This is a genomic window from Lactobacillus panisapium (genome assembly GCF_019469265.1).
GTDB lineage: Bacteria > Bacillota > Bacilli > Lactobacillales > Lactobacillaceae > Lactobacillus > Lactobacillus panisapium.
In genome coordinates, this window is record NZ_CP048268.1 from 1,449,855 (window position 1) to 1,500,000 (window position 50,146).

General features: G+C 37.9%; 44 protein-coding genes, 7 tRNA genes, 2 rRNA genes, 1 riboswitch and 1 other annotated feature (2 of these 55 only partly in view). Of the genes, 15 read left to right on the plus strand and 38 right to left on the minus strand.

Annotated elements, in window-relative coordinates; all coding sequences use genetic code 11:
- The 4 genes in view from GYM71_RS06920 to GYM71_RS06935 are tightly spaced (at most 16 nt apart) and all read right to left on the minus strand, a layout consistent with a single transcriptional unit that may run on beyond the window.
- A protein-coding gene (locus GYM71_RS06920) for an AAA family ATPase (protein ID WP_220219941.1) crosses the window boundary here: on the minus strand, nucleotides 1-459 show its 5' end (the start). The gene continues 2,043 nt to the left of window position 1, outside the view; the window shows 459 of its 2,502 coding nt (coding positions 1-459); it begins with the start codon at nucleotides 457-459; its stop codon lies off the left edge, out of view.
- Entirely contained in the window at nucleotides 440-1,657 is a 1,218-nt protein-coding gene (locus tag GYM71_RS06925; RefSeq protein ID WP_220219942.1) for a metallophosphoesterase family protein, read from the minus strand. Before GYM71_RS06925 ends, GYM71_RS06920 begins: the two co-directional genes overlap by 20 nt.
- An 8-nt stretch (nucleotides 1,658-1,665) precedes the next feature.
- Nucleotides 1,666-2,016: a YlbF family regulator gene (locus tag GYM71_RS06930; RefSeq protein WP_103751899.1), complete on the minus strand. Its 351-nt coding sequence runs from the start codon at nucleotides 2,014-2,016 to the stop codon at nucleotides 1,666-1,668.
- Nucleotides 2,017-2,032: 16 nt separating this feature from the next.
- On the minus strand, nucleotides 2,033-4,090 hold the full coding sequence (locus tag GYM71_RS06935; protein WP_220219943.1) for a PBP1A family penicillin-binding protein: 2,058 nt from the start codon (nucleotides 4,088-4,090) through the stop codon (nucleotides 2,033-2,035).
- Nucleotides 4,091-4,175: 85 nt separating this feature from the next.
- Between GYM71_RS06935 and GYM71_RS06940 the strand changes: the two genes are divergently transcribed.
- Nucleotides 4,176-5,045: an RluA family pseudouridine synthase gene (locus tag GYM71_RS06940; RefSeq protein ID WP_220219944.1), complete on the plus strand. Its 870-nt coding sequence runs from the start codon at nucleotides 4,176-4,178 to the stop codon at nucleotides 5,043-5,045.
- Nucleotides 5,046-5,122: 77 nt separating this feature from the next.
- Here GYM71_RS06940 and GYM71_RS06945 read toward each other — a convergent pair whose 3' ends face one another.
- On the minus strand, nucleotides 5,123-6,037 hold the full coding sequence (locus GYM71_RS06945) for a proline-specific peptidase family protein (RefSeq protein WP_103751902.1): 915 nt from the start codon (nucleotides 6,035-6,037) through the stop codon (nucleotides 5,123-5,125).
- A 36-nt stretch (nucleotides 6,038-6,073) separates the two neighbouring features.
- Entirely contained in the window at nucleotides 6,074-7,843 is a 1,770-nt protein-coding gene (locus tag GYM71_RS06950; protein WP_220219945.1) for an oligopeptide ABC transporter substrate-binding protein, read from the minus strand.
- Nucleotides 7,844-8,031: 188 nt separating this feature from the next.
- On the opposite strand from GYM71_RS06950, the gene GYM71_RS06955 reads away from it, so the two are divergent.
- Nucleotides 8,032-9,402 carry a serine hydrolase domain-containing protein gene (locus GYM71_RS06955; protein WP_220219946.1) on the plus strand — a complete coding sequence of 457 codons (1,371 nt, stop codon included), beginning with the start codon at nucleotides 8,032-8,034 and terminating at the stop codon, nucleotides 9,400-9,402.
- Between the two features lie 74 nt (nucleotides 9,403-9,476).
- Here GYM71_RS06955 and GYM71_RS06960 read toward each other — a convergent pair whose 3' ends face one another.
- Entirely contained in the window at nucleotides 9,477-11,303 is a 1,827-nt protein-coding gene (locus GYM71_RS06960; RefSeq protein ID WP_220219947.1) for an FAD-binding protein, read from the minus strand.
- 119 nt (nucleotides 11,304-11,422) lie between these two features.
- Between GYM71_RS06960 and GYM71_RS06965 the strand changes: the two genes are divergently transcribed.
- On the plus strand, nucleotides 11,423-12,343 hold the full coding sequence (locus GYM71_RS06965) for a LysR family transcriptional regulator (protein WP_103751906.1): 921 nt from the start codon (nucleotides 11,423-11,425) through the stop codon (nucleotides 12,341-12,343).
- Between the two features lie 89 nt (nucleotides 12,344-12,432).
- On the opposite strand, the gene GYM71_RS06970 is transcribed toward GYM71_RS06965, so the two are convergent.
- Together GYM71_RS06970 and GYM71_RS06975 are read right to left on the minus strand one after the other, a co-directional pair.
- Nucleotides 12,433-13,209, minus strand: a complete 777-nt coding sequence (locus GYM71_RS06970; protein WP_220219948.1) for an alpha/beta hydrolase family protein — start codon at nucleotides 13,207-13,209, stop codon at nucleotides 12,433-12,435.
- A gap of 244 nt (nucleotides 13,210-13,453) precedes the next feature.
- The gene (locus GYM71_RS06975; protein WP_220219949.1) at nucleotides 13,454-14,317 is read right to left on the minus strand and encodes an aldo/keto reductase; all 864 of its coding nucleotides are present in this window, start codon (nucleotides 14,315-14,317) and stop codon (nucleotides 13,454-13,456) included.
- A gap of 157 nt (nucleotides 14,318-14,474) precedes the next feature.
- Here GYM71_RS06975 and GYM71_RS06980 point away from each other — a divergent pair, with 157 nt between their 5' ends.
- Nucleotides 14,475-15,044: a histidine phosphatase family protein gene (locus GYM71_RS06980; protein ID WP_103751910.1), complete on the plus strand. Its 570-nt coding sequence runs from the start codon at nucleotides 14,475-14,477 to the stop codon at nucleotides 15,042-15,044.
- 96 nt (nucleotides 15,045-15,140) lie between these two features.
- Here GYM71_RS06980 and fba read toward each other — a convergent pair whose 3' ends face one another.
- The 6 genes from fba to GYM71_RS07010 all read right to left on the minus strand — a co-directional run bounded on the left by fba (nucleotide 15,141) and on the right by GYM71_RS07010 (nucleotide 21,735).
- Nucleotides 15,141-16,055 carry a class II fructose-1,6-bisphosphate aldolase gene (gene fba / locus GYM71_RS06985; RefSeq protein WP_103751911.1) on the minus strand — a complete coding sequence of 305 codons (915 nt, stop codon included), beginning with the start codon at nucleotides 16,053-16,055 and terminating at the stop codon, nucleotides 15,141-15,143.
- 101 nt (nucleotides 16,056-16,156) lie between these two features.
- Nucleotides 16,157-17,842: an arginine--tRNA ligase gene (gene argS, locus GYM71_RS06990; RefSeq protein WP_103751912.1), complete on the minus strand. Its 1,686-nt coding sequence runs from the start codon at nucleotides 17,840-17,842 to the stop codon at nucleotides 16,157-16,159.
- A 258-nt stretch (nucleotides 17,843-18,100) separates the two neighbouring features.
- Nucleotides 18,101-18,745 carry a L,D-transpeptidase gene (locus tag GYM71_RS06995; RefSeq protein WP_103751913.1) on the minus strand — a complete coding sequence of 215 codons (645 nt, stop codon included), beginning with the start codon at nucleotides 18,743-18,745 and terminating at the stop codon, nucleotides 18,101-18,103.
- Between the two features lie 67 nt (nucleotides 18,746-18,812).
- Nucleotides 18,813-19,655, minus strand: a complete 843-nt coding sequence (locus tag GYM71_RS07000) for an NAD(P)H-hydrate dehydratase (protein ID WP_220219950.1) — start codon at nucleotides 19,653-19,655, stop codon at nucleotides 18,813-18,815.
- Between the two features lie 2 nt (nucleotides 19,656-19,657).
- Nucleotides 19,658-20,968, minus strand: a complete 1,311-nt coding sequence (locus GYM71_RS07005) for a serine hydrolase (RefSeq protein WP_220219951.1) — start codon at nucleotides 20,966-20,968, stop codon at nucleotides 19,658-19,660.
- A gap of 41 nt (nucleotides 20,969-21,009) precedes the next feature.
- Nucleotides 21,010-21,735: a LysR family transcriptional regulator gene (locus tag GYM71_RS07010; protein WP_220219952.1), complete on the minus strand. Its 726-nt coding sequence runs from the start codon at nucleotides 21,733-21,735 to the stop codon at nucleotides 21,010-21,012.
- A 110-nt stretch (nucleotides 21,736-21,845) separates the two neighbouring features.
- Here GYM71_RS07010 and gap point away from each other — a divergent pair, with 110 nt between their 5' ends.
- Nucleotides 21,846-22,865, plus strand: a complete 1,020-nt coding sequence (gap, locus tag GYM71_RS07015) for a type I glyceraldehyde-3-phosphate dehydrogenase (protein WP_220219953.1) — start codon at nucleotides 21,846-21,848, stop codon at nucleotides 22,863-22,865.
- Between the two features lie 37 nt (nucleotides 22,866-22,902).
- On the opposite strand, the gene GYM71_RS07020 is transcribed toward gap, so the two are convergent.
- Complete coding sequence (locus GYM71_RS07020; protein WP_336511387.1) at nucleotides 22,903-24,285, minus strand: IS3 family transposase; 1,383 nt, start codon at nucleotides 24,283-24,285, stop codon at nucleotides 22,903-22,905.
- Between the two features lie 204 nt (nucleotides 24,286-24,489).
- On the opposite strand from GYM71_RS07020, the gene GYM71_RS07025 reads away from it, so the two are divergent.
- Both GYM71_RS07025 and GYM71_RS07030 read left to right on the plus strand, forming a co-directional pair.
- Nucleotides 24,490-24,573 (plus strand) — tRNA-Leu (locus GYM71_RS07025).
- A gap of 70 nt (nucleotides 24,574-24,643) precedes the next feature.
- On the plus strand, nucleotides 24,644-24,865 hold the full coding sequence (locus tag GYM71_RS07030; RefSeq protein ID WP_103751918.1) for a PspC domain-containing protein: 222 nt from the start codon (nucleotides 24,644-24,646) through the stop codon (nucleotides 24,863-24,865).
- A gap of 169 nt (nucleotides 24,866-25,034) precedes the next feature.
- Here GYM71_RS07030 and GYM71_RS07035 read toward each other — a convergent pair whose 3' ends face one another.
- From GYM71_RS07035 to leuS, 3 genes are all read right to left on the minus strand, one after another.
- Nucleotides 25,035-25,382 carry a hypothetical protein gene (locus GYM71_RS07035; protein WP_220219954.1) on the minus strand — a complete coding sequence of 116 codons (348 nt, stop codon included), beginning with the start codon at nucleotides 25,380-25,382 and terminating at the stop codon, nucleotides 25,035-25,037.
- Nucleotides 25,383-25,524: 142 nt separating this feature from the next.
- Nucleotides 25,525-27,168, minus strand: a complete 1,644-nt coding sequence (locus GYM71_RS07040) for a putative polysaccharide biosynthesis protein (RefSeq protein ID WP_419503947.1) — start codon at nucleotides 27,166-27,168, stop codon at nucleotides 25,525-25,527.
- Between the two features lie 94 nt (nucleotides 27,169-27,262).
- Complete coding sequence (gene leuS, locus GYM71_RS07045; protein WP_220219956.1) at nucleotides 27,263-29,677, minus strand: leucine--tRNA ligase; 2,415 nt, start codon at nucleotides 29,675-29,677, stop codon at nucleotides 27,263-27,265.
- 38 nt (nucleotides 29,678-29,715) lie between these two features.
- Nucleotides 29,716-29,908, minus strand: a binding site (T-box leader).
- Nucleotides 29,909-29,936: 28 nt separating this feature from the next.
- Here leuS and GYM71_RS07050 point away from each other — a divergent pair.
- Entirely contained in the window at nucleotides 29,937-30,605 is a 669-nt protein-coding gene (locus GYM71_RS07050) for a phosphatase PAP2 family protein (protein WP_220219957.1), read from the plus strand.
- 65 nt (nucleotides 30,606-30,670) lie between these two features.
- On the opposite strand, the gene GYM71_RS07055 is transcribed toward GYM71_RS07050, so the two are convergent.
- The 15 genes from GYM71_RS07055 to GYM71_RS07125 form a co-directional block, all read right to left on the minus strand.
- Nucleotides 30,671-31,432, minus strand: coding sequence for an NAD(P)H-dependent oxidoreductase (locus GYM71_RS07055; protein WP_220219958.1), 762 nt, complete (start codon nucleotides 31,430-31,432; stop codon nucleotides 30,671-30,673).
- A gap of 63 nt (nucleotides 31,433-31,495) precedes the next feature.
- A complete protein-coding gene (locus GYM71_RS07060) occupies nucleotides 31,496-32,953 on the minus strand; it encodes an MDR family MFS transporter (protein ID WP_220219959.1) in 1,458 nt (485 codons plus the stop codon).
- Nucleotides 32,954-33,590: 637 nt separating this feature from the next.
- Nucleotides 33,591-35,042: an MDR family MFS transporter gene (locus tag GYM71_RS07065; RefSeq protein WP_220219960.1), complete on the minus strand. Its 1,452-nt coding sequence runs from the start codon at nucleotides 35,040-35,042 to the stop codon at nucleotides 33,591-33,593.
- A gap of 18 nt (nucleotides 35,043-35,060) precedes the next feature.
- Nucleotides 35,061-36,260, minus strand: coding sequence for a methionine adenosyltransferase (metK, locus tag GYM71_RS07070; protein WP_103751924.1), 1,200 nt, complete (start codon nucleotides 36,258-36,260; stop codon nucleotides 35,061-35,063).
- Nucleotides 36,258-36,341, minus strand: a riboswitch (SMK box riboswitch). It overlaps the preceding gene by 3 nt.
- 58 nt (nucleotides 36,342-36,399) lie before the next feature.
- Nucleotides 36,400-36,472 (minus strand) — tRNA-Val (locus GYM71_RS07075).
- Nucleotides 36,473-36,476: 4 nt separating this feature from the next.
- Nucleotides 36,477-36,548: transfer RNA gene (locus GYM71_RS07080), tRNA-Glu, on the minus strand.
- 151 nt (nucleotides 36,549-36,699) lie between these two features.
- Entirely contained in the window at nucleotides 36,700-37,992 is a 1,293-nt protein-coding gene (locus tag GYM71_RS07085; RefSeq protein ID WP_220219961.1) for a PTS sugar transporter subunit IIC, read from the minus strand.
- A 6-nt stretch (nucleotides 37,993-37,998) separates the two neighbouring features.
- The gene (locus GYM71_RS07090; protein WP_220219962.1) at nucleotides 37,999-39,414 is read right to left on the minus strand and encodes a 6-phospho-beta-glucosidase; all 1,416 of its coding nucleotides are present in this window, start codon (nucleotides 39,412-39,414) and stop codon (nucleotides 37,999-38,001) included.
- A gap of 3 nt (nucleotides 39,415-39,417) precedes the next feature.
- Complete coding sequence (locus tag GYM71_RS07095) at nucleotides 39,418-40,257, minus strand: MurR/RpiR family transcriptional regulator (protein ID WP_220219963.1); 840 nt, start codon at nucleotides 40,255-40,257, stop codon at nucleotides 39,418-39,420.
- A gap of 217 nt (nucleotides 40,258-40,474) precedes the next feature.
- A tRNA-Val gene (locus GYM71_RS07100) sits at nucleotides 40,475-40,547 on the minus strand.
- 307 nt (nucleotides 40,548-40,854) lie between these two features.
- A tRNA-Val gene (locus GYM71_RS07105) sits at nucleotides 40,855-40,927 on the minus strand.
- Between the two features lie 630 nt (nucleotides 40,928-41,557).
- Entirely contained in the window at nucleotides 41,558-42,475 is a 918-nt protein-coding gene (locus GYM71_RS07110) for a GH25 family lysozyme (RefSeq protein WP_220219964.1), read from the minus strand.
- A gap of 159 nt (nucleotides 42,476-42,634) precedes the next feature.
- Nucleotides 42,635-42,844, minus strand: a complete 210-nt coding sequence (locus GYM71_RS07115; protein WP_220219965.1) for a hypothetical protein — start codon at nucleotides 42,842-42,844, stop codon at nucleotides 42,635-42,637.
- A 79-nt stretch (nucleotides 42,845-42,923) separates the two neighbouring features.
- Nucleotides 42,924-43,163, minus strand: coding sequence for a hypothetical protein (locus GYM71_RS07120; protein WP_220219966.1), 240 nt, complete (start codon nucleotides 43,161-43,163; stop codon nucleotides 42,924-42,926).
- 8 nt (nucleotides 43,164-43,171) lie between these two features.
- Entirely contained in the window at nucleotides 43,172-43,327 is a 156-nt protein-coding gene (locus GYM71_RS07125) for a hypothetical protein (protein WP_220219967.1), read from the minus strand.
- A 262-nt stretch (nucleotides 43,328-43,589) separates the two neighbouring features.
- On the opposite strand from GYM71_RS07125, the gene GYM71_RS07130 reads away from it, so the two are divergent.
- From GYM71_RS07130 to GYM71_RS07165, 7 genes are all read left to right on the plus strand, one after another.
- A complete protein-coding gene (locus tag GYM71_RS07130; protein WP_220219968.1) occupies nucleotides 43,590-43,934 on the plus strand; it encodes a helix-turn-helix domain-containing protein in 345 nt (114 codons plus the stop codon).
- On the plus strand, nucleotides 43,918-44,325 hold the full coding sequence (locus GYM71_RS07135; protein ID WP_220219969.1) for a M56 family metallopeptidase: 408 nt from the start codon (nucleotides 43,918-43,920) through the stop codon (nucleotides 44,323-44,325). The genes GYM71_RS07130 and GYM71_RS07135 overlap by 17 nt, the downstream gene beginning before the upstream one ends.
- Before the next feature lie 668 nt (nucleotides 44,326-44,993).
- On the plus strand, nucleotides 44,994-45,464 hold the full coding sequence (locus GYM71_RS07140) for a DUF2321 domain-containing protein (RefSeq protein ID WP_244986807.1): 471 nt from the start codon (nucleotides 44,994-44,996) through the stop codon (nucleotides 45,462-45,464).
- Between the two features lie 492 nt (nucleotides 45,465-45,956).
- Complete coding sequence (locus GYM71_RS07150; protein WP_220219971.1) at nucleotides 45,957-46,124, plus strand: hypothetical protein; 168 nt, start codon at nucleotides 45,957-45,959, stop codon at nucleotides 46,122-46,124.
- A gap of 189 nt (nucleotides 46,125-46,313) precedes the next feature.
- Nucleotides 46,314-46,544, plus strand: a complete 231-nt coding sequence (locus GYM71_RS07155; RefSeq protein WP_220219972.1) for a hypothetical protein — start codon at nucleotides 46,314-46,316, stop codon at nucleotides 46,542-46,544.
- Between the two features lie 238 nt (nucleotides 46,545-46,782).
- Nucleotides 46,783-47,001, plus strand: coding sequence for a helix-turn-helix domain-containing protein (locus GYM71_RS10505; protein ID WP_220221199.1), 219 nt, complete (start codon nucleotides 46,783-46,785; stop codon nucleotides 46,999-47,001).
- Between the two features lie 186 nt (nucleotides 47,002-47,187).
- Entirely contained in the window at nucleotides 47,188-47,370 is a 183-nt protein-coding gene (locus tag GYM71_RS07165) for a hypothetical protein (RefSeq protein ID WP_220219973.1), read from the plus strand.
- Between the two features lie 875 nt (nucleotides 47,371-48,245).
- On the opposite strand, the gene GYM71_RS07170 is transcribed toward GYM71_RS07165, so the two are convergent.
- The 4 genes from GYM71_RS07170 to GYM71_RS07185 all read right to left on the minus strand — a co-directional run.
- A tRNA-Ser gene (locus GYM71_RS07170) sits at nucleotides 48,246-48,337 on the minus strand.
- Nucleotides 48,338-48,343: 6 nt separating this feature from the next.
- Nucleotides 48,344-48,416 (minus strand) — tRNA-Asn (locus GYM71_RS07175).
- A gap of 11 nt (nucleotides 48,417-48,427) precedes the next feature.
- A 5S ribosomal RNA gene (gene rrf / locus GYM71_RS07180) occupies nucleotides 48,428-48,544 on the minus strand.
- Nucleotides 48,545-48,620: 76 nt separating this feature from the next.
- Nucleotides 48,621-50,146 (minus strand): 23S ribosomal RNA (locus GYM71_RS07185) (it continues 1,382 nt past the right edge of the window).

Here is a 50,146-nt window from a genome sequence, read left to right on the forward strand (position 1 = left end):
AAGCAAATCTGTCTGTCCAATAGTGCCAACTTTGGCTAACATGTCTTGATTAAAGATAAAGCTGTCCGAATAAAATTCACCGTCAATATTTTTTAACTGATCAAAAAAAATATTTTCCGGAACAACCTGTCCATTACGCTTAACAGTTAGCGTACCAACTTTAGAACCCTTGCCCGGTGCATACAGGCGTTCCAACTCAAATGTATTAGCCTGCTCATCCGTAAAAAACAATGATCCACCCATTGGGCTGACCCTTGCTAAAGGTTTATAATCTTCAAAAAAAGCAGAAGTATGCTTGGCTAGGTGAAAACCAAATAGAACTTGTTTAATAAAAGCAACAATCGTACTTTTACCAGCTTCATTAGCACCAAAAAAAACCGTGAGATTAGATTCCGGCAGTTCAAACGTAAAATCAGAGAATTGGCCAAAATTGACAACCTTAATCTTCGTTAATTTCATCGCTAATTCCTTTCAATTTACTATTCAGTTTGACCTCAGCAAGTTGTTGCACTTGCTCTTCGAAAAGCGTACTTTGGGCAAGTTCGGCCGCAAAATCATCTTTTTTAGCCCAATCATTACTGAAAGACTGAAACTCTTGCTGGTCAAAAACTTCTTTTTCAGCTTGCTTGAAATAAACCTGATCATTTTCGGCAATTTCTAGGTGACTGTTGCTGGCCAGTCGCACATCCACTAATTGTGATTCACAATCTAGTTGCTGCGAGATCATGTGCCAGAAATCACTTTCCTGAATCATTTCACGTTCTTTTGCACTCAGATACTCGGCACCAATAATTTTTAGGCAGTAATAAGTCGTTACCGAAGAAGTGAGATTATCGCAAATTAAAGTCTGCAAATCAGCTTGGGACAGCGGTTTTTGCAATTTAATAGCAACTTTTTGCCAGACAATAGGACAAGTAGAAATAAATTGAATTTTTGTTTCTTTTGTTTGCTCATTTATTTCGCCCAGATAACAGCCTTTTTCGTCTGTTTCATTGATATGACGCCCTTGCAAATTGCCAGGATAAACAATCCAAGGAGTAGTTGATAAAACTTGTCGCAAATGAATGTGCCCTAAAGCAAAGTAATCATAGTTTAACTCTTTTAGTTCGGTTAAATTAAATGGAGCATATACATTTTGACTACTTTGGCCTGACTTTTCTTGTGCGTGCATTAAGCCAAAAGTATAATGTCTGCCTTTAGCTGGAAATTCACTAATCTTATTGGTAGTGATGTGATTTTTTAAATAAGAAAAACCCGTGACCTCGTACTCAAAGCCGTTAGCTGTTTGATAACTGACGGTTTCAACCGTTTCACCATCACCTAATAATTTAAAATAGGGACTTGCTGAAATTAATAAGTCTTCTTTTTTCATATGATCATGGTTTCCAAAAATCATGACCACTTGAATCTTGGCATCGGTTAGCCTCGCAATTTGTTGTGCAAAAAAGATTTGACTACTGGGATTAGGTCGAGCACTATCAAACGTATCCCCTGCGATCAACACAAGATCAACATTTTCTTGCAAGGCCAAATCAACGACTTTTGTTAATGACTGGTTAGGAGCGTCATGAATGGATGAAGAACTCCTAGATGGCAAAAAAGATAGCCCCAAAAAAGGACTATCTAAGTGCGCATCAGCAAAATGAATAAATTTCATTGTTGTATCTAGTTTCTAAGACCCTTGTATAGATCATTAATTGGTTGGGTAATTACTTTTTGAACTTCTTCAACTGTATTATAAAGGCCTTGTTCTGCCTCTAACAGCTTCAAAATTTGGGGATCTTTTTGAACTTGTTCATTTAAGTTCTTATATTCTTCCTGCATTTCTTGTGTCAATTCTTGACCTTGTGATTGAACGTTCATAATTGTATTTTGCATCTTGTCCATCTTCTTAAACAAATCTGAACTTTCTGCATTATTTTTAACTCCGTCAATTGCAACTTGTAAAGTCTTAAATTCATCAATTTCTTGCAAATCAGAAGCTAATTGATTGGTTGCGTCATAAATATTTACCATGATTAAATCCTCCTAATTATCGGTCAAAAAGACCCTTCAAATCATTATACCATTCATTAAGCTTTTCTCCCGCAGATCCTAAACCTTTTTGTATTTTTTCATTCAAGCCATTAGTCCAGTCCGAATTAGAACCGTTGTTTTGAATAATTTGTTTAGGAGCCTGCTCAGTAAATTGATTTTGTGCAGTATAAGGAAGAATCCCTTCCATTTCTGCTTTGTATAATCTGGTAATCTCCGTTTCAGAAACACCATGCATAAAGTGCTGTTTATTAGTGCGATCATAGCCAACCCAAGTAGCAACGACTACATCAGGCGTATAACCTACAATCCACTGGTCTTTGGTACCAAACCCATATGAATTTGGTACTTCCGTTGAGCCCGTCTTACCAGCAACGCGGTAACCGGCTGGTTGAGCCGATGTACCTGTACCACCAGCAAAAACGCCTAAAAGCATTGTAGTCATTTCTTTTGCTGTGCTTTCAGAAATAATCCGGTGTTTTCCAATATCGTGATTTTCACCAATTACGTTGCCGCTAGCATCGGTAATTTTAGTAATGAAGTAGGAATTATTGGGAAGATTTCCCTTATTGGCAAAAGCAGAATATGCTCGCGCCATTTGCATAGGAGAAACTCCAGTTGATAACCCCCCTAAGGCCAAAGCAAGGTTTTGATCCTCTTTGGCTACTTTAATACCGAAATTATTGGCCGATTGGACACCCTTAGACACACCAATCCGGTCAAGTAACCAAACGGCTGGCACGTTTTTACTTTGTGCTAATGCCACGTACATTGGGATCTTATTAGAATAACCGTTATCAACGTTATGCGGCTGATAGCCATTTTTACCAAAGCGCTGCAATTTATTCGACAGCTGTGAATCATAATGATAGCCCTGCTGGAGAGCTGGTGCATAAGAAACAATTGGTTTAATTGATGAGCCCGGCTGCCGTTTCATTTGGGTTGCACGATTATAACCGCGAAAGACGTGCTTTCCTCGTCCACCAATGACGGCACGAACAGCTCCAGTACTTGGATCCATCACCACACTGGCTCCTTGAGTCTTTGTTCCGTCAGAAGACCCCTGCGGAAATAGCCAGTCTTGAGCAAATTTTTCCTGAAGTTGCTGCTGATAATTTTGGTTTAACGTCGTATAAATACGAAGCCCCTTATTCATCACATCTTCTTCTTTTAGACCGTAGCGATTAATCGCCTCATCGACCACAGCATCAAAAAAGTAGGGATAACGATAACCATCCTGATTATGATAGGTATCACGTAAAGTTAAACTTTGTCTTTGAGCTATTTGTGCTTGCTGTTTGGTTAGCTTATCATTCGAAACCATCAAGTCCAAAACCAAATTACGTCTTGAAAGCGAATAATTCAGATGATCGATTGGATTATATTTACTTGGATTCCGCAAAATTCCAGCTAAACAAGCTCCTTCGCCCACCGTTAACTGGCTAGCATCTTTACCAAAATATTTCCTGCTGGCATCCTGCACGCCCCAAACACCGTTACCAAAGTAAGCCTTGTTCAGATACATAGTTAAAATATCTTTTTTGGAGTAAACGTGCGTAATCTCAATCGCAAAAAATAGTTCTTCTACTTTACGTGAGATAGTTTGACGCTGCGTTAATAAAGCATTTTTGGCTAGTTGCTGCGTTAAAGTTGAACCACCACCAGAAATTTGTCCTCGGTGAATCACTAACCCTAAAGCTGCTCTAGCCATCCCCTTAATACTAAAGCCAGGATTAGTCCAAAAAGTTCGATCTTCAGTTGAAATTACGGCATTTTTGACGTTAGGTGAAATTTTATTGTATTCAACAAAAGTCCCCTTTTGCGAGTATAAAGAACCCGCCTTTTGATTTTTATGATCATAAATAGCCGTGGTTGTCGAAAGGGATGCTTTTAAATTTGAGATGTTTGAAGTTTTTACTTTGACGGTATAATAAGTACAAACCAAAAAAGTGAAGGTTAGCAGGATCAAGATAATCCAGCGCCCGATATAAAAACGGTGATCAAACCGGTGCCACAAGCCACCAAGTCCGTTTCTCTTTGGTTCATTATTTTCCATTTTATCTGCTCCTTTTAGAAACAACTAAAATTGTATCATATCAGAAAGTATTACCTTTATTTTCAAAAAGATTTAATAAATATTTATGAGCTATTATTTTACACTTAATTACCCCAAAAAACTTAAACCATGTTCTGTCAGTGACTTGTTACGGCAACTTTTACTTCCGCGAAAATGGCGCCATTATCTGCGAATCAACCGTAAGGTTTTAATTAACGGCCAATACCGTTATTTTAATCAGCTTGTCTATCCAGACGAAAAAATTGACCTAATTCTTGATCATGTTGAGTCTGAACAAGGGATTTATTTACCAAGTGGAAAATTTCCTGACCCAATCTACGAGGATCACGACTTGTTAATTATTAATAAGCCAGCGGGCCAAAAGACCCATCCCAATCAGGGAGAAACCAATACGGCTTTAAATGATTGTGCCACTTATTTAAAATACACTCCCTACATTGTACACCGTTTAGATATGCTAACGAGTGGATTGCTTTTAGTGGCTAAAAATCCGGCCGTTGTTCCCATTCTTAATCGTGAATTAACAACTAAAATATTTCACAGAGAGTACTTAGCCGTCGTCAATCAAACACGTAGCTTACCAGAAAAAGGCACAATTAACTTGCCGATTGGCCATGATCCAATGGATAAACGCAAAAGAATGATTCGCTCAGATGGTCTAAAATCCTGTACCCATTATCAAGTTTTACAAAAATGCTCCGATCAGACAGCACTTGTTAAACTGTCGCTTGAAACCGGTCGAACCCATCAGATTAGGGTTCATTTAGCCGCAATTGGCTGCCCAATTGTCGGTGATCCATTATATAATCCTCAGTGCAATCCGGATGACTTTTTACACCTAACAGCATTTCAGATGTCCTTAATAAAGCCGTTTAGTTTCAATCAAATCAAAGTCAAATTGCCAAAAGAAAAAATTATTTTACTAAACCAATAAAAAAGCCATGAGAAATAGCTCATGGCTTTTTTGACTTTAAAACACTAGTCACTTTTTTTAATTTACACTGCAGTTAACTATTCACCTTTAAAGGTGCCAGCTTCAACTTCTCGAATAAAGTCGGCAACATGCTTATAGTAAACATCAGGATTGTCAACCATGTGGTGATGTCCCGCATTTGGGGTAGTTACTAAACGTGAATTAGGAATTTCTTTTTGCATAATTCGAGCAGTTTCTAGCGGCATAGTATCTTCTTCGCCAAAGGTCAGTAGTGTTGGCATTTTAATTTCTTTGAGATACTTTCTGAAATGCCAATCCTTTAACTTGCCAGTAACGACAAACTCATTATCACCTTGAAAAGCATGGTAGACAGGTAACCCACCAATTCGTTTAATATGGTAAAGCTTGCACGGCTGACGACGATCAAGAAAGTTAATGTTCAAAATCTGAACATCTTCTTGGTAACGCTTATTGTCATAGTCATTATTTTCTTCACATTCGCGCATAAAATCAATTTCCGTTTGTGGGAAAATCTCTTGTCTACGCCGGTTAATTGAAGCGATATAATCATCGGTGTCATCAACCATTGAAGAAATAATTGTTCCTTTAAGGTGTTGACCATATTTAACGGCGTATTCTTGCGCCAAAAGTCCACCCCAACTTTGACCAATTAAATAGCAGTTATCAAGACCAAGCTTATCTCTAACTTCATCTACTTCATCAAGGAAATATTCATAGGTCAAATACTTAGCAGCAATTTCTGGATCATCATAATCTGGTTGATCAGAGTAAAGCGAACCAAGTTGATCATACATCGTAACTTGGACATTTAATCCCTGCTTTTTTAATTGATCAGCAGCGTCTTCCCAATATTCATGGTTACCACCGGGTCCACCATGCAATGCTAACAAATGGATGTCACCTTCGCCTTGCGTACTCGTCCACAAATGGTAGCCGTTATCTAAAGTGATAATTTTTGATCCTGTTCTCATTATTTAGTCTAGTCCCCTTCTAGTCTTTTAATAAAATTATTTTGCGTAGCCAACTTTGTACCATAATGGGTGGCCGTTGTTGCCTTCTGAAGGCTTGAGTGAATACCCCGTAAGCTTATTATTGACAGCTGTAATTTGGTAAGAATTATCGATTGGAATGACATAAGCTTCGTCATTCATGTATTGTTGCCATTCGTGGAATTTTTGTACGCGGTACTTATGGTTAAATGCCTTCTGCGAATTCATTTCTGTCAGCAATTTATTATTTTTAGCAGTTACAAAACGGGCCATGTTAAATGGAGCTGATTCACTGTAGTAAGGATGTGGCGATGGTTCAGTTGGTGTTGACCAGCCACCGATATACATATCAATGCCCTTATCATCGTTTTGCAATTTGTCGTAAAACGAGTTGTGCTCAATCAAGCGTCCCGTGGCCAGCTGAACGTTTAAGCCAACCTTGTGCCATTGTTGAATATAGTTCTGAATGATTGGTTCCTTAGTTGCATCCCCACTCATTGCGGCTACATTAATTTTCAGTGGTTTGCCATCAGGCTGTACACGCCACTTGCCCTTCTTCTTATAGCCGGCCTTGTCGAGAATTTCATTTGCTTTCTTAAGGTTATAATCAAAGCCTTTGGCACTCTTATCGTAGTAATCACCAAAGATCTCTGGAATTAAAGTTTTCACCCTAAAGGTCAAAGAATATGTATAACGTTTATTCACGGCATCAACGTTCATTGCATAACCAATAGCTTGCCGCAAAGCCTTGTTATTCATCTTAGACTTTGGATTTTCAACGTTTTTGCTGAGTTTTTTATCCCATTTACCAACTTTAAACCCAAGGTAATGGTAAGCAATTGGAATTTGTGCCACAAAGTTAACGTCCTTGGTATCTTTTACTTGAGGCCATTGAGTGTTAATCACTGGAATCACATCAAATTTATGACTCTTGATAGCCTGCGAAGCAGAATTAGGGGAAACAACAGAAACGACGATTTTATCTAATTTTGGCTTGCCACGCCAGTAATATTCATTAGGAACCCAAGTGGCTGATTGTCCACGAACCAACTTTTCCATTTTATATGGACCAAAGAACAATGGGTTCTTTCTAATTTTATCAGATGATTTTAATTTAGCGAAAGGAACATCTTTAAGGTAGTGATAAGGTTCAACCGCTTCCCAAAGCGACCGGCTACCTGCGTTAGACATACTTGGACTTAATTCCGTGAAATGAAGAACTAATTTACGACCATTTTCGCCATCAGGCATTTCAATACCAGAAATCGTTTTTGCCTTGCCTTCATGATATTCTTTCAGACCTTTTAAAACTTCAAATTGGCTACTATACCGAGGACAAGCCGTATCCTTGTTTGCTAAGATTTCATAAGCATATTCATAATCTTTAGCTACGACTTGTTTACCGTCGGACCATTTAACACCTTTTTTAATATTAATGTTAATGGTTTTGTTCTTTTGATCCAATCTACGTGTTGCTGCACCCTTATCAGTAACTTTGAAATGATCATCACTATCAAACAAAGTCTCTTGACCAGGAGAAGCCACCATTGAATCAACATCCTCAGAAGATAATTCCTGCGAAAAAATACCTGAAAATGGTGTATCTGTTTCGACTGCAATCTTAACCGTTCCACCTTGTTTGACTGCTTTTTTCGGAGTCTCAATTGGGAATTTAGAAACATTTTTAGTTTCGTCATTATTAGCATTATTCTTCTTACCACAACCAACTAAAGCAATTGCAGAAAGACTTAAAACACCAATTGAAGTTAACAACTTATTCTTTTTCATATCTTTTCTCATTTCCGTATAAATTATTTTTATTATGTTAATAAATATATCATACTAGTCAAATAAATACATCATAATTATGAAAAGAATATTTAATTTTGTCCCTAAAAAAGAGTAAAATGGACTATAAAAGACTGTAATTTTACTATCCGCTTATGTTGGATTAGTAATTTACAAAAGGAGTAGTAATGGATAAACAAAAAATAAATGACTTTGCTGAAAAAGTAAGAGATACATTCAATTTGCCAAGTTTAGGCTTTGGGATCTATCACAAAAATGAGAGCTATAGCCATGTATATGGCGATGCGAACGAAGATAGCTTGTATCCTTTAGCCTCAATTTCTAAATCCTTTTTGGCAACGGCAATTTGTCAATTAGCTGATGAAGGTAGAATCAGCCTAGATGATCCTTTAAAAAAATATTGGCCTGATTTTCAACTCGTTGATAAATATGCTCAAGATCATTTAACTTTTAGAGATGCACTAAGTCACCAAAGCGGACTACCTGCTCACGATTTAATGCGTTTTACTAACATGAATAAGCATGATCTAACTTTAAAAGAAAAAGCTGAACATGTCGGCTACTTAGAGCCTAACCACGAATTACGGGTTAAGATGCAATATAGTAATCTGGTTTATGCCGTGGCAACCTACGTAATGGAACAAGCAATCGGTCAGGACTACGGCTCATACGAACGTGAACACCTACTTAAGCCACTTCACATGAATAATACTTTCATTAATCATCATGAGGCGCCACGTGACAGAATTCCTAAGCCTTATATTAGAGATAATGATGTAACGCAAGAAGTTCCATTTATTGCACCTGGCAAGGTTGGCGGAGCCAGCAGCATGTTAGCAACAATTGCCGACTTGCTTACTTGGGGTGAATTCCAGCTAAAAACCCAAAAATCAACTTCAACTGAGGTTACTGCTCAGCGTTATCAGCCACAATCAATCATGCCTCCTAGCCGAGCATATGGTGGTGCTAACTTCGGCGCTTATGGTTTAGGAATGATGATGGAAGACTACCGTGGTCACAAGTACTTTTATCACAGTGGTTCGTATATTGGATATTGTTCTTTCCTAGGCTTCGTTCCTGATCTTGACTTGGCATTTGTTGTGACTACCAACATGGATTCTACCGATTCAATTTTCGCTTTGGCTTATCAAACAATTGACGAGGCCTTAGGAATTCATGACACAGACTGGGCCGACAAAGTAAGTAAAATTATGGCAAAGAAAAACCAGGCAAGAGAAGATAATATTGCCAAGCTTAAAGGTAATGACTGCCATGCAGTTAAAGCAAAAGCAGAATTACTTGGTGATTACGAAAATCCAGGCTATGGTTTGGTTACTCTTTGTGACGAAAATGGCGAGCTTAAAGCAACTATCGGTAAATGGAATAATCCAGTACTTGAAGGTGCAAATGGCAAAATGTACATTGAAGCTCGGCTTTACCAACATGAACTAATTCCGATTGAATTAGGTACTGATAAAATATACTTACAATCAGATCCTGCACTTAAGAAGGCAACCGAGTTTGTCAAGGTAAACTAGATTCACAAATAAAAAGCAGCGTGCGACAACACGCTGTTTTTTTGTCCAAACAAGTTTGGTTAACTTATTTTTATTTATTTAACTTTACTAAGTGAATCCTTGACGGCTTCTTTAATTGCCCTACTAGTTTGCGAAGCACCGGAAACCGCATCAACATTGTACGTATTTTTCGCCACAATCTTTTTCGGTAGTTCCTTAATAGCCCTTAGACCATAATCATCACTTTCGGTCTGCTTTAAAATTTCAACGTTCTCAATGTTTCCTTCATCACTAACCGTTGTTCGCACAACAACGCCGTCACCCATACCCTTATTACTATATCCGAGATACTGATTCTTACCTAAGGTATAGTGGTTATGGTCTTCATCACTTTCGGCTTGGAAGTCAGGATTAATTTTTGCATCAGTAAAATCAACACTACCAGACACTGGTAAATCCTGTTTAAGGGTTGCAGCGTTTTCACCTGCAATTTTTCCAGAAATCAGACAATCGGCAATATTGCCACCAGTTGTATATTTATTAACAAATGGTGAGCCTAATTCACCCGCTTCATACAGATGTGGAATTGGATTGCCATTCGGATCGACGACCTGACAATGACCGTTTCTTCGTCCACCGCCTTGCGTATTCAGCATATTTTGTCTAAGCGCAATTGCATAGTAAGGACCAGTAGAACTAAATTTGCGCAAAGTTTTTGGATTACGGTGAAAAGCATAATCTTTGCCTTGCTCCGCCATAAAGTTAAATTCAGCAATCGTTTCTTCTAGTATTGCCGGATTTTTAGTAATTTTTTGTGCTAATTCTTCGATTGAATCTGCTTTAATTGCTTTATCTAAATAGCCTGGAACCTTTAAACCATCATCAGGTTCATTCTGTAATTCATCATATTTTTTCTGATCAAAAATCATATAAGGATGAGCCTGATTGAGTGGAACTACCCAATCGCCGTGATTATAAATGTGACCGTGACGGTTCATTTCGGCTTCGTTAAAGTACCTTGTACCATCATCACCAACTACAATTACACTACCAGTTGAACTTTCTTGCCAGAAGACATTAAGTGCATAAGTAGAACGGACACCTTTATTTTGTTTTAAAGACAATCCGTGGAATTGACCCAGTGATTCGAATGAGCGCATATTCCATAATTGCGCGTTTACTTCTTCAAGCATTTTAATTCCGTCACCTTGATTATATAAAGAACCAATTGGTGCAAGATACGGTGCTTGCAGGAAGGTCTGAATCATCTCTTGGTTGTTTTCAAAACCACCAACAGCTAAAACGACACCATTGTTAACCTTGATGTTGCGTAAAACATGTTTACGTTCAATTTGAACCCCAATAACAGTTTTACTTACGCCGTCTTGAATTAAGTGTTTAGCAGGTGAAGCATACCAAATATCAATTAATTTAGAGCGGTCTAAAACTTTTTGCCGCAAAATTTTCCATAAAGCCGCATCATCTACTCCTTGATGCACTAAGTAATCATCATAAGAATCAGCATCAGGCAGTTCCGGATATTCCGTCACATAAGCGGTTGAAGGTGTACCCGCCAGCATTTTTTTCATGCTAACTGGCTCGACATCCAGGTATTTTCTGAAGTAGTCACCCATATTAGCCATTCCTTCAATTAGGTTCGTAAAGGCTGCTTGATCTGGCTTAAGAGGTGCGGCTAAATGCTCGTGGTAATTTTTTAATGCCTCATAGTCCTTGCCAGCACCAACCATCTGACCAGCATACCGGGTGTTGCCACCCTCATGGCCTTCTGGCGCACTATCAACCAATAGAACTTTAGCACCATTATCTGCGGCAAACCGGGCAGCTGTTGCTCCGGCTCCACCAAAGCCCAGAACAGCAACGTCATATACAGCATCCCACTGAAAATCTTGATTATGACTCATGATTTTGATCTCCTTATTAATATTTTTGTTGTTTACGCTTTCATTAAACGCTATAATATTAACTATGTGAAATACTTAATTATTAAAATTACTATTACAAAACAGTTATAGGATCAAGAATGAATAATCGCTTACTAATTTTTTTAGAAACACTTGAAAACAGTAGCTCTATTTCTGAAGCTGCCAAGAAGCTTTATCTTACGCAACCTTATCTGAGTCGAATCATTAAGAAATATGAACAAAAATATCATGTTTTACTTGTTAGCCGTGAGTCACATCCAATCCAGTTAACGCCTGCTGGGCAATTACTCATGAGTTATTTGCGCAAAAGTTTACAATTAGAAAATCAATTAAACCAAGAAATGAAAAGATTTACTAAAAATGAGTTCCCTACTTTAATAATGGGTATTACCCCACCTCTTGGCGAAAATTTTAATTTAACTATTTTACCGAAGCTGCTAGCTAAGTTTCCTACCTTAAAAACCGAAACATTAGAATTAAGCACGGCTGATGCCGAAAAAGCATTTAAAGACGAGCAGATTGATTTATTTGTCGGAAATGAGCTGCAACTGCCTAACGTCAAAAGCCAAAAGCTGCATCGTGATACTCAAGTCTTGGTACTTGGAAAAAATTCCAAACTATACCAACCAAACAAACAAGAAGTTCATATTTCTGGGACTAAATTACAAACACTCAATCAGGAAAACTTTATTGTCGTTGATGGAGAAAGACGTTACCAAGAAATTATTAACACGTATTTTAGCAATAATGGTATTCAAATTTATCCCCAAATTCATGTCAGAGATTCACTAACAGCACTAAAACTAGCCGCACAAGGGTTAGGTAATATGACGACGAGTATTGCTGCAGTCAAAACCAAAAAATACCAACATATCAATTACGTTAAATTGCCTCAAGATGAGGTGAAAATCAACTTTACCGTTTCTACTTTAAAAAATGACGACTATTTAATGGCGGAAATAGCAGAAGTGATTTCTATTTTAAAACAAACATTTACGACTAAAATTTTAGTTAGCTGAAAACGAGTATTCAGATCAAACAAAAACGGGTAGCTTAAGTCTTAAACTACCTGTTTTGTTCATTTTGCTTGCGGAGAACGTGGCTTTAATTAAATGTGCTCTTTTAGCCAAGGCACAACCTTACCAATAACTTCATTTAACTTTGTAAAGTCACCTGATTCTACGTTATAGGTATGATCTGAATTATCAACAGTAAAATAATCAACATTCTCCATGCCACTATGTTTGATGAAATTCAAGCTAATCTCTGGGTTCAAAGTTGGATCAGTAGTCGCTACACCAACTAAAATTGGATTAGTAAATTTTTCAATATTGTTATTAAGAGTTGCTTTAATGTCTGCATCAAAACGAGGATATAATAATTCAACTCTGCCATCGGCTGTATGGATAATACTATAACCCAGGTTTTGCATTTGCTTTTGATCATAACCAACATTAATTGGCTCTTGTGTATTAATTGCGCCATTCAACGAAATTATTACTTTAGCTGGCAAAGTCGAGCAGGTGAAAGCTAAGCGTCCACCCAGACTATGGCCTAATAGACCAACGCGCTTATTGTCTACTTCTCTTAGGGATTGGAGATAATCAAAGCTAGCTTTAACTTCTTCAATCATAACTTTCATTCCATATTGTTCTCTTGAGCAAAGATTTTCACCCATGCTGCATAAATCTATTCTAGCAGCTACTATTCCTGAAGCAGTGATACTTTGGCTAATTCTTTGTAACATGTGGTTATCATTGCTCTTACCCGACATAAATCCATGAATTAATAAAATCGCAGGAAATTGATTACCACTGTCGGGGACATCGATTAACATTGGCACTTCATGATCTTGACACTTTACGAATTCTAGTCTTTCTTTCAATTTGGAAACCTCCCTATTTTTATAACAAGTAAAAAATTGTTGCTATTTATTCATAAAATATATGATAGCACCAAAAAATCACGTTAAATAATTCAATTATTCTATGATTTATTAAGTTTCTGCCACACTCCTGCCAAAAAAAGCAACTAGGAATTTAATAAATATTCGGTAATTGTTGTAACAAGAGCAAAATAAGACCAAACAAAAACCACTTTGTCAGTTTTAGTAACAAAGTGGTTAAATCTTAAAGCTTTCCGCCAAATACTGGAAAATGACTGGCTTCCCCATAATCGATTGCATTAATTTCTTGCAAAGTTTGCATATCTTCGGCACTTATTTCAAAAGCAATTTCCGTATTTTGCTTAATGTGATCAGCTCGCGCCGCTTTAGGTAACACTACCGTTTTTAGCTGCCAATCATATCTAATACAGAGTTGGGCCGCTGATACATGATACTTATCGGCCATTTGGGTTATTACCGGATTATTCAAGGCCGCTCCATGGGCAACGGGTGAAAATGATTCAACAACAATTCCCTGTTTTTGTGAAAAAGCAAGCAAATCTTTCGGTGTTGCACCAATGTGACACAAAATTTGGTTTACCATCGGTTTAGTCGCACTATTTTTAATTAAATTAGTTAAGTCATCCGGCTCAAAGCTCGACACACCAATTGCACGCAACTTGCCTTCCTTCATTGCATCCTCTAATGCACGCCAAGTTGCTAAATTACCTTCAAAATGGCGATCAGCTGATTGATTAACTTCGTTCCAAGGCTGCGGATTATGAATAATCATCATATCTAAATAATCAAGCCCCATTTTCGCCAAAGATTCATCAATTGACTTCTTGGCATCGGCGTAATTTTTGATTTCGGCGGCAACTTTTGAATTAACAAAAATTTGTTCACGCGGAATCCCAGAATTTTTTATTCCTAATCCCACTCCAGCTTCGTTACCATATGCTTGCGCAGTATCAATGTGCCGGTAGCCAAGTTGAATAGCTGTTTCGACCACTTGGGCAACCTGATTATTATTAATTTCCCACGTACCTAATGCTAATTTAGGAATTTTGACTCCGTTGCTTAAGGTTAATGTCTCATCTAAAATCATCTTATTCCTCCTTGTTTAGGATTAATTTTCAATTAGAAGTATAGGACTTAAAGTACGCTTTAAGTCAAGTCTTTGCGTAAATTATTAAATAATGCTTAGGAATTTGATCCAAGTCGGTTACAATTAATATTGCAGAAAATATGAAAGGTGTTTATTTATGAAATCATTATATTTAGTAAGACACGGGCAAACATTATTTAACGTTCAACACAAAATTCAAGGCTTTTGTGATTCACCACTCACACCATTGGGAATTCAGGAAGCAAAGGCTACTAAAAAGGAGTATTTCGAAAAAGAGCATGTCCAACTGGACGAAGCCCATTCTTCTACCTCTGAACGAGCAATTGATACACTCAAAATAATTACTGATTTGCCATTTAAAACAAATAAAAACTTGCGTGAATGGAATTTTGGCACTTATGAAGGTGAAGGTGAGCATTTAAATCCGCCACTTCCCTACAATGATTTTTTCGTTCAATTTGGCGGCGAATCGCAGAAGGAATTAACAGCTCGCATTAACCAAGAAATTACAAAAATTGTGCGCCAATCACCTAATAAGCATATTTTAATTGTGTCACATGGTGCTGCCATCGCTAATTTTTATAAAGTCTGGGAAAAGTACAATACATTCAAAAGGACTGAAAGAATTAAGAATTGTTCCGTCTTAAAATATGACTTTGACGATGATATTTTTCGGTTAAAAACACTGTTTAATCCAGATTGTTAGCTTGCAATGTCATTGCCAATTAGTCGTTTATTTTTTAATAAAAAAAGCTAGCTCCATTCAGGAGTTAGCCTTTTTAATTTCATTACAACTCGGTAATTATTCTAAGTTTAATGAGCTCTTGTCAAAAGCAGCTGACTTAATCTTGTCGTCGATTGAAGGAGTACCAAGCCAAGTGATCATTTCCTTCATTGCATCAGTGATTGCTTCAGTACCAGGAAGTAAAAGCTTACGTGGGTCATAACCCTTGTTAGCCTTGTCTTCATCCTTGTGAGCTTCGAAGTATTCACGAGTTGCTTTTTGGAATGCTAATTGGAATTCAGTGTTGATGTTAACCTTTGAAATTCCAAGTGAGATAGCCTTCTTAACTTGTTCTTCAGGAATACCTGAACCACCGTGCAATACAAGTGGAACAGAAACTGCATCAGCAATTTCCTTCAAACGATCGAAGTTAAGACCCTTCCAGTCAGCTGGGTAAACACCGTGGATGTTACCGATACCACAAGCAAGCTTGTCAACACCAGCAGCAACGAAAGCTTTAGCATCTTCAACAGAAGCTAATTCTCCACCTTCAGCACCTTGGTTTTCACCAATCTTACCGATTTCAGCTTCAACGGAAATTCCACGTTCATGAGCCAATTTGACGATTTCCTTAGTCTTAGCTAAGTTTTCATCAGTTGGTAATGCGTGACCGTCAAACATAACTGATGAGTAGCCAAGTGCAATACATTCCTTAGCAGCTTCAAAGTCACCGTGATCCAAGTTCAATACGACTGGAACTGAAATGTCCATTGCGTCCATTGAATCTTCAACGATATCCTTAGCAATCTTGTAGCCACCCATGTACTTAGCAGCACCCATTGAAACTTGGATTAAAACTGGGGTTCTAGTTTCCTCAGCTGCTTGCAAAATTGCACGTGTCCATTCCAAGTTGTTAGTGTTATAAGCACCGACTGCATAATGGTTTTTACGAGCATCTTTAAAGATTTGGTTACCATTATCTAAATAAGCCATTAATAAATTACCTCCTATTAATCTTACAGTCACATTGTACCGTAATAACGAAGTCTTGAGCAATCTTTTAATCGATGTAAGCGTTATTTTTTGAATTTTTTTTACATTTCTTTAGGAGCATTAACACCAAGTAGTCTGAGGGCCTCAGTTAAGACAATTGAGGTCGCCTGAACTAACGCCAATCTCGTGTTAATTTGCTCATCTTCGACCAAGATTTTAACATTAGCATAGTATTTATTAAACTTCTTAGCTAAATCCAAAGCATATTTGGCAATAACAGATGGTTCAAATTTATCACTGCTGCGCGCAATGATTCTTGGGAAATCGGCTAATGCTTTGGCAACGCTAAATGACCAATCATCCTTAACTGGTGCAGCATCAAGTTTAGGCTCTTGACCTAACTTCGCAGCTTTACGTAATACACTCTGTGCCCGTGCATTGGTGTATTGAACATAAGGACCAGTATCGCCTTCAAAGCGAACAACTTCATCTAAGTCAAAGTCAAAGTTTTCTACCCGATCATTTTTAAGATCATGGAACACAACGGCTCCTACACCAACATCATGAGCTACTTGTTCTTTGTTAGCTAAAGCAGGATTTTTCTCATCAATTTGCTTACGAGCTAAGTTAACGGCATCCTTTAATACTTGGTCAAGGAAAACGACGTTACCTTTACGGGTTGATAGTTTTTTACCGTTTTGCGTAATTAAGCCAAATGGCACGTGATAAATTTCATCTGCCCAATCATAACCCATCTTCTTCAAAACTGTTTTAAGTTCAACGAAATGGTGAGCTTGCTCATTACCGACAACATACAGCATTTTGACGAAATGGTAAGTATTCATTCGGTAAATAGCGGCAGCCAAATCACGGGTTAGGTAAATACTGCTACCGTCAGATTTCACAATCATAGCTGGGCTTTCGTCTTCGCCCATATCAACTACCTGTGCCCCGCGTGATTCGTGAAGCAAACCTTTTTCCTTTAATTCATCGATAACAGGTTGCATCTTATCGTTAAAGAATGCTTCGCCCTTGTATGAATCAAATTCGACGCCCAATTCTTTGTAAATCCGCTTAAAGTCCTTTAAGGAAACGTCACGGAACCATTGCCATAATTTAACTGCTTCAGGATCACCATCCTCAAGTTTTTTAAACCATGCACGACCCTCATCCTCAAGCTCAGGGTGCTTTTCAGCCTCCTCATGAAACTTAACGTAATACTTAAAGAGGTTCATGATTGGATCTTTTTTGACATCTTCCTCATTACCCCAATGTTTATAAGCTGAAATCAGCTTACCAAACTGGGTGCCATAATCACCTAGGTGGTTAATCTTAATTGGAGTATAGCCAACTTTTTTCAATGTTTCCGCAATTGAATTACCGATTACAGTTGAGCGCAAGTGTCCCATTGACATTGGCTTAGCAATGTTAGGACTTGACATGTCAATAGGAACATTTCCTTGTCCTAATTTTTGATCACCATAATGCTGTTTTTCTGTCAAAACTTCATGTAAAGCTTGCGTAATTAATTTTTCGTGGTTAATTGCGAAGTTAACATACGGACCAACAGCTTGAATACTGGTAAAATCGCTGCTTTCAAGATTGGCAGCAATTTCTTGAGCAATCTCAGCCGGATTTTTATGCATAACTTTAGCCAGAGTAAATGCAGGGAAGGCATAATCACCCATCTTTTCATTCTTTGGCCGTTCAATAAGTTGGTTGATTTTTTCTTTAGGCAAATCTACTTGACTGGCAACAAGATCAACTACTTTACTTTTAAAGTCCATTTTTACCTCCAAATTCCAATAAAAAAGCCTCTTCCTTTAATTCCAAAGGAAGAGACGAGTTTTTACCCGCGGTACCACTCTATTTGATACAAAGTATCCGCTTATTATTTTTGTTAAATTACTGGTCAGGCACGCCTTCAGTCATCCTCCTAACCCGACTCTCATCAACTCGGACTCGCTTACTAGGATAAATGCTTACTACTCCTAACCTCTCTCAAAAATTGATTATAACAGGAAATGGCATTCAAGCCAACACTTTTAATTATTTTTGACGATTACCTTTGTGCCAGTGGGAATATTTTTCATTATCCACCGTGCATCTGAAATACTCAACCTGATACAGCCATGAGACGCGGATTTAACACCCAATTTTTTGGCTTCTTTGCGATTATACTTTCCATTGCTTTTAGTTGGAACCGTATGAAAGAGGTAGACATTATCTTTATCCCAGCTAGTCCAATAATTAGCACCCTCATTTAATTCTGGATTATAAAAAGAATCTCCCCGATTATCCTGAATCTTAAAAGTCCCTGTGGGCGTTGTCGATTTGCCCTTTTTAAAGAGCCCTCCACTTGCCAGCATCGTGTACACTACCTGGTTTTCACGCAAAATATAAACGCGATTGCCCCGAAGAGAAACACGAATGGTTAGATCATTTTCAAGCGGCTTAATTTTAGGATAAGCTTTTGTTTCGCTGGGTTGATGCCAGTCATAAGGCACCCGCAGATCTTGCGGATCCTTATAGGGACGAAAAGATGCTGCCGTCTTCTTAACCTGCATTTTCTGATTTTCCTTGGGCTTTTCTTCCTTTGGACTTGACGGCATCGAAACACGAGCTAGACTGATTGCACAGATTAGTAGAACAAATAGGCCTGTTAGCGGCTTTAATAGGCTATTTTTCATACTAAATCAACCTCCTCGAGAATTATTTATACTCTATTTTACAATATTTGCTAGTTTAGCCAAAAACTTAATCTACAAACTTAAGCATAAGTTTAGGTAAAAGCGCACTAATTTTGGTTGGTTGCACAACATATTCATCTTTAGCAATTAGATCGCCAGCAAGTGAGTGCAAATATACAGCTGCTATAACGGAATCAATATTGCCACCAAATTGCGCAGTAAAGCCACCAATTATGCCGGCTAAGGTGTCGCCCATGCCGCCACAAGCCATCCCTGGATTACCAAGAGGATTAACGAAAACATCCTTATTTGACGTATAAACTTTGGTATGATTGGACTTTAAAACTAAAATAGCATTTTGCCCTGGAAACAGCTTATTTAATGCCGTCAAATTAGCTGCATCCGTTTGATAAGGTATCCTAATTTGACTAAGTCTCTGCCATTCCATTTGATGAGGAGTCAAGATTACTAACTTCGCATTTTGCGGGGCCAGCGACCGATTTTGACCAATCAAATCCAGCGCACTAGCGTCTAAAATAAGCGTTTGCTGGTTAGTTACTACTTGACCCAGCTGCAAAAGAAGCTTTTGCGCAAATGGAGTAGCTCCTAATCCTGGTCCACAAACAATGACATCCATGTTTTTTATTAATTGCGGCAAATCACTGCTGCGCCAATCAACATACATCACTTCAGGATCGCGCGCATGTAGAGCATTTAAATTAATTGAATGGCAAGCAACAGAAACTAGACCAGCGCCAGATTTCAGTGCACCTTCTGCAGCCATAATAATTGCACCACCGTAATTTTCACTTCCACCTATTAATAAAATTCGTCCGTAGTTTCCCTTATGGGTGTTGCTTTTTCTTTTGGCTATAACCTTGGTTAAAATAGATTGCTTAATTTCTGTCATTGTTATCCTCCAAAAAGCCGGTGCCAAAAACGAAGCAAGAAATTAACCTGTTTAGTGGATTGCAACGCTTTTGCCGGTAGTTTAATTCCGTCAGGTTCTTGGATAGAAATTAGTTTAGTTGACCCCGATTTAAAGCTATATGAACCAACCGTTTGATTTTTGGTTACCGGAGCTTCAATGGTGTCCTTAGTTAAATTAACAGTTAATTTTTGGCCGTTTTTTGGTCCCCAGATTACTCGTCTTTGCTTCATGCCGATATCAACTTGCTTGTTAGCGCCATTATGAACACTAATCTTGCTGGTACCCATAATTACTTCATTTTGGTTAAAAACAATGGGTTGATAATTACGGTAAACATACCGCAGCAACCTGCCAGTTTGCTCAAAACGTGCTGGGTCAAGACTATTAGCATGCCTTGCTCCCACTACCACGGTAATTAGTCTTGCATCGCTATCTTTTGCCGTTCCAATAAAACAAGCACCAGCAGCATCAGTAGTTCCCGTTTTTAGACCATCAACTTTTAGATCTTGCTGGTATTGGGACAAGCCTTTAAGCATCCAATTAAAGTTAGTCATGAGTGTTTGGCTTCCCTGATCAGTGAAGTTTAAATGAGCAATTCTTGTTGTTTCAATTATTTCGGGGAAGTCATTCAACAAGTGCTGACCAACGATTGCCATGTCTTTAGCTGACATCTCATTTTCTGCGTCTTTATCCGCTCCTGGATAGGCATCCGTCCCAACACTTTTATTGGGCAAACCGCAAACAGTATAGATCTGGGCGTCATTAATGCCCCATTTTTTTAATTGCTGACGCATCTGCCGAACAAACACAACTTGCGAGCCACTGACGGCCTGAGCAAGCAGCATTGCCGCCCCATTGGCAGATTCGATTAGGGTCGCTTGGTATAGCTGCCTGATTGTATAAGAGTGACCCATTTTTAGTGGCACATTAGAAAACTGCTTATTATTGGCAACCTTGACAATCTGCTTAGTTGGCTTTACTTCTGTATCCCAACTAAGTTTTTGCTCTTTAATTGCTTGTAAGGTTAAATAAGTCGTTACTAATTTGGTCATTGAAGCAATTGGCAATACCTGGTTAATATTTTTGCCATAAAGCAGTTGCCCCGTTTTACTATCGATTGCAATTGCCGATTTAACATTGAGATTTAATTGCTCAGACTGATAATTATTTCTGACTTGAACTGATTTAGGCCGAGCTGGCGGTTCACTACTAGGACCTGTTCCACACGCAGATAGTGTCACAATAGCCAATAAGCTGACCACAACTGTTTTTAAATTTCGCCTTAGGTTCATAAGTTCTCCTTTGAAGTGAAAAAATTTTAGCAAGTTCTAGATTAAATTTGATACTGATAACAATAATAGGGAATATTAAAATTATGATCATTAACCTTTTGATAATCATTGTCAATTAAATATTGTGGTAATAATGCAACTGCCTCTCCCCTTTTTACCAATTGCATAATTGTTTCAAGCGAATCAATTTCTAACAATCTCGTTTTATCAGGACATAACTTCAGGGTTAGTTTTCTAAATGGACAAGTTAAATCACTATTGATTGCAATCGGGCAGGTCGATCCATCTTCTTGTTTTCCTTTCAAAAAGCACGCTGGTAAATTAGCTGTTTGCTTTAACCGATAATTAGGCAAGTCGAATTGGTTAAAGGTCACCACTACATCGTAGTATCTTTGCGTTAGTTCCGATTCCAATTGGTTACTTTTCTTAATAGTAACTGCATAATCAGTAATAAAAAATTTCTTCTTAGCGATTAAAAAGTTAACTAGTAATTCCGATGATAAAATCGTTTTTCGAATAACTAACGTATCTTGCAGTTTTTGCCAATTTCGGAGCGCTTTAACAGCAAAACGATATACTTTGTTTCCGTTATCCGTCGGAGCCACACCTTGATTTGAGCGTACAAATAAAGTTGAATTCAATTCATGTTCAATTGCCTTTAAGCGTGCTGTCAAATTAGATTGTGCATAGCCTAATTCTTTAGCAGCTTTATTGATAGATTTAGTTTCATAAATTGTCTTATAAATATTTAAGTCATTAAAATTCATCTTGTCACATTATCACTAAAAGTGATAGCCCTATTAACTTTTCGGCTTATGCAAAGCCATTTTCATTCATTATACTATTTTTTGTAATCAAAGAAGGGAGAAAAAATCTTATGACTACAAAAATTGGTATTAATGGTTTTGGCAGAATTGGTCGTTTATCATTACGGCGTATTTATGACATTAAAGATAATAGTTTAGAAATTGTTGCGATCAACGATTTAACTTCACCAGCAATGTTGGCTCATTTATTGAAGTATGACACGGCTCATGGTCAATTTAATCATGAAGTTGCCGCAACAGAAAATGCAATCGTAATTGATGGCAAAAAAATTCCTGTTTACGCTGAAAAAAGCGCAAGTGATATTCCTTGGGTAAAAAATAACGGGGTTGAGCTTGTATTAGAATGTACTGGCTTTTACACCTCAACGGAAAAATCCAGCAGTCACTTAAAAGCCGGCGTCAAAAAAGTGTTGATCTCAGCACCTGCCGGTGACATGAAGACAATCGTTTATAATGTTAATGACGATACCTTAAATGCAGATGATCAAATTATTTCTGCTGGTTCATGTACTACTAACTGCTTGGCTCCGTTAGCCAAGGCTATTAACGATGAATTTCAGATTAAAGCTGGAACAATGACCACCTTACATGCCTATACTAGTTCACAAATGCTGCAAGATAGTCCCGATCGCCAAGGTGATGTTCGTAATGCACGTGCCGCTAGCGCAAATATTATTCCCCATTCAACTGGTGCTTCTAAAGCAATTGGCCTAGTAATCCCAGAATTACAGGGTAAGCTAACGGGAATCGCTCTCCGTGTTCCTGTGATCACTGGTTCAATAACGGAATTAGCGGTTACCCTAGCTAAAAACGTTACTGTTAATGAATTCAATGCCGCAATCAAAAAGCACACAATTAACAATGCATCATTTGGCTGCAATGAGGATAAGATCGTTTCATCTGATATTATTGGCACGGAATTTGGTTCTGTTTTTGATCCGACAATTACCCAAATTGCTACGGGCACCGATTATTCACAAGTTATTAAGGCTTATGCGTGGTACGATAACGAATCCGGGTTTGTAGCTCAAATGATCAGAACATTGCAAAAAATAGCTAAATTAGGCTAATGATATGAACCCCAAAATTAGGACAGTTTAATAAATTTTAACTAAGGACTAATGCCCGATATTCAAGCGGACTTAGTCCTTTTAGTTTTACTTTGATTCTTTGCTGGTTATAGTAACTGATATATTTTTGGATTGCTTCTTCCAGTTCGTTTAAATTCTTAAACTGGGTTTCGAAGCCATAGAACATTTCCCGTTTGAGTATGCCAAAGAACCCTTCCATTAATCCGTCATCTAAGGAATTGCCCTTACGCGACATGGATTGTTCGATTCCATGGTCTTTTAGCCAGGCTTGGAATTTAGGATGCTGGTACTGCCAGCCTTGATCTGTATGAAAAATCAGACCATTTAATGCTGGATGCTTGCGCCAAGCCTGTTTTAGCATGTCCATAATCTGTTTAAGGTTAGGACTGCGGGAAATGGAGTAGGCAATCACCTCTTGCGTGCAGCCATCAACAATGGGTGACAGGTAGGTCTTCTGACCGTTGAGTTTGAACTCGGTCACGTCTGAATACCACTTGTGTTCCGGGTAAACTGCGCTAAAATTACGTTTAATCAGGTCGGGCTTAATTGGACCTTGGGTACCGCGATAACTGTTATACTTATGCCAGCGTTTACTGACGATGCCAAAGAGTTTCAGCTTGTTCATCAAGCGTTGTACTTTTTTGTGATTGACTAGCCAACCACGTCGCCTAAGTTCCAGAGTAATGCGCCGATAGCCATAGCGGTGTCGGTGTTCTTCATAAATGGCTTTGATTTCAGCCATCACCTGCTGGTTGCCACGATCCTTATCCTTTTTCTGCAAATTGTAGTAATAATTACTGCGGGATAGATGCGGGAGATTGGGATTAGCATTAATAACCGCAAGAATAAAAGTTACGCTGACCTTGAGTTCACGCCTCAGTTGGGTAACTGCCCGGACTATTTCCGCGGCTTGCGGTTCTTGGTCCGCTGGTCGACTAAGGCGGTCAATTTTTTTATAAATTCGTTCTCGATGGTCAGCTTCAAGTTCTGCTGGCGTAAGTGCTCGTTTTCTTGCTTCAGACGTTTGATTTCTGGATCTTGTTTGGGCATGGGGCAATCGTCCTTTCTGTTTGATAACGACATTATACCCGTTTTCACGATAGCTGCGAAGCCAATTAGCTAGCATACCGTTACTTTTTAGGCCAAGATCAAGTGCCACCTGATAAGCTGGTTCATGCTTGACTAGTACTCGTATAATAGCCTGCTTTTTAAACTCAAGTGAATATTCAGTATAGGGTTGGTCTAAAATAGCTAGGCCGTGACGTTGAATAAGAGCAAGCAAATAATTAATGTTAGCAGGATTAATACCATAACGTCGACCCAATTCACTAGGTCTAATGTTATAATTCCGCCAAAGATTGAAGATTTCAATTTTATCTTGTTTGGATAATTTAGCCATAATAAAAACCTCGAAGTTGTCCTAACTTCGGGGTTCATATCATAAATCGTTCTAATTAGAATCTTTTTTACCTTTTATTGAAGATTGATATAAAAAGCCATTTCTTAGTTAGTTTAAGAAAATGGCTTTTTTGTCTTCTAAACTTTAAATTTTAATGACATCCCCGCGAAAATTTGGTATTATAATTAATGTATTTTAAAAGAGGCCCCGATGGCGGAATTGGCAGACGCGCAGCGTTCAGGTCGCTGTTTAGGTAACTAAGTGAAAGTTCGAATCTTTTTCGGGGCATTAAAAGAAAAGCTAATCATTCGATTAGCTTTTTTTGTCAAAAATTTATTAATATTAAGGAGGAATTGGCATGCAAAAGCGTTTAACCAAATCAAGAGATAAAATTTTAACTGGTGTATTAGGCGGAATCGCTGAATATTTTGGCTGGGATAAAGCCTGGACTAGAATCGGCGGCGCAATGGTTATTTGTTTTACCGGCTTTGGGTTAATCGCCTATATTGCCGCAGCAATTGCTATGCCGGACAAAACGCGTGCTGATGACATTCCTTCTGGTGAATATCGTCAATACTAATTGCGTTTACCTATTACTCTTGTTAAAATGAAGTTCCTTGGCAGGGGCACAAGCAAAAACATCATAAGTTAGTTTTTGCTGGCTACAAGAATTTTAGTAATACTAATATTTCTGCATCAAAGAGCATGAGTTCTCAATTATTGAACCCATGCTCTTTTTTGAATTTGACTCATAATTTAATTTCTTTAATTCGCCAAAAAAGCAGAATTTCTCGTTGCATATAGATTCCCACTCCCTTGCCGTTAATATCAGCGACAAAGTAGCCAATATTTTCTGAGCCACCTTGAAAATCAGTCACACTGTCACAATGAGTGTCTTTTTTTAAATGTAATAAATATGACCTAGTCTTCTTATCTGCTGCAACTTGGCGCATCCTCTTAGTATCATGACTTTGCAGCATTTGGTTAACCTCAAATTTTGCCGAAAGCGGAACCCACGAGTTTTGGTAAAAAAACCAGTAGAAGAAAGCACCAAAAATAAAAATAAAGATAAAAATTCCTTTTTTTCTGATATTCATGATTTTTTCTTTTTCCATCAATTAAAACAGTATTTGTTAAATATTATTGCAGTAGTTAACTGATCTGTTAATTGAACCACCTTAAACTTAGTAAAAAATAAAAAAGCATTGAGTAATATTCACTCAATGCTAATTATTAATTTTATGCTTTTATATGCAGCTTGGCCAAAAGCGGCACAATTTTATCGCCTAAGATCTTCTGCGCTAAGTTCGATTTAATCGCCGCAGCGGCGTAGAAGATTCCCCCAACTAGCACTGCAACAACGACAATAATTGGAGCTTGAAGGCGACTAGCAGGACTCAAGAAGAGCTCAAGCACTTTTTCAACGCCAAGAACAATCAGGAACATAATCAGCGAAAAACCAGTAATTCCAATAAAACGCCTGCTTGTGCGTCCTTGGTTGAAATCATAGACTACTTCTAGGTGTTTAAGAGCCAAAAAGATAATCACAAACATCCCTAAATTAGTGGCTACAAGTGGTCCAAACACTTTAAATACGTAAATCATCGGATATTGCACAATCAGTTTAATGATTAGACCTAACACTAGATACTTAATTGCCAGACCATTTTCTGATAATCCCTGCAAAATTGCCATTAATACCGTAAACATCCCCAATGTAATCGAGGTAAAGGCAGACAAATACAGAATATTAGAACCCAACTGATCAAAACCATAAAAAATGGTGTAAATTGGCGTAGCAATGGCTGCCATACCAAACGCAGCCGGAATCATTACAAACAAAAACAAATCTAGTGTGTTGCCGATCTGTTTAGAAATCCCGGCAAAATCATGCTTAGCATGTGCAGCAGATAATAATGGTATCGCAGTTACCGCCATTGCACTAGCCAAAGAAACAATAATCATGATTAGCTTATTAGCGTTCAACGCAAATAACGCATACCACGTTTCAATCGTGTTGTAACTAGCCTTGACCACACTAGCAATCATTGGGTGGAAAGTATATTGATCCACTAGGTAAAATAATTGAATTCCCGCATCAATAATAATAAACGGAATTGCTTGCTCAATTATCTCTTTAAATAAGGCTGCTGTCGAAACCTGAATTTCGTTTTCGGAATTTTCAACTAGGTAATTTAATTTTTTTCTTCTGGAAAGCAAGAACCAGCATAAAATCAAAATACCAAAAATTGCACCAATAGCAGCGGCGAAGTTGGATTGAACAACTGCATCAACAAAATTACCGTGCTGCACTTGCATAATTACGTAAGCAGTTAAAAGCATCCAAGCAACCCGGGCAAATTGCTCAACAAACTGCGACATTGCCGACGGCATCATATCAGCGTATCCCTGAAAATAACCCCGCATAATGCTTAACACGGGAATGAGCAGGATAGCATAAGACAAACTGCGCATTACCGCAACTTGGCGTGGATCGCTACGAGACCCATTCGAAGCTAAAAATGGTGAAGCAAAATACATAATCGCAGCTGATGCAACACCCAAAACAATCATCAAGACAAGACCACGGTGAAACAATTTGCGCCCTACACCATATTCATTTAGGGCATTATACTTAGCCACTTGTTTGGCCACTGCTCCCGGGATTCCTGCTGTCGAAATTAAGATAAAAATACTATAAATGTTATAACTACGCGCAGTTAAAGCATTAGCGATATTACCATAAGGTGACATCCAGATAAACCACGGAATAATGTAAAGTGCACCTAAAATACGTGAGGTAATTGAGCCAAAAGTCATCCACGCGCTACCCTTAATAAAGGTATCTTGCGTATTTTGTTCTTTTAAATTATTTTCTTTCATCAATTTTCCCTAAATTCGTGTACTAACTATTTTATTTTGAATGAAAAACGACAATTAACAATCAATATACTTATCACTTTAGGAAAAATTAACTTTATTTAGCAACAATATTGACAATTTTATTTGGCACCACAATTACCTTTTTGATTTCCTTACCAGTCAAGAATTTTTGGACATGTTCAAGTTCTAAGGCTTGTTTTTGCAAATCCTCTTGGCTTGAATCCTTGCCAGCTGTGAAATTACCGCGCAATTTACCATTAACTTGAACCATAATATCAACTGTTGATTCAACAAGCTTAGCAGGATCATATGTTGGCCATTTAGCAAAAGTAACAGATTCGTTATGACCAAAGATTTGCCAAATCTCTTCCATCATGTGTGGTGCAATTGGTGCAATCATCGTAATAAAGCCTTCAGCATATTCCCGCGGAATAGTTTTAGCCTTTTGAGCAGCGTTGATGAAGACCATTAACTGTGAGATGGCGGTATTGAAATGCAAATCATTAAAGTCTTCTGTGACCTTCTTGACAGTTTCATTGTAGATTTTATCCAAAGTACCATCATTTTCGGCCACAATATTTTCTTGTGGAATTGCCTGTAAGTCAAGATCGTTAACAAACAAACGCCAGATTCGGTCAAGAAACTTCTTGGTTGAAGCTGGGCCATTGTCATCCCAATCAATTGAAGCATCAAGTGGTCCCATGAACATCTCATACATTCTTAGACTGTCAGCACCATATTCGTCAATCACATCATCAGGATTAACGACATTCCCCTTTGACTTAGACATCTTGTCATGGTCTTTAAGAATTAGTCCTTGATTGTATAAGCGTTGGAATGGCTCTTCATTTGGTACCACGCCAAGATCGTATAACACCATATTCCAAAATCTAGCATAAAGAAGGTGTCTAACGGCGTGTTCTGCCCCACCAATGTATAAGTCAACTGGCGTCCACTTCTTTAACAATTCGTAATCTGCTAATTTGTTATCATTATGCGGATCAATATAGCGTAAGAAGTACCAAGAAGAACCAGCCCAGTTAGGCATTGTGTTCGTTTCCCGCTTACCTTTGCGACCATTTTGATCAACAACATTAACCCAATCCTTCAAGTTAACTAACGGACTTTCAGGTGTACCTGATGGCTTAATATCAGTTGCATGTGGCAATACAAGTGGCAGTTCATCTTCGGGAACAAGAGTAGTTTCGCCGTCTTCCCAGTGAATAACCGGGATAGGCTCGCCCCAATAACGTTGCCGGCTAAATTCCCAGTCGCGCAACTTGTAGTTAACCTTTTGCTTACCAGCATTGTGTTCTTCAAGCCACGAAACCATTTTTTCTTTTGCATCTGCCACATTCAGGCCATTTAAGAAGTCTGAATCAATGTGTGGTCCCTCACCAGTGAAGGCCTCTTTATTAATGTCGCCGCCTTTAATAACCGCCTTAATTGGCAAATGGAATTTTTGAGCAAACTCATAATCACGTGTATCGTGAGCGGGAACTGCCATAACAGCGCCTGTTCCGTAACTTGCCAGAACGTAGTCAGCAATCCAGATTGGAATTTCCTCATTATTGACCGGATTGATAGCGTAAGCACCGGTAAATACACCAGTCTTATTTTTATTTAAATCGGTTCTTTCCAAATCTGATTTAGATTCAATTTGCTTAATATAAGCATCAACATCAGCCTGGTGACCAGCAGTAGTAATTTTTTGGACCAACTTATTTTCTGGGGCTAAAACCGCATAGGTAGCACCAAAAAGCGTATCAGGTCTAGTACTGAACACATCAAATGTTTGATCAGAATCCTTAATCTTGAATGTAATTTGAGCCCCAACTGAACGACCAATCCAGTTACGTTGCATTTCTTTAATATTTTCTGGCCAATCAAGATTATCAAGACCAGCAAGAAGACGGTCGGCATATTTAGTTATCCGAAGCATCCATTGTTTCATGTTCCGGCGATAAATTGGGTAGCCACCACGTTCGGTTTTACCATCAACGATATCTTCGTTAGCAACAACAGTTCCTAAATCTGGTGACCAGTTAACCGGAACTTCTGCTTCATAAGCAAGACCGTGCTTATACATTTGCTCAAATGTCCACTGCGTCCATTTGTAATATTTTGGATCACTTGTTGAGATTTCTCGGTTCCAGTCATAAGAAAAGCCTAACTTATTTAATTGTCTCTTAAAGTTAGCAATATTGTCCCTAGTTACGACAGCTGGGTCTTGACCAGTCTGCAATGCATATTGCTCAGTTGGTAAACCAAAAGCATCCCAGCCCATTGGATGCAGCACATTGTAACCCTCACTACGCTTCATACGCGCAATAATATCGGTTGCCGTATATCCTTCTGGGTGCCCTACGTGCAATCCCTTACCAGATGGGAATGGAAACATATCTAAAACATAATAATTTTTCTTTTGCGGATCACTACCCGTTTTAAATGTTTGATTTTTTTCCCAATAATCTTGCCATTTTTGCTCAACTACTTTGTGATTGTACATAAACATTTCCCTCATAAAAAAAGTCCTATGAAATAAACTCATAGGACGAATAATCGCGGTACCACCTAAGTTTCACGTAAATTAACGTGACCCTCACAAGCCCCTTAACGCGGATAGCAAACGAAAGATTTAACCTAGGCTCAGTTCACAATATATTTTTCAAGTCTTGCACCAACCGACTCTTCTCTATAGAAAAATAAAATTGCTACTAGTTCCTAACCTTTATTTTTTGATCAATAATGATTATAATTTACCACAAATGCTAAAAAAAACAAGGGGAGAAAGATATTTGAACACTACAGATCATTCGAAAAAAGATACAATCATACCCGCGACCATATTTCTACTTATCTACGCGGCTTGGGCAATTCTGGTTTCCTCTGGCAACCAATTTATCCATCAGTTTGATAAATCGTTAATTGGTTTAATTTGTAATAACAACCCTGCTATCATCAAATTCGCAACCACTTTTACCAACTTGGGCAATACTAGCGTTATTATGGTTGCGACCATTATTCTGGTAATTGTTTTAGGCGTTTTTCGCAAATACGCTTTCGCGGTTTTTACAGCGGGAACAATGATTGCAGCTAATGGTTACAATTGGATCATTAAACATGCGATTGGTCGGCAGCGACCAATGGTGCACCACCTTGTTGAAGCGCATGGTTACAGTTTTCCTTCAGGACACTCCGTGGGAAGTGCCACACTTTTTGGCATTCTGATCATTTTAACCATCTTGCTAGTTAAGAAGAAAGGACTTAAAATCATTCTGTGTATCATTTGGCTATGTTTTCCCATACTGATTGGCTACACGAGAATCTTTGACCATGTTCACTATCCATCCGATGTTGTCGGTGGCTTTTTAGAGGGTATCTCCTTCTTACTAATTGGGTACTCATTTTTATACCATTACTATTTAGATAAATGAAGATTAAGTCGTTTTAAATAAACGGCTTTTTTATTTGCTCTTTTTCTTGAAAGCAGCTCAGAACATTATTTGATAACGCTAAGCAAATCTCGCTGCAGGTGTTCTTGTAAAACCGCGTGAAGTTTAACCAATTGGTCTTGATAGTCCGAACTGAAATTTCGTGGGCTTTGATCATTTACAAACCGACCGGCGTTTGTCATTCCCCAAAATTGAGCGGTATCGTCATCAAAAACTTTAAATGCATTCATGTATTTATCCCAGACTTGATCGTTTTGACCAATGCCATCACCAACATAGCCTTGGCCGCCACCAAGGTAGCCGCAGTTCATAATGGTGTACAGATATTTCCCGCTAAGTAACCCGATTAAACCATTTTTACCTGCTTCATAGGCAAATCCGGCAGCAAAAACTTTTTCAATATAGCCCTTAACGATACTTACAGGAGCATCATGCCAATTAGGATAAGCAAAAAGAATCACATCTGCCTTTTTTACAAACGACTGCTCTTGAGCAAGGTAAGCCGGTGCTTCACCTAGGCCATCTTTGACATAGTAAAATTCTTCTTGGTGTAAAACGGGATCATAATTAAGATCATAGAGATCGCGTAATTCAACTGCCCAATCATTTTCCTCTAAATAGCGCATAGCGGTATAAACCAAATCATAAGTTAAACTATATTTTCTTGGTTCTCCGACAATAAACAAGGCCTTTTTCTGATTAGGTTTAGCGTTAAAACCGTGTGGTGTATATGGCTGCTGCAATTCTTGCGGTACCACTGTCCCAGAAGTTCTTATTTCTCCGTTTAAAATTTTTTGAGCTAATTCCATTTAATTATTTCTCCTCTACTAGTTTTACCTTAACGGCAAATTTTTTAGTTTTAATGATAATTTTTATGCCTGCTGTTTGTTCTTACTTTGATAGATACTATTAAAAAGCAAGGCAAGAACAATTGCCACTAGTGAAGCCACAAATACTCCCTTTAAAGCACTGAACAATACCTGACGCAGCTGCGGAACCAAATTGGCTGCTAGCTCCTTGGCTTTAGCCGATGAAACAATTTTGTTCATCATTGCCTGATTTAATTGTGGGTTCTTGGCTAACTGTTTAGCAACCACCGTGTTAAAGGTAATACCAAAGATTGACATCATCATTGTTTGTCCTAAAAAGCGCATCAAAGTATTAAACGATGTGGCGACGCCCACATTACTTGGTTCAACTAAAACTTGCGCCTGTACTTGGGAAGCAGGAATTACGACACCAAAGGCAACGCCATTAATCCCAGCAATAACGTAATAAGTCCAGACGGGCGTAGTAATCGGTAAGATTAAGAGTACGCAATCTACTATTAAGATAATTGTTAATACCCCATAGAAAGTCTTCCGAACACCCCAACGTTTGAGCAGTCTGCCTACCAAAAATGAGCCAACAACCCAAAGAAGTGAACAAGGAGTTACCGCAAAGCCTGCTACCGTGGCACTGACACCTTTAACTCCCTGCATCCAAGTCGGAAGATAGAATTCAAAGCCGGCAACAACACCACCAATTAATAATGTTGTCATGTTCATAGCCAGAAATTGGCGCTTTTTAAGCATTGTTATGGGCATTATTGGGTCTTCGGCACGTTTTTCTTCCCGGTAAAAAAGTATGGCACAGACAAGCACCACTGTAAATAAGACAAGGAGATACACTGGCTTAAGTGTGCCCAGCTGCTGCAATAAAAACATTAAACTCAGAAGCAAAATCATTAACCAGAAAGTGCCTTTAAGATCCAGTTTGACCTTTGTTTTAGCTCGTGATTCATTCATAAAGATGATTACCAAAATTAAGGCAAGAAGACCAATGGGTACGTTGATGTAAAAGACCCAGTGCCAGGATAATTTTTGGATAACAAAGCCGCCTAAAAGCGGCGCAATAATGGATGCTACTAGCCAAAAGCCGGAATTGAGTCCTAACATTTTAGCTCGTCTTTCTGGTTCATACATGTCAGCTAGGATAGTCATCGCAACAGGCTGAACAGCACCGGAGCCCAAGCCTTGAATAACTCGAAATAAAATTAACTGAACCATGTTATGGGCTAAGCCACAAAGAGCTGAGCCAACTATAAAAAGCGTTATTCCAAATAGAAAAATTGGTTTACGTCCAACACTGTCTGCCAATTTGCCAAAAATGGGTGTTGATACGGTTGTCATGAACACAAAGATGGCAACAACCCAATTCATAATTTTTAAACCATTTAGACTTGAAACAATTGTGGGCATTGCTGTTGAGACAATTGTTCCTTCGATAGCAGTCATAAAGGTGGTCAAAAATACGGCAAGCGTTATGACCATTACATTAACTTTTTTCAAAATTCTTCCTCCTTAATCTCAATTTGTTGCTTAAAAATTGCCGATTTCAACTTAGTCTCCCGACTTTAAGTCAAAAAGCTGGCATGATTATCTGCTTATTTACTCCCACTTATTAGCATACTAATCAGACCATTTCTATATTATTAATTGTCACCCCCTCTTTATTAGCTAATTCAAACCATAATTCATTCTCATCAATTATCATTTTTTATCACGTAAATATATCACAAAATATTACTATGATAAACACATTTTAATATTGCCATTAGGTCAATTAAAAATTACTAGTAGAAGCTTTTTTGATAACTAATTGACTATTGCGAGCTATGTAGCAGTAATAAATTAATAAAAAACATATTTATAATCTTGAATTTATAAAACTTAGAAATCGCTTTCTTTAAATGCTATACACTTACCAGTTTTTCTGCTAATTTTTAGCCATATCAGATTATTTGTTAACGCCTATTTTTCTTATTATTAATCACTCTTTTAATGCTGGCTTTTTGTTTATTAATTATGTATTAATTCTTACTTTGTATCTATCAAAACAATACGTACAGTTAATTTTTTGTAAAACAAAAAGGGAATCGAAATTCGATTCCCCAAAATTGTTAATCTTCAGTTTTAATACTTTAGGTTAATTTACTTGTTTCTTTTTATAAATGCAGTTGAAAATAATTGATAGGACAATTGCTACAAGTGATACGGTATAGACTCCCTTAAGAGCACTAAACAGTACTTGACGCAATTGAGGAATCAAATTAGCTGCTAATTCTTTTGCTTTTTCTGCCGAAACTATTTTGTTCATCATTGATTGTGTTAGGTTTGGGTGTTTTGCTAGTTGACTGGCAACGATTGTATTAAAAGTAATACCATAAATCGATACCATCATCGTTTGTCCTAAATAACGCATTAACGTGTTAAATGAGGTTGCCACCCCAACATTATTTTGATCAACCAATACTTGTGAGCGAACTTGCGCAGCGGTCATAACAGAACCAAAGGCGAACCCATTCATTGTGGCAATAATACAGAATACCCAAAATGGCGTATGTACCGGTACGATTAAGAGCATGCAATCAGCAAGCAGCAGCAGCGTCAACATGCCGAAGAATGTTTTGCGCACGCCCCATCTACTGAGCATCCCGCCAATCAAAAATGAACCGATCACCCACATCACTGAACTTGGTGTAACCGCAAAACCAGCAATTGTAGCAGACGTCCCTTTAATCCCCTGCATCCAAGTTGGAATATAGAATTCGAAACCAATCACAACGCCTGAAATAAACAGCGTAATCATGTTCACTGCCAAGAATTCTCTACCTTTAAGCATCGTCAAAGGCATTATTGGATCTTCAGCCCGCTTTTCTTCATGGTAGAACATCATTGCACTAAGAATAATTAAAGCTGCCAAAGCCAGTAAAATAATTGGGCTAAGTGAACTTAATTCTTGCAAGGTAAACATTAAAGTTAGTAGTAAAACTACTAGCCAAAATGTTCCCTTAACATCCAACTTGGTCTTCTTTTTCGCTTTTGGTTCACTTAAGAACACAACAACGAGTAAAAAGGCAATTAAACCAATTGGAACGTTAATGTAAAAGACCCAGTGCCATGAAAGGTTTTGGACAATAAAACCACCGAGTAATGGTGCGATCACCGATGCCACTCCCCAAAATCCGGAATTGAGTCCTAACATCTTAGTCCGTTTTTCCAAAGTATACATGTCGGCAATGATTGTCATTGCAACAGGCTGAACAGCACCAGAGCCTAGACCCTGAATCACCCGAAATAGAATTAGTTCTAGCATGTTATTGGCCTGTCCGCAAAGTGCAGAACCAATGACAAAAAGAGCAATCCCAAAAAGAAAGATCGGCTTACGGCCTATGCTATCAGCTAATTTGCCGTACAAAGGAGTGGAAACAGCTGTCATAAACAAAAAGATTGAGACAACCCAATTCATAATTTCTAATCCGTTCAGATCAGAAACAATAGTCGGCATTGCAGTTGAAACGATTGTACCCTCAATGGCGGTCATAAACGTTGTCATAAAAATTGCAAGCGTAACTATTGGTACATTAGTCTTTTTCAAAATTACTGCTCCTTCAATTTACTTATTTTCCTTAACAAAATCCAAAAGTGCTTGAATTTTATCGGTTTTCTCCCATGGTAAATCGATATCAGTACGACCAAAATGACCATATGCAGCCGTTTGCTCATAAATTGGGCGTCTTAAATCTAGCATTTTAATTATGCCGGCAGGACGCAAATCAAAGACACTTCTAACCGCCTTAGTCAGCAATTCATCACTTACTTTGCCAGTATTTGCAGTATCAATCATGACAGATACAGGGTGAGCTACCCCAATAGCGTAAGCTAATTGGACTTCACACCGCTTAGCTAAACCAGCTGCAACAATGTTTTTAGCAACATAACGAGCAGCATAGCTGGCACTACGGTCGACTTTTGTCGGATCCTTACCTGAGAATGCGCCGCCACCATGACGAGCATAACCACCATAAGTATCAACAATAATCTTTCGCCCAGTAAGACCAGAGTCACCCTTAGGTCCGCCAATTACGAACCGACCAGAAGGATTAATCAAAAATCTGGTTTCTGCATCAAGATATTTGGCAGGAATAACTTTTTTAATTACTAAATCAATCATTGCTTGCCGAATATCTTCATTACTTACCTGGTCATCTGTTTGCGTCGAGATAACAACAGTATCAACCCTCTTAGGCTTATTGTTATCATCATACTCTACAGTGACTTGCGCCTTCGCATCAGGTCTAAGCCAAGTCAAAGTGCCTTCTTTACGCAACTTTGCCACTTGGCGCATTAACCGGTGTGCCAAAGAAATTGGCAACGGCATTAATTCGGGTGTTTCGTCAATGGCGAAACCAAACATAAGTCCTTGATCACCAGCACCTATTTGGTCAAGCTGATCATTATCAGACTTATCTTCCCGCGTTTCAAGTGAGTGATCAACACCACCAGCAATATCAGGAGATTGCTCGTCAATTCCGACTAAAACAGCGCAATTATTGCCGTCAAAGCCAAGCTCTGGCTTATCATAGCCAATTCGCAAAACGGTCTTTCTGACAATGCTCTGGATATCAACATAAGCACTAGTTGATATTTCACCAAATACATACACAATGCCAGTATTGACAATTGTCTCGCAGGCTACATGTGCATCCGGGTCTTGAGCAATAATTGCATCAAGAATCGCATCGGAAATTTGATCAGCAACCTTATCAGGATGCCCTTCAGAAACTGATTCTGAAGTAAATAAACGTTTTTCCATAATAGTCCCCCTTAATAGACGTTAGCTATTCGGTTACAAGGCATCTCCAAATCTTGGATCCTCTCAGGACTTGAACCGATAAATTATTCGTTCTTTTTGTAAAAAAAAGACTACCGTAGTTTCGGTAGTCCTAGAACGATGGAGGATACAGGGCTCGAACCTGTGACCTCCTGCTTGTAAGGCAGATGCTCTCCCAGCTGAGCTAATCCTCCAAAGTGACCCGTACGGGATTTGAACCCATGTTACCGCCGTGAAAGGGCGATGTCTTAACCACTTGACCAACGGGTCATGTTCTGAATCAAAGCACATTCAATAGTATACTAGATAAGCGCCAAAATGCAAGAAGAAAATGCCAAAAAATTACAACTTTTTCAAAAAAGCGTTTTTATCCTTGAAAAAGCAAAAAACTCAGTGCCAATTTTGACATTGAGTTTATTTATTATTCTTCACTTTGTTGCTGCTGCAACAGAACTTGATCGTACTTTTTAATAAAAGGCCAATAAACAATTGCGGATAAAGCAATAATAACAAACTGCCATAATGCGGTCCGCCAGCCACCAATCAAGAATCCTGAAATGATTGGCGGTGTTGTCCAAGGAACCATCACGCCGGAAAACAATGGTAAAACACCAATTGCCATTAACCAGTAACTAAAAATCCCAACTAAAGTCGGAAAAAGAACAAATGGCACTAGCAGGTACAAATTCATTACAATCGGTACCCCAAAAATAACTGGTTCGTTAATATTAAAAATATTAGGGAAAAGCGATAATTTGCCAAGCTCCTTTAAAGTAGACGATTTAGCAAAAAAAGTCATATAAATGACAAGTCCCATCACAATTCCAGCACCAGTCATACAAAGATAATTATCCCAAAATTGCTGCGTAAAAATATGGCCACCATTAGCAATGGTTAATTTCTTTCCTGTCGCTAAAATTGCCTGATTTGCAGACATATTTGACTGAAGAATAGGCGTCAGGATTGCACCACAAATGGCACCGCCGTGCACTCCGCACCACCAAAGAAGAGACATTACAATTGTCATAATGACGACTCCGCCAAGAGAATCCGTTACTCCCTGCAGTGGAACTTGAATTGCCGAGTAAATTAATTCTGCAAAACTTGTTTTTGCCAAAAAAGTGAAACAGGCACAAATCGCACCCGCCACGATCAAAACTGCACCGGTCGGAATTAATGCCATAAAGGAACTTGCAACTGCAGGCGGTACTCCTGCCGGTAATTTAATTCGCCAATTTTTTTTGACACAAAAACTATAAATATAACCTGCTAAGAGCCCAATAATAATTGCGCAAATCATCCCTTGACCAGCAGTCCAGGTCTTTGAAATCACATTTGGAATAATTTGACCAGCTTTGGGCTTAATATCAGGTGGCAGTACCATAATAAATGCACTCAATGCAGCCAAACTGCCGGAAAAAGGAGAATCGATCTGCTCATTTTTAATATAGGTATACGCGATTCCAACGGTCGCAAAAATTGCCATTAAGGAAAACGACGATTGATAAATCTGATTAAAGATCGCAGCCCAACCACTTGCAGTAATCGCATTTGCAACTGCAGGAACTGGAATGTTTGCCAGTAACATAAAAAGTGAACCAACAATTAAAAACGGTAGGACAAACATCATCCCGTCTTTTAATGCTTTGATAATTTTGGTATTGCTAAATTTGATAACACTTGGGACGATTTTTTGATTAATATAATTACTCATCTTTATTTACCCCACTTGATCGGCTAAACAGTCACCGTTGGTCGAAATAATATGTTGATACCATTTAAAAGATTTTTTGCGATAAAAGCCTGCTGCACCTTTTTTTACTTGCTCTAAGTCAATATAGATAAAACCATAGCGCTTTTCAATTTCACCCGTAGAAGCGCTAATAATATCTATTGCAGCCCACGGTGTATAACCAATAACATTAACACCATCAATTTCAATGGCTTTGAGCATTTGGACTATGTGTTCTTGTAAATAATTAATTCGATAATCATCATTCACCGTTTCGTCCTTTAGTTCATCAAATGCACCTAAGCCATTCTCAACGATAAAAAGCGGCTTTTGGTATCTTTCATAGGCTAAATTCAAAATATAACGTAAGCCGACCGGATCAATGGCCCAATCCCATGCACTTTTAGGTACGTGAGGATTAGCTTTTTCAACATAAGTATTTTTTTCGTCATATTCAGCAACAGTTGATTTGTAATAGCTAAATCCCAAAAAATCGACTGTTCCCTTTTTTAAATTTTCTAAATCCTTATTTGTGATGTCTAAATTTAAATTTTGCTTTTCCCAGTGCTTTAAAGTGTATTTTGGGTAAGTTCCCCTAATTTGAACATCGCTAAAAAAGAAACGTCGATCCATTGCCTTCAAACTTGCAATTTGATCTAATGGCTTACAACTGGCTGGATAAATTGGACCTAAATGCAACATACAGCCAATTTGATTTCTCGCATCAATTCTTTTACCTACTTGCACGGCTAATGCACTGGCTACAAACTGGTAATGCGCAATTTGATACATTGTCTGCTCAACATTTTCATTTTCACTGTAAACTACTCCTGCGCCAGTCCATGCGTTAAATGGATTATCTGTATCGATTAAATTGTTAATTTCGTTAAAGGTCATCCAATATTTTACTTTTCCGCGATAACGCTTAAAACAGACTTCGGCATACTTGAGAAAGAAGGAAATCATTTTCCGATTGCGCCAGCCACCATATTTTTTGGTTAAATAATACGGCATTTCAAAATGTGATAGCGTAACGACTGGCTGAATCTGATATTTTAAACATTCTGCGAAAACATCGTCGTAAAACTTTAACCCAGCTTCATTAGGCTTTTCTTCATCTCCTTTAGGAAAAATTCGCGACCAAGCAATACTAAGCCTAAAGCACTTAAAGCCCATCTCTGCAAAAAGCTTGATTTCAGCTTTGTAGTGATGATAAAAATCGATGCCCAAATGATTGGGATATTCCTTACCCGGTAAAATGCCAGCTGTAATTTCACGTGGCTTTTTAGCGCTCCCCTTTGTCATTACATCGGCTACGCTCAGACCTTTACCAGCAACATTCCAGGCGCCTTCATACTGATTAGCGGCAACTGCGCCGCCCCATAAAAAATTTTTGTCTAACAATTTTTATTTATCCTTATTCTGTTCAACCAATTCCGATAACTTCTGGATCTTGTCGTAATTATCAATCATTTTCATCGACATCAACACGTTGAACAAGTATTGAATTGATGTGACATACACAATATTACTAAGATCCATCGTATTTCTTGTTGTTTTAATGACCATCGTTTCGTCGCAAACTTGGCAAATTTTTCTTTTGACTGAATCACAGACTACAACCACGATGTAGTTTTCGCCTTTCAGTTGTTTGGCAATATCATACATATGAGAATTATTACCCGTATGGGTTAAAACAAAAGCAAGTGGTTTTGAGCCGCAGTTTTGAAAAATTTTTGCGTGCATTAAATTTAGCGAATTATATGCTTGGGCATCTACCCCAACCTCTTGAAAATTCCAACAAAACAATTGTGCCAATGGGTAATTCAAACCATCACCGTAAATTTCAATCCTTTGAGCTGCATTTACTAAGTGAGCCACTCTTTCTAATAATTCAGTATCAAAAAGATCCTTGGTATAAGACAAAGAATTTTGCTGAATAGTCGCAATTTTGGCTAAAACATCATTTGGTAGCTCTGTACCAGAAAATGAACTGCTTTTGAGATCATTCTCCAATTCAATAATCGTCGGCAGTTCCACTGCTAACTGATATTTGAATTCGGTAAAGCCGCTCATTCCGGCTTTTTGACAAAGACGAATCACGGTCGATGAACTAGAGTAACTGGCTTTAGCAATTTCGTGAACTGTCATTCCCAAAACCTTTTGAGGATTAGTACTTACGTACTGTAAAACTTCCCGTTCTTGACTAGTTAATTGGTCATTATGCAACAAGTTGTCTAAAATCATAATTTTCCTTTCGGCGCCTAAATTAATTATTCATTTGACAAAATCATTATATCTTGTAATCGCTTTCTTATTCAACGTGATCATGGTTTTTGGCAGAATTATCCTACTTTTCTGCAATTTAGCAGCAAATTCTGGCATAAAAATCCAAGAATGATTTTAAATAACAAAAAAAGCGAGAAACGCTATCGCTTCTCGCTTAAAAACTTTTTTAATTTAATGGAGGATACAGGGCTCGAACCTGTGACCTCCTGCTTGTAAGGCAGATGCTCTCCCAGCTGAGCTAATCCTCCAATTTGTTGTCATCCAATGACTACTCTTAAAACTTTAGCATACAAAGGATAACTTGTCTATTATTTTTGGCAAATTAATCAACAAAAGCTAATTTTTAATCAAGTATTGACATAATAATCCTACCTAGAACTAATTACACCGCTTCTAAAATAGCTTATGCTAAGTCCTTTCATTAATGATTTTAATAATTGACTAGTAAAAAATTTATGGCAAATTCTTCAAAATCTATCTATAAAACTAAATTTTCGGCTCGTCAGATTATTAGATAACAAAAAAGCGTAGCCAAGCTACGCTTATAAATTATAATGGAGGATACAGGGCTCGAACCTGTGACCTCCTGCTTGTAAGGCAGATGCTCTCCCAGCTGAGCTAATCCTCCAACTTTGTATCATGAAATGATTACTTTTAAAAGTTTAGCACACAAAAGATAACTTGTCTATGCTTTTTTAAAATTTGGCTTTTCGGTTACTGTTAAAATCAAGCTAGCAGCTTTATTATCTAATAAGATGTAATCAGTCATCTACTAAGCTCTTATTTATTAATTTTACAGGCGATTATTTAAATTATTAATAATTTAAATAAATAACATCAACAATTTAATAAAGACCTGAAAGCGTTTGTCACACAATGGTTTTTAACATAAAGTCATGACAAAATGTTTAAGCATTTTTCTCTTTTAAGTTGCTCATTAAATCGACAAGTGCTATAATTCAAGACGAGTTGACGTAATAGCGATATGTCAGCTTACATATATACTTTACTTTATAATTTCATGTTAATATATTAACTTTCTAAATAATTAACGTAATTGAATATTATTCTTATACAATTATGGTTAATAACATACAAAAAAAGCCTTCATCAGCTTTACACAGCTGAATGAAGGCTTTTTACTTTTCTTTAAAACCAAGACAATTTAACTACTTAATTTGATAATTTTAATAATATTAAAAAGATAATTCTTACTTTTTAATTAATAAAAGAGATAGGTCATAACAACTAGCAAGAATTAAAATAGCACAAATGCCCGATTCCCAGTTACATAAACAGGCTTACCATGATATTTTTCTGCTAATTCAAAGAATCTCCCTTGACGACTCACAAAGCGATAAACCTTGTTAGTTGTTAATTGATATGCTTTTTTACTGTTGGCAGTTGGATGATAGAATGCGTGTGTGTTAGGTAGTACAACCTTAACCCGACCACCAATATTGTCGTGTGTAGCAATCGGATTGGATTTAGTTATGCCAGCTCGGCCATCAACCCATTGGTTCTTGCCAAGCTTAAGCGCACCGCCTTTTTCATCTAGGACTTTCCAGGTCGTATTGTATTTTAATGATCTAATACTATTTTTTAAGTTCGCACTATCATACAAATTACAACCTTTCTGATTAGTCACAACAAATACACGTTCAATGTCCCATTTGGCTAGCGGGTGAATCGATGCCCTGTTATTTACGTCTTTTTTAAAAGAGGTTAGATTAAAGCTAGTTTTTAACGGCAACACATTAATATTGCCGTCAACGTTTAATCCTCTATAGTTGCTAGTAAATTGCCAGATGGCCACGCCGTCCATACTTGGGAAGTAAGCCATGTTGGCAGAGTTAACTGCTGCCATTGTCGGATAGCTTGCCACCCATAGGCAGTTGCCGTATGTCTTGACGATACTTCTGTAATCTACCTGGTTGCGCATCGCCGATGCCCCAGAATAAAACAATGGCACATAGCCGTTGCTTTTAATCACGGCCATTGCCGCTAAGATTGCTGAAGTGCTACTCGAGACACCGCAATAAATATTATTGCCACTGCCATTTTCCCAATCGACAGCCAGGTATGTACCCTTGGGCAGACCAAGCTCAACTGCTTTCTTTTCGGCTCTCGTTGTGTCATCATGAGTTGCCTGTTGGGTAACAATGTATTGTGCCACATCATAAAGCCTCTTATCTTATCGGCCACGGCAGTATTGTGCTGCCGTGCATAAAAATAGATAGCTACAATACCTACAGCAATCGGCACAATGTATGGTAATACTGCTTTTAGAATATTAGTAATTTAAGTCATTTTAATTCTCGCAAAAAAATAACGCCTATTGGCGCTTTCTCAATTCTTCTTCAAGTTTTTCAGTTTTTTCTTTCTGTTTGTAGTAATCTTTTTTAAACTCATCCCTTTCTGCTGTTAATTCTTTAATAATCGCCTCGTAATCTGCCTTATTATATTTATGGGTTACGGCAAGCACTGTACTAATTGTGCCAAACAAGCCAACCATTACTTGTAACAAATTAATTAAATCATGCAAGTGATCATCCCCTATCTCATATATGTTTTTCTTACAATCACGCAAAAAAATGTTAGTCACTAGTATGTGCAATTTTCATCTAACTATCACAAAAGGCAAGCTTAATTTTGGCCACCGTTAAGCTATAACAGCTTAACTCAACTACTACCTGGAAATTTTCGAAACCATTACTAAAAATTTTGGGTTCATGATCTTTAACTGCTACATAGCGAAACTTAGGCTTAGGCTGCAAATCATAATTAGAAGCAATTTGTTTAACTAAGTAAAAGGACATTCCTGTTTTTGCTACAATATCATGCAAATTAAAGCCGTCTTTCATGAGGCCAATTACCACTTTTCATATTTGGTCAAATCAATATTGTCATGGGCAGTAATGCCAATTTGCTCATGTATTTGATGCAAGATGAGATTGTTATCTGGAACTAAGTCCAATGAGCCATAATTAGCTTCGAGTTTATGGATTAGATAATATGTTATTTTCAATTCAATTCTCCTTTCACTGCAAATGTGTTATTAATTGCTCAAATAGTTACAATATCCATCATTCGTGATAAAATTTAACTATGACAAATAAAATAAAACTAATAATAAACCTGTAGCGTCAATAAGCAGTTATAATATTTAGTTTTATTTTTAATTACTTAATTACTTGATGAAATCAATTATCAACCACTTTAAGTAAAAAGTCAACATTTTTTAATCATGTGCGATAATTTTGTTTGATGGAAACGTGAGGAAAACTGAAATGACTACTTTAGATCGAATTAAAGTAATTGCGAAAAAGAAGGGTTGGTCATCGTTGCAAAGTCTAGCGCTTAAAGCAGGAATTGGTGCCAACAGTATTTATCGCTGGGATAAGCAAACACCCAGTACAGCAAGTTTGAAAAAAGTGGCTAAAGTATTGCATGTCTCCGTTAATGATTTACTCGGTGAATCAAGTCCAGCAGAAACAGTCAAACGAATTGACTTAGCTGACGACATTCCACTTGCTTATAATGGAAAAGCAGTCCCTGAAAAATATCTTGATATAATCCGTAACCTAATGGACTCTGATTTTAAAGAAGGCAAAAAAGGTGGAAAATTTAATTAAATACATGCTAAATTATGCATTTGACCATGGAATTAGTTACGCGTTATTAGACCAGATTGATCCTGATTATCCCTCAGTTTCTTTTACTGATATTGGTAGAATGGTTATCAATCTCAATTGGAAAAAGCAAAATGAAATACCTTTTATGATTGGTCATGAAATTGGCCATTTTGCCAACGGCGATAAGGGAACTTTTTACTATATTAATTTGAGTACACCGGTTGAACACCAGGCCGATTTATTTTCACTAAACCTAATCTACAAATATGCTTCAAAGCAGTTCTATACATTCGATGAGCCCGGACCTTTTATGCAGCAGTTCGCTATACCCTATCGTCTAGAAGGAGCTACCTACAAGCTATTTCAGAAAAATAATGATTTAATCTTCTAAAAACGCAAAAGGCAGTTAAGTTTAACTTAGTTGTCTTTTTCCTTTAATTAATTATATATTTTACAAAACAAAAAATAGTTACTATAAATCAGTTAAGTGACTATTCAATATTAATTATAAAGTTTTAAAAACATTAATTATATCTTTTTATATACATTATTATGTAAAAAATTGACTTAAAGGCTTTTATTGCCTTTAAATAAATTAGAGCAGATAAACTTGGTACCCTTCTGAATGCCTCATTAAAAGCATCTCCAGGAATCTTTCACATCTAATTATTTCATTTGCATTGCCACTTGTTTGTGATTAGCATAAGCCGCATTAACATATCCTTTTGGCTTTAGAAGGGCATGCTTGTATAAGTTTAGAGCTGTTTCTGTTTGATATAATTAGCTTAATTTTTCTTTTTTGGTCACCTCAATTCGCCTAAGCCAGCAACTAATATATTAGCATTTTTACACACTATACTATACTGCGTCTCTGCAGAACAAATTTATATTTTTGACGTTTCAAAATCGCATTGGATTCCCTAGATAATTTTGCTAAAAACTAATGCTTTTTGTTCAAAATAATTTGTATTTTATTCCATAATATATTGTACCTTTAGTGTATAATAATACATATCATATATTTAGTATTGAATTATTATTCCTAAAAAGGAGATTTTTATGGACTACAAACAAGCTGTTTGTTTAAATGGTCACCAGGCCAGTATAGATATTAATATAAATGAAAGTGTTGATTCTTTTTGCACTGAATGTGGAGCTAAATTAATTACCAATTGCACGAATTGCAATTATCTTATTGAGGGAGATTGGTCTCGATCAGGAAATGGATTTGTAGATTTGACTCATCATAACGTTTTTATTCCTAAATATTGTGAAAAATGTGGGAAGCCATATCCCTGGACTCAATCAGCACTCAAGGCAATTAGTGAAACGGTAAACCTATCAGAATTAGATAATAATCAGAAAGATGATTTAAAGGAAACTATTCCAGATTTACTTTCTGATACTCCAAAATCAAAACTAGCTGTGTTGAAATGGAAGAGTATTGGTAAGTCTTTACTTCCATATATTCATGACATTATTGTTGAAGTTGCTTCCGAATCAATTGTTAAAGCACTGTATGGTAGATAACTTATATCCACATTGTTCACAATAATTATCTTTATGTACTTTGTGCTTACAGTATTTATAATGTACAAACTCACCGTTTTATCGGATTGTGTTGTTTTTTGTCTTTGCAATATTTACATTCACTTTCTATTTTAGTTATCTCCATATCCTCATTGTCTAGCAATTAATTATCGGTTACGTTTTCAAGGAACGAGTATTAGACGCTTTACTTTAACGATATAATTTTCTGACATGAGTTATTGTTAGTCCTCCACTATTAGCCGAGCAGAATATGTTCCTATATTTCTTACTCAAGGACTAATTAGTGATATTATTTTTGCTTTGAAATGTAAAGGTAGATCGATGGAAGCAACTCTATCTGACGGTAATATTGTTTTCGTAAAAAAACTTCTGAAGTTGAAGATGGAGAAATAGTCGCTGTTTTAATCAACAACGATGAAGCAGCAACTTTAAGAAGTAGGTTTAGTAGCGCAAATTAAAAAAGCTTTTACTTTGCAAGGTGATGACAAGCTTGAAGCCTATAAAGAAATTGCTGTTCAAATGAATATGACCCCTGATTCCGTTACAGCCTTAAATCAGAAAGATTTTGAGCAAAAACTTCAGAATTATGCAAATTCAATGGATTCAGCAAAGAATGTGATTGAACAAGGAGGCAAATAATGTGTATTAACAATAAACTTAAACCCTATGTTTCTATACTTTAGATAGTGAAAAAAGGTGATTTGTGATGATAAAGATATGTCAGATACAATTCAAAAAGAAAAGCTTTCGAAAAAACTAATGAAGAATTAATTCCTGGTAATGATTAATTTTTTGTAGCTAGTTTAGAAATTAATAAGAATCAAGGATATGAAATTTAGATATAATTTGGGAGTTCGAAAACTACTTCATTTAAATGAAACTTTAAATGAAAGTTCTATAATTGATAGCCCAAATTGGACTTCAGGAGCATACCCAGATGTTTTACCAGCTAGTTTTAAAGAGAAATGGTCAAAGATAGTAAATATAGAGCTTAAATATAAAGTAAAGAAAAAAATGAAGACTCTAAAAGGATGCGATTTAGATTTTTTTATAAAATAGAAAAATTAGGGTAAAACAAAAAAGATTTTAAGATGAAGTTAACCCTCTAGTTGGACCAAAATCTATCTGGAGGGTTTTACTATGGTTAAATTTACCGTTGAACAAAAATTACAAGCTCTTAATTTGCTCAAAGAAGGCTACAGCACCTGCTTTTTGGCGCAAATAATTGGTACTGAATCACATCAAAAAATTGATACTTGAGTGCGTATACCAGCACTTTTTGGTGTAAGGCTTAGAAATTCGGCACACACCACAAAATTATGGTAGTTATTTCAAGCTCCAAGTCTTAAATTGGAAAAAAGATCAAGACGAGACTTATCAAAATACCGCCATTCACTTCAAGATTTCCTCCCTTAGCTTAATTTATATTTTGGAAAAACGTCTTGCTGAGGGTGGACTTAATGCGCTCTTTACCAAACGAGGCCGACCACCTATGAACAAATCACCTAAAAAATAGTTAAGTATGCCAACAGCGAGTCATCCAAATTAGAGCGGCTACGTTCAGAAAACCGCCAGCTCTACATTGAGAACGACTACTTAAAAAAGTCGAAGCCACAGCTCGGCGCAAAGACTCTCAACGCAAGAAGAACGGACCATCATCCAAGAGCTAAGGCATGAGCATAACTATCAGCTGCAAGAACTATTGGACTATAGCTTTTTAGCCAAGAGCACCTATGAGTATCACCTGCGCAGCAGGTGGAAAAGATACAGCGATCGGGCTTTACTGTCGCTAATTAAAGTAGTTAAACGTCATAATCCCAGCTTTGGCTATCTGCCGATGACCGATACACTAAAAATCAAGTATGGCCTTAAGCCGGGGTTATAGCCTGATAAAGGGGCACACAAGATGGATTCATCCAAGGTCCTCATCAGCGCAAGAAGGCCAAGAATCGCTTTTACCAAAAGTTTAAGACGAATCGGCCCTATCTCACCGATATCAGCGAGTTTCGCTATGGCAATTAGAGCATGAGAGAACAGATATATTTTTAAGATCTTTAAAGTGGTGAAATATTAGCTACATTATTAGTCAGGAGCCACAGACCAAGCATGTTATGGACGTGCTCAAGCGGGTTTTGGCCATCTTGCATAAAATTACATTACCGCATGACGATTCACAGCGACCAGGGCATCCAATACCAGTCCAAAGCATATTTCCAGACCCTAAAGAAGCGAGAGTCTCTTTCACATCCATTGTGAATAATAATTTCCAAGAAACCACAAGACCACGTAGAGATATTGAGCACAATGTATTATATACAAGAAAAGAATTAAAACTATTTTTAGATGCTTCAAAAAAATAGCAACACAGCTTATACTTATTTCAAATTATTATCTTCCACTGATTTAAGACGATAAGCTTTAACTTGGAAAAATATTGATTTAAACTATCAAAAGTTATCAGTTAATAAAACTTTGGCATATGAACTAGACGGAAAAATTATAATGCAACCAGCAAAAAGCAAAAAATCCAAACGAATTTTGCCTATTTATCCCAACTTACCCGAATTTCTTTTAGATTATCGAAAAGAGCAAAAATTTTGTATGACAAAGTTTTTCATCAAAATGATGGAACTTATTTTAATTTAACAGCACCCGGTAACTGACGGATTACTGTCCATAGTTTTATGCCGTGCGTTTGCTGTAAAGACAAATAAAAAACACTGTTAAATAATGATTTAACAGTGTTTATAATCGAAATTACGGAGTGTGAGAGATTTGAACTCTCGATACAGGATTAAAACCCGTATACATGATTTCCAATCATGCTCCTTAAGCCACTCGGACAACACTCCATAAAGCTCCGGCTGTCAGACTCGAACTGACGACATCTTGATTAACAGTCAAGCGCTCTACCAACTGAGCTAAGCCGGAATATTAAAAAAGCACGGCAGCTTCCTACCCTCGCAGGCAGTCTCCCACCAACTACTCTCGGCGTGAAGAAGCTTAACTGCTGTGTTCGGCATGGTTACAGGTGTTTCCTTCTTGCTATTGCCACCGTACTTTTCTTTGCTTGAGTTCTTACACTCAAAACTAAATATAATCCATTCTCAAAACCTTACCAGATTGCTTGAGCCTGTGGTCAAGTCCTCGACTGATTAGTACTAGTCCGCTCCAAGCCTCACGGCTCTTCCACTCCTAGCCTATCTACCTCTTAGTCTTTGAGGTGTCTTACTACTTTCGTATGGGAAATCTCATCTTGAGGGGGGCTTCGCACTTAGATGCTTTCAGCGCTTATCCCGTCCATACTTAGCTACCCAGCTATGCCTTTGGCAAGACAACTGGTACACCAGCGGTATGTCCATCCCGGTCCTCTCGTACTAAGGACAGCTCCTCTCAAATTTCCTGCGCCCACGACGGATAGGGACCGAACTGTCTCACGACGTTCTGAACCCAGCTCGCGTGCCGCTTTAATGGGCGAACAGCCCAACCCTTGGGACCTACTTCAGCCCCAGGATGCGACGAGCCGACATCGAGGTGCCAAACCTCCCCGTCGATGTGAACTCTTGGGGGAGATAAGCCTGTTATCCCCAGGGTAGCTTTTATCCGTTGAGTGATGGCCCTTCCATGCGGTACCACCAGATCACTAAGCCCGACTTTCGTCCCTGCTCGAGTTGTCGCTCTCGCAGTCAAGCTCCCTTATACCTTTACACTCTGTGAATGATTTCCAACCATTCTGAGGGAACCTTTGGGCGCCTCCGTTACTCTTTAGGAGGCGACCGCCCCAGTCAAACTGCCCGTCTGACACTGTCCCATGCCTCGCTTAGAGGCCCTGGTTAGAGCAGCCATCAAACAAGGGTAGTATCCCAACATTGCCTCTGATAATACTGGCGTACTATCTTCTCTGGCTCCTACCTATCCTGTACATGTTTAACAGCTGCCCAATATCAAATTGCAGTAAAGCTCCATGGGGTCTTTCCGTCCTGTCGCGGGTAACCCGCATCTTCACGGGTATTATAATTTCACCGAGTCTCTCGTTGAGACAGTGCCCAAATCATTACACCTTTCGTGCAGGTCGGAACTTACCCGACAAGGAATTTCGCTACCTTAGGACCGTTATAGTTACGGCCGCCGTTTACTGGGGCTTCAGTTCGCTGCTTCGCTTACGCTTACAGCTCTCCTTAACCTTCCAGCACCGGGCAGGTGTCAGCCCCTATACGTCGTCTTTCGACTTTGCAGAGACCTGTGTTTTTGATAAACAGTTGTTTGGGCCTATTCACTGCGGCTGGCTTTTACACCAGCACCCCTTCTCCCGAAGTTACGGGGCTATTTTGCCGAGTTCCTTAACGAGAGTTCTCTCGCTCACCTTAGTGTTCTCCACTCGACTACCTGTGTCGGTTTGCGGTACGGGTACGTTAGCTCTTGCTAGAAGCTTTTCTTGGCAGTGTGACTCTTGAACCTTCGCTACTTTAATTTCGCTCCTCTTCACAACTTGTGCTTTTTAAAAGCAAGCATTTGACTCACTCTTACACTTATTGCTTAAACATGGATGTCCAGCACCATGCGTTCTTTGCCTCCTGCGTCCCTCCTTCGCTATTAACGATCTAACGCAGTACAGGAATTTCTACCTGTTGTCCATCGACTACGCCTTTCGGCCTCGCCTT

Coding starts and splice junctions, on each gene's coding strand:
- GYM71_RS06925 (WP_220219942.1), bottom strand. CDS start 1,657: ATGAAATTTATTCATTTTGCTGATGCGCACTTAGATAGTCCTTTTTTG.
- GYM71_RS06930 (WP_103751899.1), bottom strand. CDS start 2,016: ATGGTAAATATTTATGACGCAACCAATCAATTAGCTTCTGATTTGCAA.
- GYM71_RS06935 (WP_220219943.1), bottom strand. CDS start 4,090: ATGGAAAATAATGAACCAAAGAGAAACGGACTTGGTGGCTTGTGGCAC.
- GYM71_RS06940 (WP_220219944.1), top strand. CDS start 4,176: ATGAGCTATTATTTTACACTTAATTACCCCAAAAAACTTAAACCATGT.
- GYM71_RS06945 (WP_103751902.1), bottom strand. CDS start 6,037: ATGAGAACAGGATCAAAAATTATCACTTTAGATAACGGCTACCATTTG.
- GYM71_RS06950 (WP_220219945.1), bottom strand. CDS start 7,843: ATGAAAAAGAATAAGTTGTTAACTTCAATTGGTGTTTTAAGTCTTTCT.
- GYM71_RS06955 (WP_220219946.1), top strand. CDS start 8,032: ATGGATAAACAAAAAATAAATGACTTTGCTGAAAAAGTAAGAGATACA.
- GYM71_RS06960 (WP_220219947.1), bottom strand. CDS start 11,303: ATGAGTCATAATCAAGATTTTCAGTGGGATGCTGTATATGACGTTGCT.
- GYM71_RS06965 (WP_103751906.1), top strand. CDS start 11,423: ATGAATAATCGCTTACTAATTTTTTTAGAAACACTTGAAAACAGTAGC.
- GYM71_RS06975 (WP_220219949.1), bottom strand. CDS start 14,317: ATGATTTTAGATGAGACATTAACCTTAAGCAACGGAGTCAAAATTCCT.
- GYM71_RS06980 (WP_103751910.1), top strand. CDS start 14,475: ATGAAATCATTATATTTAGTAAGACACGGGCAAACATTATTTAACGTT.
- fba (WP_103751911.1), bottom strand. CDS start 16,055: ATGGCTTATTTAGATAATGGTAACCAAATCTTTAAAGATGCTCGTAAA.
- argS (WP_103751912.1), bottom strand. CDS start 17,842: ATGGACTTTAAAAGTAAAGTAGTTGATCTTGTTGCCAGTCAAGTAGAT.
- GYM71_RS06995 (WP_103751913.1), bottom strand. CDS start 18,745: ATGAAAAATAGCCTATTAAAGCCGCTAACAGGCCTATTTGTTCTACTA.
- GYM71_RS07000 (WP_220219950.1), bottom strand. CDS start 19,655: ATGACAGAAATTAAGCAATCTATTTTAACCAAGGTTATAGCCAAAAGA.
- GYM71_RS07005 (WP_220219951.1), bottom strand. CDS start 20,968: ATGAACCTAAGGCGAAATTTAAAAACAGTTGTGGTCAGCTTATTGGCT.
- GYM71_RS07010 (WP_220219952.1), bottom strand. CDS start 21,735: ATGAATTTTAATGACTTAAATATTTATAAGACAATTTATGAAACTAAA.
- gap (WP_220219953.1), top strand. CDS start 21,846: ATGACTACAAAAATTGGTATTAATGGTTTTGGCAGAATTGGTCGTTTA.
- GYM71_RS07020 (WP_336511387.1), bottom strand. CDS start 24,285: ATGGCTAAATTATCCAAACAAGATAAAATTGAAATCTTCAATCTTTGG.
- GYM71_RS07030 (WP_103751918.1), top strand. CDS start 24,644: ATGCAAAAGCGTTTAACCAAATCAAGAGATAAAATTTTAACTGGTGTA.
- GYM71_RS07035 (WP_220219954.1), bottom strand. CDS start 25,382: ATGAATATCAGAAAAAAAGGAATTTTTATCTTTATTTTTATTTTTGGT.
- GYM71_RS07040 (WP_419503947.1), bottom strand. CDS start 27,168: ATGAAAGAAAATAATTTAAAAGAACAAAATACGCAAGATACCTTTATT.
- leuS (WP_220219956.1), bottom strand. CDS start 29,677: ATGTACAATCACAAAGTAGTTGAGCAAAAATGGCAAGATTATTGGGAA.
- GYM71_RS07050 (WP_220219957.1), top strand. CDS start 29,937: ATGCTAAAAAAAACAAGGGGAGAAAGATATTTGAACACTACAGATCAT.
- GYM71_RS07055 (WP_220219958.1), bottom strand. CDS start 31,432: ATGGAATTAGCTCAAAAAATTTTAAACGGAGAAATAAGAACTTCTGGG.
- metK (WP_103751924.1), bottom strand. CDS start 36,260: ATGGAAAAACGTTTATTTACTTCAGAATCAGTTTCTGAAGGGCATCCT.
- GYM71_RS07085 (WP_220219961.1), bottom strand. CDS start 37,992: ATGAGTAATTATATTAATCAAAAAATCGTCCCAAGTGTTATCAAATTT.
- GYM71_RS07095 (WP_220219963.1), bottom strand. CDS start 40,257: ATGATTTTAGACAACTTGTTGCATAATGACCAATTAACTAGTCAAGAA.
- GYM71_RS07120 (WP_220219966.1), bottom strand. CDS start 43,163: ATGAAAGACGGCTTTAATTTGCATGATATTGTAGCAAAAACAGGAATG.
- GYM71_RS07130 (WP_220219968.1), top strand. CDS start 43,590: ATGACTACTTTAGATCGAATTAAAGTAATTGCGAAAAAGAAGGGTTGG.
- GYM71_RS07140 (WP_244986807.1), top strand. CDS start 44,994: ATGGACTACAAACAAGCTGTTTGTTTAAATGGTCACCAGGCCAGTATA.
- GYM71_RS07155 (WP_220219972.1), top strand. CDS start 46,314: ATGAAATTTAGATATAATTTGGGAGTTCGAAAACTACTTCATTTAAAT.